Origin of the sequence: Citrobacter sp. Cpo012 (assembly GCF_030333015.1) — a bacterium.
Taxonomy (GTDB): Bacteria; Pseudomonadota; Gammaproteobacteria; order Enterobacterales; family Enterobacteriaceae; genus Citrobacter; species Citrobacter portucalensis.
The window spans coordinates 1-57,671 of sequence record NZ_JAOWGR010000035.1; the positions used below are offsets into that span (position 1 = coordinate 1).

Sequence of the window (57,671 nt, forward strand, 5' to 3'; positions counted from 1 at the left end):
TGGAGGCGCATTATAGGGAGTTTCCTGCGGCCCGCAACCCTTAAATGACAGAAAAATGACTGACTGCTGCATTCCACAGCAAAACCCCGCCTTATACCCATTTACACACAGAGTTATCCACAATCGTAAGGAAATTATCTGTAAGCGTCCCTAAAAAGGGAGAGAATCGGTATGAAAACCTCTATATAGAAAGAAATTCACTCTACGCTATATAAAGAAGAAGGACTGACAACTTAAGCGCCATAATCCCTACCACCTTTGAATTACGCACCCCATCAGGCAATAATACCCGCACAAACCGTGATTTCAGGACCGTGATGAGATACTCCCTGCAACGTACTGCTATACGTAAACGCCCGATGAAGCTTGGCACCACCGTGATCCTCATGGTTAGTGCAGTACTCTTCTCCGTGCTGCTTGTCGTTCATCTGATTTATTTCTCGCAGATCAGCAACATGACGCGCGATGCATTAGCGAGTAAAGCGCTTGCGGTCGCGCGAACGCTAGCCAACTCTCCGGAGATCCGCCAGGGCCTAATGAAAAAGCCCGAGGAAAGCGGCATTCAGGCGATTGCCCAGGCGGTGAATAAGAGCAACGACTTTTTGTTTATCGTCGTCACTGATATGCAAAGCATTCGTTACTCCCATCCCGAAGCGCAGCGAATCGGTCAGCCATTTAAAGGTGATGACATATTGCTGGCCCTGCAAGGTAAAGAGAATGTCGCCATTAATCGCGGATTCCTGGCTAAAGCTCTACGTGTATTTACTCCTATCTATGACGAACATCACCGGCAGATTGGCGTCGTGTCGATCGGCCTTGAGCTAAGCCGGGTGACTGAGCAGATCAATAACAGCCGCGGCAGCATATTTTGGTCCATCTTATTTGGTGTACTGGTTGGGCTACTCGGCACATGGGTATTTGTCAAAGTCCTCAAGCGCATTCTGTTTGGCCTGGAGCCTTATGAAATCTCCAATCTGTTCGAACAACGCCAGGTGATGCTGCACTCTATAAAGGAAGGTGTTATTGCCGTTGACGAGTGCGGTGAAGTGACGCTGATTAACCAGGCGGCGCAGGACCTGCTGGATTATCACAAATCACAAGATGATGCCCAGCTCTCCACACTCAGCCATGCGTGGTCACAAGTGGTCGATTTTTCACAGGTACTACATGACGGAACGCCGCGCCGCGATGAAGAGATCATGGTGAAGGATCGGCTACTCTTAATTAACACGGTCCCGGTACTCAGCAACGGTAAAATCATCGGTGCCATTTCAACCTTCAGAGATAAGACTGAAGTCCGAAAACTAATGCAACGTCTGGATGGTATGGTCAACTATGCCGACGCACTTCGTGAACGATCCCACGAATTCATGAATAAATTGCACGTGATTCTGGGATTATTGCATCTGAAAAGTTATAAGCAGCTTGAAAATTACATCCTGAAGACCGCAAACAATTATCAGGAAGAAATTGGCTCACTGTTAGGAAAAATAAAATCACCGGTGATCGCAGGATTTTTACTCAGTAAGATTAATCGCACATCTGATTTAGGCCATAGTCTGGTCATTAGCAATGAAAGCCAGTTACCGGAAAATAGCAACGAAGATCAGGTGGCGGTACTGATTACCGTTCTGGGGAATCTGATTGAAAACGCCCTGGAGGCGCTAGGTCAAGAACCTGGTGGTGAGATCAGCGTATCCTTGCATTATCGACACGGCTGGTTGCATTGCGAAGTGAATGACGATGGTCCGGGGATTGCCCCCGAAAACATTGAGCACATCTTTGAGAAGGGCGTTTCGTCAAAAGGAAGCGAACGGGGCGTTGGTTTAGCGCTTGTTAAACAACAGGTTGAAAACGTTGGCGGTAATATTTCCGTCGAGTCTGAACCTGGGATCTTCACCCAATTTTTTGTACAGTTACCGTGGAATGGTGAGAGGGCCAGCAGATGATCAATGTCTTAATTGTCGATGACGATGCAATGGTAGCGGAATTAAACCGCCGTTATGTCGCGCAACTCTCCGGTTTTCACTGCTGCGGCACAGCCTCCACGCTGGAGAAAGCAAAAGAGATAATCTTTCATAGCGGTCATCATATCGATCTGATTTTGCTAGATATTTATATGCAAAAAGAAAACGGTCTGGACCTGCTACCGGTTCTGCACAGCGAAGGTTGCAAGTGTGATGTCATCGTCATCTCTTCCGCCGCTGATGCCACTACCATCAAAGATTCACTTCACTACGGTGTTGTTGACTACCTGATCAAACCTTTCCAGGCTTCCCGGTTTGAAGAGGCGCTCACCGGCTGGCTGCACAAGAAAAATGAGATGGACAAGCATCAGTATTATGAACAGTCTGAGCTTGACCAGCTGATTCACGGCAGCTCTTCCAATGAACAGGAAGCACGGCGCTTACCTAAAGGGTTAACGCCACAAACGTTACGCACGCTGTGTCAGTGGATTGATGAGCACCAGGATCAGGAGTTCTCCACGGATGAGCTGGCCAACGAGGTCAATATCTCGCGCGTCTCTTGCCGTAAATACCTTATCTGGCTCGTCAATTGTCACATCTTATTTACCAGCATCCATTATGGCGTGACCGGCAGACCTGTTTATCGTTATCGTGTGCAGGCTGAACACTACTCATTGCTTAAACAATATTGCCAATAAATACACTTGGGATTATTTGTTATTTGAAAGTAACAATTATTAAAATAATGAAAAATCCCAATTTCACCAGCTGGCACTGTAAAATTATAAATTTGCGTTAGATCAAATATATTTGTATCCGGCATGTTAAATGTATTATTTTAATATTGACAACCATCACACTGTTTTTAATTTCAAAATCGCTAACAAAAGTTAATTAAGTATTATCTAACTCGCAGAGTGTGTATTTTTACCCATAAAGGATTAGTCTGAAATTAACCAGACATAAAAAATCTAGACTGGTAGCAATGGAGACCATGCTACGTACCATGGACACCGTACATTTTTGTGAGCAAATAAAAGTATCCGCACGCCGACCTCATCACATTATGAGATGGCGTGACCGTGATCACATAAATAATCTACTCACCCATTCTGTCGGTGGTTCACGTAATAGCGGAAAACGCAAAACAGATAAATTACAGCGTCAACCGCAGCTTTCCATGCCCAGCTCTGCTTCCCATCGCCTGAGGATTTTCTCCTCTGATCAAAGCCACAGAAAAAAGCTAAATATTTCCATAAATTTGAAAAAACATTCTAGCAAGACATTTGAACATTAATCGCAAATACGGACATATCGAATACTGACCATTTTTTGATGCTTATTCTGGCAAAAAAGAATGTGGCACAGATCCATTTTTCAAAAAATTGACTGGGTTTTTCGCGAGGGTAAATAAAATGTTATTTAGTATACAACTTCTCATAATATTAATATGTTTGTTTTATGGTGCCAGAAAGGGCGGTATCGCGCTGGGTTTATTAGGCGGTATCGGCCTGGTCATTCTGGTTTTCGTTTTCCATCTCCAGCCGGGTAAACCACCTGTAGATGTAATGCTGGTTATTATTGCCGTGGTGGCCGCATCGGCAACCTTGCAAGCCTCCGGCGGCCTTGACGTTATGCTGCAAATCGCTGAAAAGCTGCTGCGCCGTAACCCAAAATACGTTTCCATCGTCGCACCTTTCGTTACCTGCACCCTGACGATTCTCTGCGGTACAGGGCACGTGGTATACACCATCCTGCCAATCATTTATGACGTTGCCATTAAGAACAATATTCGCCCGGAACGTCCGATGGCGGCGAGTTCTATCGGTACAGATGGGGATTATCGCCAGCCCGGTTTCTGTAGCCGTGGTGTCACTGGTGGCAATGCTGGGTAACGTAACGTTTGAAGGCAAGCATCTCGAATTCCTCGACCTGCTCAGCATCACCATCCCGTCTACCCTGTTGGGTATCCTGGCGATCGGTATCTTCAGCTGGTTCCGTGGTAAGGATCTGGATAAAGATGAAGAGTTCCAGAAGTTCATTTCCGTACCTGAAAACCATAACTATGTGTATGGCGATACCGCCACGCTGTTAGACAAAAAGCTGCCGAAAAGCAACTGGCTGGCCATGTGGATCTTCCTGGCCGCTATCGCCGTTGTTGCCGTGCTTGGCGCGTTCTCTGAGCTGCGTCCTACCTTTAGCGGCAAACCGCTGTCAATGGTGCTGGTTATCCAGATGTTCATGCTGCTGACCGGTGCGCTGATTATTATCCTGACGAAGACCAATCCCGCTTCAATATCTAAAAACGAAGTCTTCCGTTCCGGTATGATCGCGATTGTGGCGGTGTACGGTATTGCCTGGATGGCCGAAACAATGTTCGGCGCGCACATGACAGAAATCGAAGGTGTGCTGGGCAATATGGTGAAAGAGTATCCGTGGGCCTACGCAATTGTTCTGCTGCTGGTATCCAAATTTGTAAACTCCCAGGCAGCGGCGCTGGCAGCGATTGTTCCGGTCGCTCTGGCAATCGGGGTTGATCCCGCGTACATCGTGGCTTCTGCTCCGGCATGTTACGGTTACTACATTCTGCCGACCTACCCGAGCGATCTGGCTGCTATCCAGTTTGACCGTTCCGGCACCACCCACATCGGCCGCTTCGTTATCAACCACAGCTTCATTCTGCCTGGCTTGATCGGCGTAAGCGTATCCTGTGTCTTTGGTTGGATCTTCGCCGCAATGTACGGTTTCCTGTAATCACAGTTCGCGTGCCGTCCACGTTGGTACGGCACGCCACCATGAAGACACAGAGAATTTTAAAATTCCTGAGAAAAATGAAAAGGCTGGAAGCAAATGTCAAAAGTTGAATTCACTTACCAGGCGGCTTTCCCACTGGGGGAAGACAAAACTGAGTACTACCTGCTGACATCCGAACACGTCAGCGTCGGCGAGTTTGAAGGCGAAACAATCCTGAAAGTAGCCCCTGAAGCACTTACGCTACTGGCCCAGCAAGCCTTCCACGATGCCTCCTTCATGCTCCGCCCAGAACACCAACAGCAAGTCGCCTCAATTCTCCATGATCCCGAAGCCAGCGAAAACGATAAGTACGTGGCGCTGCAGTTCCTGAGAAACTCCGAAATCGCCGCCAAAGGCGTGTTGCCAACCTGCCAGGACACCGGTACGGCAATCATCATGGGTAAAAAAGGTCAGCGTGTTTGGACCGGCGGCGGCGATGAAGCGGCGCTCTCCAAAGGCGTATTTAATACCTATATCGAAGATAACCTGCGCTACTCGCAAAACGCGGCGCTGGATATGTACAAAGAAGTAAATACCGGCACCAACCTGCCCGCACAGATCGATCTGTACAGCGTGGACGGTGACGAATACAAATTCCTGTGCGTGGCCAAAGGCGGCGGCTCAGCCAACAAAACCTATCTGTATCAGGAAACCAAAGCGCTGCTGACTCCCGGCAAATTGAAAAACTTCCTGGTTGAGAAAATGCGCACGCTGGGTACAGCAGCTTGCCCGCCGTATCACATCGCATTCGTTATTGGCGGTACGTCAGCGGAAAGCACCCTCAAAACGGTGAAGCTGGCCAGCACACACTACTATGACGCGCTGCCGACTGAAGGTAATGCTCACGGCCAGGCGTTCCGCGATCTGCAACTGGAACAAGAACTGCTGGAAGAAGCGCAAAAACTCGGCCTTGGTGCTCAGTTCGGCGGGAAATACTTCGCACATGATATCCGCGTGATCCGCCTGCCTCGCCACGGCGCATCCTGCCCGGTTGGTATGGGCGTTTCTTGCTCCGCAGACCGTAACATCAAGGCCAAGATCAACCGCGAAGGGATCTGGATTGAAAAACTGGAACATAACCCAGGTCAGTACATTCCGGAATCTCTGCGCCAGGCGGGCGAAGGCGAAGTGGTTAAAGTTGACCTTAACCGCCCAATGAAAGAGATCCTCGCCCAGCTCTCTCAGTACCCGGTTTCTACTCGTCTGTCACTGAGCGGTACTATCATTGTTGGTCGTGACATTGCCCACGCGAAGTTAAAAGAACGTATTGAGTCCGGCGAAGGTCTGCCGCAGTACGTGAAAGATCATCCGATCTACTACGCGGGTCCGGCCAAAACACCTGCAGGCTACCCGTCCGGTTCATTAGGTCCAACCACCGCGGGTCGTATGGACTCCTACGTTGACCTGTTGCAGTCTCACGGCGGCAGCATGATCATGCTGGCAAAAGGTAACCGTAGCCAGCAGGTGACTGACGCCTGCCACAAACACGGCGGCTTCTACTTAGGCAGCATCGGTGGACCGGCAGCGGTACTGGCGCAGCAGAGCATTAAGCATCTGGAATGCGTGGAATACCCGGAGCTGGGTATGGAAGCTATCTGGAAAATCGAAGTAGAAGATTTCCCGGCTTTCATTCTGGTCGATGACAAAGGCAACGATTTCTTCCAGCAAATCGTCAGCAAACAATGCGCTAACTGCGCGAAGTAACCCATTCGGCCCGGCACTGGACTGGCACTAAATTTTTGGCGTCAGTCCAGCGATCCCCCCGGGCCAACTTTATCCCCCCATTTACTGGTATTGAATTTTTGCCGTTCACAGGGAATAGTGACCTTTTCCATTACGTGTGAATTCGCAATGCTCCGCACTCTGAACCCCACAATCTTGCGCACCGGCGCATTGATCCTGGCGCTGATTCTTATCTACACCGGTATCTCTGCCTCGGAGAAAATCACCTGGCTGATGGAAGTCACGCCAGTCATTATTGTCGTCCCGCTGTTACTGGCAACCATGAAGCAGTACCCATTGACGCCGCTGCTTTATACGTTGATTTTCTTGCACGCCATCATTCTGATGGTAGGCGGGATGTATACCTACGCCAAAGTCCCCGTCGGTTTTCAGGTTCAGGAATGGCTGGATCTCAGTCGAAACCCCTATGACAAGCTGGGCCACTTCTTCCAGGGGCTGGTACCAGCCCTGACGGCAAGAGAGATTTTAGTGCGCGGCAATATTGTCCGTGGTCGTAAGATGCTGGCATTTTTGGTCTGCTGCGTAGCACTGGCGATTAGCGCAATGTATGAACTCATCGAATGGTGGGCGGCGCTGGCAATGGGACAAGGTGCGGATGACTTCCTTGGCACGCAGGGTGACCCGTGGGATACCCAGTCGGACATGTTCTGCGCCCTGCTCGGTGCGTTAACAACGGTCCTCGCACTGGCGGGCTGGCACAATCGGCAGTTGAAAACGGCCGGAGAGCGCTAACGCTTCTCCGGCAATCTACATTACCTACTGCGATACTTGATAACCAGAATCGGCAAGGCGAACAACAGTGTCAGAAAGTTCGCCATGCTGACGGCAGTATCTTCAATCAATAATCCGTAAATCAGCCACAAAACCAGCCCGCACACAAACATCACATACATCAAACCGGAGATGCCTTGCGTGTTGCGAGTGGTAATAACCTTAATGGCTTGCGGTAAGAAAGAGAGTGTCGTCAGGCTGGCCGCCAAATACCCAATCAACGAATGCCATTCCATCGCTATGCCTTCACATCGCCTGGAGCCACTACCGCAATAGCCGGGATATCCGGTTGCTCATGGTGCTGCGGCACCTTGCGATACTTATCCAGTAAATGGATCTGGATCCTGCGCAGGGTGTCGCCATTCAGTCGATAAAAGCGGAAATACAGGACTAAGGTCACCACAAAAAAGAGTGCGGGTAGCGCTATCATAATAAACTGCATGCCAACGATGGTTTCGGCAGACTGCGCGACATTTGGCGCGTAATTAATCACTCCGAGTATCAACGCGATAAAGAAAGCGGCAAATGCTGACCCACCTTTTACCACCATTGTCTGCACCGAATAAGCGATACTTTCACAACGAACATTAAGTTTGTATTCGCCGTAATCAACGGTATCCGCCACCATAATGACCTGCAACACCCAGAAAAGCGCAGAACCAATATTCAGTAAAACACCCGCTATAACAATCAGTAAGATATTATGGAAATCTGCCAGCGCCATCACCAGTAGTACGCTACAGCTAAGCACCGGCAACACCGATGCCCCAGCCCACAAGATCCGTCGTGACAACGCGTTTACCAGCCGAGGAAAGAAAATCAGCGTCAACAGGTTTGCCGCACCTGCGTAAGACATGTAGTACGGGAAGAGACTTGCATCGCCAATCACGTAGGTAAAATAGTAAATGGCAAAGCCAGCAATGATATTAGATGCAATATTGTAAGCCAGTGCCATACCTAACAGGCAGGATAGCTGATCATTTTTATAGATAAGCCCAACGATCGCTTTCAACCCAAGACGACTGCTGTCTGCCGTGGCCTCACTGTCTGACGAATAAACCTCATGCACATTCCGTAGCGTCACAACGGTGGAAACGATAAAGAACGCGATGAGAATTAGCGTAAACATCTGAAAACCAAAACCACGATCTGCTCCGCCAACATAGCTCACAAAAGGCAGCGTCACGCCTGCGGTAACAAACCCAGAAAGGCTGGCGAAGAAACGGGGGTACGGCACCAGTTGTTCACGCTCGCGTTTATCCAGCGTAATGGTTGGCACCAGTGACCAGAATGGAATATCCATAATGGTGTAGGTCATTCCCCATAATATATACGTCACGCAAACAAATACGACCTGCGCAGTACCCTCAAAAAGATGTGCGCTAAAAAGCAAAAACAGCACCAATGAGTTCGCCAGCGTACCGAGTAAAATCCAGGGTTTAAATTTTCCCCAGCGCGATCGGGTGGCGTTCACAATCCAGCCCATGATGGGATCGTTTACCGCATCCCAAATCCTTGCCGCCAGGAACAACGTTCCGACCAGCCCCACCGATAATCCCACCACGTCGGTGTAGTAATACATCAGATACATGTACACAATACCGATGGCGAAATCCTTACCAAACGCTCCAAATCCATAACTGAGTTTTGTTGTCAGAGATATGCTCATAGGGTATCGGGTCGCTGTTACCAGCGCCCGCCTTCTGTAAGAGGAAACGTCAGAGGTTAAACGCCGGATACAATGCCCGGCGTGATTGTGTATTAACGGTGCAGCCAGGCCGGCAGCCAGTCGCCGTGAGACGCGATCAGGTCGTCCACCAGCGCATAAATCTCTTCAATCCCCAGTACCGCGGCGGTATGCGGATCCATCATCGCCGCGTGATAAACGCGATCGCGATTCTCCGTCAGGATGGCTTCCGTTAGCAGGGTCTGAACATTGATATTGGTTTGCATCATGGCCGCCAAATGTGACGGGAGAGTCCCGACTTTCGTTGGCTGAATACCATTCGCATCTACCAGACAAGCGACTTCAACGCAGCAGCCTTGCGGCAGGTTATCGATCAGATTGTCATTGCGAACGTTGCCATACACGACGCTCGGTTCACCGGTCCAGATAGCGTTCATGATAGTGCTGGCATATTCGCGCGACGGTTTAATGTCGATCCGCTCAGCCGTTTTGTACTCTTCCAGCTCTTTTTTCCAGTTCGCCAACTGTTCCACACAACGTTTCGGATATTCATCCAATGGCACCTTATAGCGCTCAATCAGATCTTCACGCCCCGGTTTGATAAACCACGGCGTATATTCGGCGAAGTGCTCCGACGATTCGGTGACGAAATACCCCAGTTTTTTGAACATTTCATAACGCACAATGTTCTGGCAACGGGTATTTCCGTGAATATTTGGTTTCGGCGCCTGACCGGATTCATAGGCCGCCAGCAGCTCCGGGTAGAGATTCACATAGGCACCGTCCGCCGTTTTGCGCTCCAGCTCCAGATAAAACGCCATATGGTTGATCCCGGCACTGCGATAGCGCAAAGAAGCAGGGTCGATGTTCAGATCGCGGGCCAACTCCTCCGCCGTCCCCTGCACCGAATGACACAACCCAACCTGCTTAATATGCGGATAGCGCGCATACATTGCCCAGGTGTTCATTGCCATCGGGTTAACGTAGTTAAGCATTGTGGCCTGCGGACAGACTTCGGTCATATCCTCACAAATCTGCCATAAATGCGGGATGGTGCGCAGCGCGCGCATAATACCGCCCGGCCCCAGCGTGTCGGCAATCGTCTGCTCCAGACCATGGCGTTTACACACCGTAAAATCGGTGACGGTACAAGGTTCATAGCCGCCAATCTGGAAAGCGACCACCACAAAATCGGCATCCTGTAATGCCGCTTTTTGATCGGTATAGCAGGTGATTCGTCCAGACGCGCCCGCAGAATCCATCAACTTGCGCACAACAACGTGTGATTCTTCCAGACGCGTAGGATCGAGATCCATCAAGGCGATATGCGCAGATTTAAGCGCATCGCGGTGAAAGACGTCCCCAAGAATATTTTTGACGAAAATCGTGGAACCGGCGCCGATAAAGGTAATTTTGGGTGCAGACATCATGACTCTCCAGAACATTAGTGAACACAGTCATGGTGGCACAGCGCATAGATGAAAACCTCCGACTTCCCTGCTGAGCATTCCCATAAACTCAGATCATCACTCTGCGCCCTATTGGATCTGAGTTTATGGGACAAAATTACCCAAAAAGCAGAGTATGCGGCCGCAAAATGTCGCTATGCTCAATGGTAACGGTCCAATTTGTGTCCTGATTCTCAGCCTTAATACGTGTTAAATGACATGATTCTGATAATTCAGGAAATGGAGCAACCATGAGTACATTACCGACATCGCCTCTCCCTCCCGATCCGCACATGTGCAGTAGCGATGAAGAACAAACCCGCAGCCCGCTATCGCTGTACTCAGAATATCAACGGATGGATATCGAGTTGCGCTCACCGCATGCTATGCCTGCCAGCCACTGGCATGGGCAGGTGGAGATCAATGTTCCGTTTGATGGTGACGTCGAGTACCTTATCAACAACGAAGTCGTGCAGATAAAACAGGGACACATCACGCTATTCTGGGCCTGTACACCGCATCAGCTCACGCGTCCGGGCAGTTGCCAAAGTATGGCTATCTTCAATTTACCGATGCACCTTTTCCTCTCCTGGCCGCTGGATCGCGAGCTGATCAACCATGTTACCCATGGAATGGTCATCAAATCGCTGGCGTCGCAGCAGTTGAGCACCTTTGAGGTTCAGCGCTGGCAACAGGAACTGAGCAACCCGAACGAACAAATTCGCCAGCTCGCCATTGATGAAATTGGTCTGATGCTCAAACGGTTTAGCCTTTCCGGCTGGCAGCCTATCCTGGTCAATAAAACCTCGCGGACCCACAAAAACAGCGTGTCGCGGCACGCCCAGTTTTACGTCAGCCAAATGCTGAGCTTTATTGCCGACAACTACGATCAGGCGCTCACCATCAACGACGTCGCGGAACACGTGAAGCTCAACGCCAACTACGCGATGGGGATTTTCCAACGCGTAATGCAACTCACCCTGAAGCAGTACATCACGGCAATGCGGATCAATCACGTCCGCGCATTGCTTAGCGATACCGATAAAACCATTCTCGACGTTGCGTTGACCGCCGGATTCCGATCCAGCAGCCGTTTTTATGACACCTTCAGCAAGTTTGTCGGCATGTCGCCGCAGCAGTACCGCAAACTGAGCCAGCAGCATCGGCAAACAATCGCTGGTTGATATCATTCGGCAATATCAGTATCAGCCAAAAAAATATTCCCCCTGTCGATAAACGGCGGTGATAAACCGCCAACAAGCAAACATAACCTACTGTTTAAAAACAAATTAAACACAAATCAGCCTATTTTTTACCCGCTTTACAGCCCATTTTGACAGGATAATACTGCCTGCGTCACATTCATACGGTGTGTCTGCAATTCATAGATTGCAACCTTTCCACAACCGGGTAAAAGATGATGAAAGTATTAATTGTTGAAAGTGAGTTTCTGCATCAGGACACCTGGGTCGGTAGCGCTGTCGAACGTCTGGCTGACGCATTAAGCCGCCAAAATGTTACCGTCATTAAGTCCACCTCATTCGACGATGGTTACGCAATCCTCGCCGCCAATGAAGCCATTGATTGCCTGATGTTCAGCTATCAAATGGAACAACAAGACGAACACCTGAACGTCAGGCAATTGATCGGCAAGCTCCACGAGCGCCAGCAAAACGTACCTGTTTTCCTGCTGGGCGATCGCGAAAAAGCCACCGCATCGCTGGATCGCGACCTGCTGGAGCTTGTCGATGAATTCGCCTGGATTCTGGAAGATACCGCAGACTTTATCGCCGGTCGCGCCGTTGCGGCGATGACCCGCTACCGCCAACAACTTCTGCCACCGCTGTTCAGCGCACTGATGAAGTACGGCGACATCCATGAATACTCCTGGGCAGCACCGGGTCACCAGGGCGGCGTCGGATTCACCAAAACACCGGCCGGTCGTTTCTACCATGATTACTATGGTGAAAACTTATTCCGTAGCGACATGGGTATTGAACGTGCATCGCTCGGCTCGCTGCTGGATCATACCGGCGCGTTTGGCGAGAGCGAAAAATATGCCGCCCGCGTGTTTGGCGCTGATCGCTCCTGGTCCGTGGTGGTCGGGACTTCCGGCTCTAACCGCACCATCATGCAGGCTTGTATGACCGACAACGACGTCGTGGTGCTGGATCGTAACTGCCATAAATCCATCGAGCAGGGGCTTATCCTCACCGGGGCAAAACCGGTGTACATGGTGCCAAGCCGCAACCGGTACGGCATTATCGGGCCTATCTACCCGCAGGAAATGCAGCCTGAAACATTGCAGAAAAAGATCAGCGAAAGCCCGCTGACCAAAGGTAAAGCCGGGCAAAAACCGTCTTACAGCGTTGTGACCAACTGTACCTACGACGGTGTTTGCTACAACGCCAAAGAGGCCCAGGACCTGCTCGCGCAAACCAGCGATCGCATCCACTTCGATGAGGCCTGGTACGGCTATGCTCGCTTCAACCCAATTTACGCCGATCACTACGCCATGCGTGGCGCGCCGGGCGATCATAACGGTCCTACCGTTTTTGCCACCCACTCGACCCACAAACTGCTGAATGCGCTTTCTCAGGCATCTTACATTCACGTTCGTGAAGGTCGTGGGGCCGTGAACTTCTCCCGCTTTAACCAGGCGTACATGATGCACGCCACTACCTCTCCGCTGTATGCCATCTGCGCCTCAAACGACGTGGCGGTTTCCATGATGGACGGTAACAGCGGCCTGTCGCTCACCCAGGAAGTGATCGACGAAGCGGTCGATTTCCGTCAGGCCATGGCGCGGTTGTACAAAGAATTCACCGCCGAAGGCGACTGGTTCTTCAAACCGTGGAACAAAGAGATTGTGACCGATCCGCAGACCGGCAAAACCTATGACTTTGCCGATGCGCCAACTCAACTCCTGACCACCGACCAGAACTGCTGGGTAATGCGCCCGGGTGAATCCTGGCACGGATTTAAAGACCTGCCGGATAACTGGAGCATGCTGGACCCGATCAAAGTCAGCATTCTGGCTCCGGGGATGGGCGACGATGGTGAACTGGAAGAGAACGGCGTACCGGCTGCACTGGTCACCGCCTGGCTTGGCCGCCACGGCATCGTGCCGACCCGTACCACCGATTTCCAGATTATGTTCCTGTTCTCCATGGGGATTACCCGCGGGAAATGGGGCACACTGATCAACACGTTGTGCTCTTTCAAACACCATTACGATGCCAATACCCCGCTGGCACAGGTGATGCCAGAACTGGTTGAGGAACATCCAGACACTTACGCCAACATGGGCATTCACGATCTGGGCGACACCATGTTCGCCTGGCTGAAAGAGAACAACCCTGGCGCACGTCTTAACGCGGCCTACTCCGGCCTGCCTGTTGCTGAAATCACCCCGCGTGAAGCCTATAACGCGATAGTCAGCGATAACGTTGAGATGGTGGCCATTGAAAATCTGCCGGGTCGTATAGCCGCGAATTCCGTTATTCCTTACCCACCAGGAATTCCGATGCTGCTGTCCGGGGAAAACTTTGGCGACGCCAATAGCCCGCAGATTAGTTATCTACGTTCGTTGCAGTCCTGGGACCACCACTTCCCTGGATTTGAACATGAAACCGAAGGAACGGAAATTATTGACGGTGTGTACCACGTTATGTGCGTGAAAGCATAATGTCGTTTTATAGATAGTCCGATGTTTAAGGTAGACATGTCATGCTTGAGTAATTCCTGAGTATTGCTGCAAAACAATAACATTGTCATACCTTTTTGCGCGGGACCACCCCGCGCTTTTTTTATACGCAAATAGCGCCTTTCCACTTGCGTACAAAAATGTGTACATAAGAAAAATCCCGCCAAACATTGTAATTAATTTCAGACACGTTATTTTATTGCAGTCCTGGTTTCATCATACAATTTCAATTTAGCCGATTTGGCTCATCTGATGTTGAGCTACGGTGTTTTATGTTCATATTCCTGGAGTTGGGTATGAGGCTTTGCAGCAAAGAAGCTTGTGTTGTTGTATTAACGGAGAAGGATGTTTGGTTAAGGATTAACGGTAAAGAAGCCATCAGTTTAAAAGCTAATCATATGGCGCTGGTGGCATGCGATAATAATATTATCGATTTCTCATCACTTAATAACGCATTGGTCGTACATATCAGCCGCGATATCATTAAAGATTATCTGCGCTTTTTAAATAAAGACCTTTCACAGATCCCACTCTGGCAACGCAGTGCCAGCCCAGTGATGACCGCCGCGTGTCTGACGCCGGATGTCTTCAGGGTGGCAGCCCAACACAGCGTAATGGACACAGTGAACGAAGCTGAAAGAGAGCGTACGCGCTCGCTACTGTTCACGGTGTTATCACGCTTTCTCGACAGCAAAAAGTTTATTTCTTTGCTCATGTATATGCTGCGCAACTGTATCAGCGATAGCGTTTATCACATTATTGAGAGCGATATACATAAAGACTGGAATTTAAGCATGGTTGCCAGTTGCTTATGCCTGAGTCCCAGTTTGTTAAAGAAAAAGCTCAAAAGTGAAAATACAAGTTACAGCCAAATAATTACCACATGTCGCATGCGATATGCCGTCAATCAATTACTGATGGACGGCAAAAACATTTCTCAGGTCTCTCAACTGTGTGGATATAACAGTACCTCATACTTTATCTCCGTATTCAAAGAGTTCTATGGGATGACGCCTCTGCATTATGTGAGTCAACATAGGGAGCCATCCGCCGCCTGATTTTTAATCAGTTAGCGATAAGCCATAATAATATCAGCATTAGCGATACCCCAGCTCCGTCATCATTAAATAGACTTTTGACGAGGTATGATAAGGCGTCATTTATCCTTATCAGGAGTTAAAAAATATGTCGACGGATGCTGATGCTCACAAAGTGGGCTTAATCCCCGTCACCCTTATGGTGTCGGGGAATATTATGGGTTCCGGTGTATTCCTGCTACCCGCAAACCTTGCGTCAACTGGCGGGATTGCAATCTACGGATGGTTGGTCACGATTATCGGTGCTCTGGCACTGTCGATGGTGTACGCCAAAATGTCGTCCTTAGACTCCAGTCCCGGTGGTTCTTATGCTTACGCCCGCCGCTGCTTCGGTCCTTTTTTGGGCTACCAGACCAACGTGCTGTACTGGCTGGCCTGCTGGATTGGTAACATCGCCATGGTGGTCATTGGCGTCGGTTACCTGAGCTACTTCTTCCCCATCTTAAAAGATCCGCTGGTCCTGACGCTGACCTGCGTCGTAGTGCTGTGGATCTTCGTATTACTGAACATTGTCGGACCGAAAATGATCACCCGCGTGCAGGCCGTCGCAACGGTACTGGCACTGGTGCCAATTGTCGGGATTGCCGTCTTCGGCTGGTTCTGGTTCCGCGGTGAAACCTATATGGCAGCCTGGAACGTCAGCGGGATGAACACCTTCGGCGCGATTCAAAGCACTCTGAACGTCACCTTGTGGTCATTTATCGGGGTGGAAAGCGCCTCCGTTGCGGCTGGCGTGGTTAAAAATCCCAAACGTAACGTACCTATCGCTACCATGGGCGGCGTGCTGATTGCCGCTGTTTGCTACGTGCTCTCCACCACCGCAATCATGGGTATGATCCCTAACGCGGCGCTGCGTGTATCAGCCTCCCCGTTCGGTGATGCCGCACGTATGGCGCTGGGTGACACCGCTGGGGCGATAGTTTCCTTCTGTGCTGCTGCCGGGTGTCTTGGTTCTCTGGGCGGCTGGACGCTGCTTGCCGGGCAAACCGCCAAAGCCGCAGCCGATGACGGCCTGTTCCCACCGATTTTTGCCCGCGTGAACAAAGCCGGTACGCCAGTGGCCGGGTTAATTATCGTCGGCATCCTGATGACCATCTTCCAGTTCAGCAGCATGTCGCCGAACGCAGCGAAAGAGTTTGGTCTGGTCTCTTCGGTTTCCGTTATCTTCACCCTGGTGCCGTATCTGTACACCTGCGCCGCGCTGCTGCTGCTCGGCCATGGTCACTTTGGTAAAGCACGCCCGATGTACTTACTGGTCACCTTTATCGCCTTTGTCTACTGCATCTGGGCGGTTGTCGGTTCCGGCGCCAAAGAAGTGATGTGGTCGTTCGTCACGCTGATGATCATCACCGCGCTGTACGCATTGAACTACAACCGGATCCATAAAAACCCGTATCCACTGGATGCCCCGGTAAACAATAACTAACGCCAACAATCGTCGTGGCCCGATGGCGTAAGTTCATCGGGTCAACGTTCTCCTACCGCTCTTCGAAAAATCAACATTAAGAACTTAAGGTTGGCTTAATTTTACTTTGAGAGGATTTGCGCCACATAGTCGATGGAACCCCCTTAATGTTAAAGCTCTTGTTTAAAAGGCCCACTCTCGGGCTAATCAGCTGGCTTCTGCTGATCTCATTTTATCTTGCGACCTTCCTGAACATTGCGTTCTATAAACAAGTGCTGCAAGACCTGCCTCTGGACTCTGTGCGTAACGTGCTGGTGTTTTTATCAATGCCGGTCGTCGCGTTCAGCGTCATGAACATCGTGCTGACGCTGGCCTCATTCCTGTGGCTTAATCGCCTGGTGGCGTGCATTTTCATTCTGGTTGGCGCATCGGCCCAATATTTCATCATGACCTACGGCATCATCATCGACCGCTCGATGATCGCTAATATGATGGACACTACGCCCGCCGAAACCTTTGCTTTGCTGACGCCGCAAATGCTCATCACGCTCGGGGTGAGCGGCATTCTGGCCGCGCTCATTGCCTGCTGGGTAAAAATCAAACCGATCACGCCAGTCATGCGCAGCATACTGTTTCGTGGCGCGAATATTCTGATCTCCGCGCTGCTGATCGTGCTGGTCGCAGCGTTCTTCTATAAAGATTACGCCTCACTGTTTCGCAACAACAAAGAACTGGTGAAATCCCTCAGTCCATCCAACAGCATTGTGGCGACGTCATCCTGGTATTCACATCAGCGACTGGCCCACCTGCCGCTGGTGCGCATTGGCGAAGATGCCCATCGCAATCCGTTGATGGTAAAAGAAAAGCGTAAGAACCTGACGATTGTGGTTCTCGGCGAGACCTCGCGCGGCGATAACTTCTCGCTGTCAGGCTACTCGCGCCAGACCAACCCGCTGCTGGAAAAAGATGATGTGGTCTATTTCCCCCGCACCACATCCTGCGGAACGGCAACGGCAGTATCAGTACCCTGCATGTTCTCGGATATGCCACGCGCGCACTACGACGAAGAACTGGCACAGCATCAGGAAGGCGTACTCGACATCATTCAGCGGGCGGGAATTAACGTTCTGTGGAACGATAACGACGGCGGCTGCAAAGGAGCCTGTGATCGGGTTCCACACCAGAATATGACTAAGCTGAACCTGCCAGGGCAGTGTATTGACGGTGAATGCTACGATGAAGTCCTGTTCCACGGGCTGGAAGAGTACATTAATAACCTGCAAGGCGACGGCGTGATTGTGCTGCATACCATCGGCAGCCACGGTCCGACCTATTACAACCGCTATCCTGCGCAGTTTAAGAAATTTACGCCAACCTGCGATACCAACGAAATCCAGACCTGTTCGCAGCAACAGTTGGTCAATACTTACGACAACACCATTCTTTACGTTGACTATATTGTTGATAAAGCGATCAATATACTGAAAGAACACCAGGATAATTTCACCACCAGCCTGGTCTATCTTTCCGATCACGGCGAATCCTTAGGGGAAAATGGCGTCTATTTGCACGGCCTGCCGTATTCAATTGCACCAGATACGCAAAAACATGTGCCGATGCTGCTGTGGCTCTCCGAGGATTATCAGCAACGCTATCAGGTCTCTCAGACATGTTTGCAAAAACGGGCAAGCTCAGAAGACTTCTCGCAGGATAATCTCTTCTCAACTCTGCTGGGATTAACGGGCGTGCAAACACAGAAATATCAGGCGGCAGATGATATTCTGCAACCCTGCCGGGGAGGCTAAACGAATGAAAATCCTGATTGTTGAAGACGATACGTTGTTATTACAGGGACTGATACTCGCTGCGCAAACAGAAGGCTACGCCTGTGATGGCGTGTCAACCGCCCGTGCAGCCGAGCAGTGTCTGGAGACCGGACATTACAGTCTGGTTGTTCTGGACCTGGGCTTGCCGGATGAAGACGGTTTGCACTTCCTGACCCGCATCAGACAGAAGAAATACTCTCTCCCCGTGCTGATCCTCACCGCCCGTGACACGCTCAAAGACCGGGTCAGCGGGCTGGATGTGGGTGCCGATGACTATCTGGTCAAACCGTTCGCACTGGAAGAACTGCACGCCCGCATCCGGGCACTTCTGCGTCGCCACAACAATCAGGGTGAAAGTGAATTAATTGTCAGCAATCTGACGCTGAATATCGGTCGTCGCCAGGTGTGGATGGACGGACAAGAGGTTATCTTAACGCCGAAAGAATACGCGCTCCTGTCACGCCTGATGCTCAAAGCGGGCAGCCCGGTACACCGGGAAATTTTGTATAACGACATCTACAGCTGGGATAACGAACCGTCTACCAACACGCTGGAAGTGCACATTCACAATCTGCGCGATAAAGTGGGGAAATCACGTATCCGCACGGTCAGGGGATTTGGCTATATGCTGGTCGCCACTGAGGAAAGCTAAGTGAAGCTGCTGCAATATCTAAAACGACCTCTCCCTCTTCGCCAACGGTTAATACTGACGATCGGTCTAATTCTGCTGGTCTTTCAGCTCATTAGCACCTTCTGGTTGTGGCACGAAAGTACCGAACAAATACAGTTATTCGAACAGGCGCTGCGCGATAACCGTAACAACGATCGCCACATCATGCATGAGATCCGCGAGGCTATCGCCAGCCTGATCGTCCCCGGCATCTTTATGGTCAGCCTGACGCTGCTAATTTGCTATCAGGCGGTGCGACGTATTACCCGTCCCCTTGCCGATCTGCAAAAAGAGTTAGAAGCGCGAGCAGCCGATAACCTGGCCCCCATTGAAATTCACAGCTCAACCGTTGAGATCCAGGCCGTTGTCTCAGCGCTCAATGACCTGGTAACGCGGCTGACCAGCACTATTGAAAACGAACGTTTATTTACCGCCGATGTCGCCCACGAACTGCGCACACCGCTGTCAGGCGTTCGCCTGCATCTGGAATTATTATCCAAAACCCATAAGGTCGACGTTACGCCGTTGATTGCCCGCCTTGACCAAATGATGGACAGCGTATCGCAGCTGCTGCAACTCGCCCGCGTCGGACAGTCGTTTTCGGCCGGGAACTACCAGCATGTCAAACTGCTGGAGGACGTTATTCTACCCTCCTACGATGAACTCAGCACCATGCTGGACCAACGTAAACAGACGCTGCTCCTGCCACAAAGCGCGGCGGACGTTGTCGTGCGTGGCGATGCTACGCTGTTGCGGATGCTGCTACGAAATCTGGTGGAAAACGCGCATCGTTACAGCCCGGAAGGCACCCATATTACGATTAGCCTGAACACCGAGCATGATGCCGTCCTGGCCGTCGAGGATGAAGGGCCGGGCATTGATGAAAGTAAATGCGGGGAGTTGAGTAAAGCATTCGTCCGTATGGACAGCCGTTTTGGTGGGATTGGGCTGGGGCTGAGTATTGTCAGTCGTATCACCCAGTTACATCAGGGTCATTTCTATCTGCAAAATCGCCAGGGAGCCAGCGGCACTCGCGCATGGGTGGAATTGGCGAAAAATCAGTAAGAGCTCACCCACACATACAAAAAGCTGCTGACGATCAGCACGCTGCACACGGTGGTCAAACTTTCATAAATACGGGTTTTCATGACACTCTCCTCCGAAACTATGGAGGAGAGTTTGCCTGACACAGATTAAGCCAACCTTAAGTTGATATCATAAGACACCTTATCCGGCCTACGAAAGTACAACACTGCCCGTAGGCCCGATAAACGTAGTGCCATCAGGCAATAACACAAATGCCCTGGCCATGCGCCGGATGGCGGCTAGCGCCTTATCCGGCCTACTGAGTACAACACTGCCCGTAGGCCCGATAAACGTAGTGCCATCAGGCAATAACACGAATGTCCTGGCCATGCGCCGGATGGCGGCTAGCGCCTTATCCGGCCTACTGAGTACAACGCTGCCCGTAGGCCTGATAAACGTAGTGCCATCAGGCAATAACACCGTTACTCTTCAATACGCGGATGCTGCTGCACCAGACGCGTGCGCTTAACCTGTAGCTCAGCAATTTCCTGATCGATATCTTCGATTTTCTGTTCAATGTTATCGTAGTGTTCGCCGAGGATCTCTTTCGCTTCCTGAATATCCGAAGCAGCAGGTGTCGCGCCTTTCAGCGGCTGATTAGCCGTCTCTTTCATGGTCACGCCGGTAATCAAACCTACTACCGCAATCACCATCAGATAATAAGCAGGCATCATCAGATTCTGCGAGCTTTCCACCAGCCATGCGGCCAATGTCGGAGTCAGACCGGCGATCAATACCGAGATATTAAACGCGGCGGCCAGCGCACTGTAGCGAATATGCGTCGGGAACATCGCCGGTAACGTTGACGCCATCACCCCGGTAAAGCAGTTGAGGATCACCGCCAACATCAGCAACCCGGCGAAAATCAGGCCGATAACATTACTGTTAATCAGAATAAATGCCGGAATCGCCAGCACAAACAGCGCAATACTGCCCATTATCACAAACGGACGACGCCCGAAACGGTCGCTGAGCAACCCCATAATCGGCTGCACAAACAGCATACCAATCATGATGGCGATAATAATCAACACGCCGTGGTCTTCAGAGTAATGCAGGTTATGCGACAGATAGCTCGGCATATAGGTGAGCAGCATGTAGTAGGTGACGTTGGTGGCAATCACCAGACCAACACATGCCAACAGGCTGCGCCAGTGCTTAGTTGCAATCTCTTTAAACGAGACCTTAGGACCTTCCTGCAGACCCTGACGATCGCCCTGCTCCAGTTTATCCACGTGCTGCTGGAACGCCGGCGTCTCTTCCAGCGCATGGCGCAGGTACAGACCAATCAGCCCTAACGGTAGCGCCAGGAAGAACGGAATACGCCAGCCCCACTCAAGGAAGTTATCCTCGCCGACGATAGTTGAGATCAGGACCACCACGCCCGCGCCCAGCACAAACCCGGCAATCGAGCCGAAGTCCAGCCAACTGCCCATAAATCCGCGCTTACGGTCTGGCGAGTACTCTGCGACAAAAATCGATGCCCCGGTATACTCTCCGCCGACCGAGAACCCCTGCGCCATCTTACACAGCAACAGCAGAATCGGTGCCCAGATACCAATTGAGGCATAAGAGGGAATAAGACCGATACAGAAGGTACTGATCGACATGATCACGATGGTGATAGCGAGTATCTTCTGACGACCGTATTTATCGCCGAGCATACCGAAGAACAATCCGCCAAGCGGTCGAATCAGAAAGGGAACAGAGAAGGTGGCGAGTGCGGCAACCATCTGCACGCTGGGGTCAGCCCCCGGGAAGAACACTTTACCTAATGCGTAAGCAACAAATCCATAAACACCAAAATCGAACCACTCCATCGCATTACCTAACGACGCTGCGGTAATGGCTTTTCGCAATTTACCGTCATCAATGATGGTAACGTCGCGCAGCGTTATCGGTTTTATTTTTTTCCTTTTTAGCATACTCGTCCTCATAGACTTAGCCCTGTCACGCTCCAGTTCGTGTCCCCTAACGCCCATGCGTCAGGGTCATCACCGAGCGGGGAATGCACAGGCGCATTCCCTGTAACAAGCGTAGCAGGTTTACTTACACTGACGAGAAACGCACAGTACAACCGAACCTGTTGACGCCTGATTGGGCGGTTAATGACCTCTTTACCCTAACAGCGTTTAAATTTGTGATCAACTTCACATATAGTTTTTCATTTCGTCAACATGCGTAAATTAGGTCATTCTTAGTCAGCTTTTTTACATGTAATGCTTGCGATTTACTGACAATTAAATACAAGAATAAATCGCTTTATTGCACCAACAATCACAGCGGTCACTATTATTCTGCTAGCAAAAAAACCACCTAATCCCTTCACAAAAAGATCACAGCTTTTTTAATAATCAGAGCGGCCGGGAATTTTTGCTCGGAATATGTGATGAAGATAACTAAAACATCGTTTTATTTTGATTGAATCAATGTTCCCATGAATGCAAACTAATTCCAGACGCAATATCCCTGGGAGCAGCAACACGCTCAACGTATGCCGCGTTAGATTTTATAAAACAAAGAGATAGCGATTTTCTTTGTTAAGAAATACCAGTAACCATTTGAATTTATTAATTTTTACCCTCTTGCGCGAGTTTTAGCAGCGACAAGACATGAGGACGTTTATGAAAATTAAAGCCACGATTGAACGCATCCCCGGCGGAATGATGTTGATTCCTCTGTTATTAGGCGCAGTGTTAAATACGTTAGCTCCGGATACCGGTGCGTATTTCGGTTCGTTTACCAAAGGAATGATCAGCGGAACGGTACCGATTCTGGCAGTGTGGTTTTTTTGTATCGGCGCATCTATTGATTTGCGGGCAACCGGTACGGTATTACGCAAGTCCGGTACGCTGGTAATAACCAAAATAGCCGTGGCGTGGGTAGTGGCAATGATTGCTGCTTCATTTATTCCTGATACCGGTATTCAAACCGGGTTCTTTGCAGGCCTCTCAGTTTTGGCAATTGTCTCCGCAATGGACATGACCAACGGTGGTTTGTACGCCAGCCTGATGAACCAGTACGGCACCAAAGAAGAGTCCGGCGCATTTGTGTTGATGTCTCTGGAATCCGGTCCGTTAATGACCATGGTGATCCTCGGCTCTGCGGGTCTGGCCTCCTTCGAGCCACACCATTTCATCGGCGCGGTATTACCGTTCCTGATTGGCTTTACGTTGGGCAACCTGGATCACGACCTGCGTTCTTTCTTCAGCAAAGCCACACCGGTGTTGATCCCGTTCTTCGGCTTCGCGTTGGGTAACACTATTAACCTGAGCGTGATCGTTGATACCGGTCTGCTGGGTATCCTGCTGGGTGTCGCGGTTATCGTCATCACCGGTATCCCGCTGATTATTGCTGACCGTGTTATTGGTGGCGGGAACGGTACGGCAGGCGTCGCAGCCTCTTCAGCAGCAGGCGCTGCGGTAGCAAACCCGGTGATTATCGCCCAGATTAACCCGGCGTTCGAACCGGTTGCCGCATCCGCTACGGCGCTGGTTGCCGCCAGCGTAATTGTCACCGCCATTCTGGTGCCGATTATCACCGCGCTGTACGCCAAACGTTTTAATAAAAACCTGGTCGCCAACGAAGCGGTGGCCACCCCGGCAGACTCTCTACACCACTAAACCTGCCATTATCCTACTCACCAGCCCTGCTCAATTGACGAGCAGGGTCGGTGCAAAAATCTCCTCAACCATCGCATCGACCAGCCGCTTTGCCGAACACAATCGCGGCATTCCCAGCGCCACATTTTGCCAACGCTGCGTCACCGACCAGCTCACAGGATGGCGTTGCGCATCGCACCAGCTCCCCAGCCAGCTCAGCATATCGTTATACTCGCCCGATCCGCCAACAGCTGGCGTGCTGAGCCAATGATGATAGTAATGACGCGTAGCGGGCGCTGCATTCACGCTGTCCGCCAATGCCTGAGCCGCCATGGTACGCAGGTTGTCTTTTAGCATTAACACCACATCGGCATTCGCTAACCGGCAGGCATCACCAAAAGCCCCCCAACGTAGCTCCTCCAGCGCGACAAAACAGCGTCCTGGTAACGACCAGCCGTCATACGCGCCAGCCCGCCAGCGGGTAAAAATTTGTTCGCTATGCTCACCCGCCTGAACCGTCAGGCCGCGCTGGGTCAGCGCCTTCTCTTTATACGCCGCACGTTGGGTAAACCAGTCAGTCAGTGAATTTATTTGCTGTAAAAGACCGGGGGTTGAAAGCCCACGCGGGTGTTCTGTTTGTTGCAAAAACATCAGCCCTTCGGCGATCCGTACCAGCGCCAGATGACCCGGGTCAATCATGCCTGCCAGCTTCTCCACCAGCTTAAGGCGCATCACCAGATGCTCGCTGGACACTCCCGCCATCACCCACGCACGCAGTTGCGTCTGGGATAACACTTCCTGCGTCAGACGCGCGCGCAGCCGCTGCTGCTGTTGCAGAAAACCGCCGGAACGTTTGGTTTCATCTCCCTGAACCAGATCGACCATAAACTTCGGGTAGACACACTCCAGCGTCCTCCCGGGGCCTTCCAGTAAAACGTTAGTCATGTGTGCTCGGTTGCAAAAAGGGTATTGATATCGTCACGCAGCAATCGGGAATCTTCATAAAGCCATGCCGCAATCGTAATGCGCTGCTGCAATTGCTCATTCATTGCATTCACCGCGGATTCATTTTGTTGGCGTAGCGTCAGACTCTCACTCAGACTCGCCTGCAATTGCGCCAGGCACAGAGAGAAATCAGCAAAAAATGTGGCCATGCCAGCCGTAACGGAGATATCGACCTGAGCAGCTAAAGCTTTACGAATTTGTTGGCAAAACTGGGAGACGTACTGCACAAGGTTTTTATGCAATGCGCCCATATCAATGAGATAACGCGTTTTTGTTTCGACGTAATCATTCCATCCCCAGTTGGGTTGATTTAGCCAACGAGAGAAAGTGTCACGCACCACACCGCCAGTAGACGGCGCATTTTCTGCCGGAATATCCTGCTCAATGGCCTCGTTAAACAATTGGCGGGTATTGAAATTAAACATCGCCGTATGGAACGCTGGAAAACGGATCCGCGCACGAAAACCGGCGTGGTTTAGCTCCTCTTTCACCCTTTGCTCAATTGGCCGCATCGCGTCATTTAGCGCCCGGGAGAGCGTCGACTCAAGCTGTTCAAAACGCAGGGCTAAGTCCCGGCTGATGCTTTCCTGCGCCGCCAGCAATACCCCCTCACAGGACGAGCGAATTTTATCTAACACAATTTTCGCCTGCCCTTCATCATGCAGCACCAACATCTCTCCGGCCATTTCTGCCGTATTCACAGCATTCCCCAGACCGTGTTGTGACATCATCAGGACGTTTTCTTTGACAAAGAACGTGTTGATACCGCAAAGAATCTCAGTCTGTTGCTCACTGAGATAGGCAGCGGCAGCCTCCAGCGCCAGTTCTACTTCATGGCTGACTTCATCGCTCACCCGCCCCTGGCTCACTTCTAACTGCTGCATATCCTCTTCAATATGCGTGATGTTCAGCCGCAGTTTGTCATAGGCGACCGTTAACCCGTGGGCGCGAAATTCCAGATATTCGTGCACGCTTTGTGCATAGTTCAATAACTTATGTGACGCTGAGCGAAGCGCATACAACGAAGCATTAGCATAAGCGGCGTGGATCACTTTCTGAATTGGCTGTTCAAACAGCGAGTCTTCCCACAACAGGTCGGCGGCATGGCGGATGTGTTCTGTATCGTCAAGATCGGTGGTGCGCCAGCGTCTGCCAAGCGCCGCTTCGGCAAAATCCTGCACCCAACGTTGCTCCTGATGATCCGGCAGTCGCCCGCGCGTCGTCAGCTCATGACGCGCCCTGTTCGCCAGATAGCCCCACATTGAGGAGACCGGATAAATTCTTTCAGGGGCAATTCCGCCTTGCATCAACGTGCCGGAAATCAACGCCCGCACCTGTTCTTCATCATCACTGTTGCGGTCTTTCTGATCGAACTTGTTCACCAGCGCATACAGCGGTACTGACTTGCCGACCGCCATAATCGCCTGACGCACTTCCTCATCGGAAATCGATTTCAGTTGGGTGTAATCCAACACCGCCAGCACCGCAGAGGCCCGCACCAGCTGTTCATTGAGCATTTTTTGTAAGTGCGGTTGTCCTGCCTCGTTCGGCCCCGGCGTATCCAGCAGCGTTAATTGCCCTGGGTAGCTTGCCTGTCCGGCCAAATGGACAAACTCAACTTCAATAACCGGAATATGCTCAATCGCGGCATAGGCGGCAAAAGGAAAATCAACGTCCAATGCTTTTGACAGGCGCACCAGGTCGTTCAGGCTTTTAAGGCAATGGAAAATAGGCTGTGCGCCAAGATAATACCGTTCAAATGCCACACCATTTTCAATATGTTGCAGCAGGACATTCATATCCTTGTCAATTTCCAGGGTCTGCGTAAGACGCAGGCGATCGCACTCGCGCACGCGCTGCTGCAAAACCTTCATTAAGTCATCGATCGGCGCGACATGTGAAAAATGCAGCACCGGCTCTTTCTGCCCCGGCGTATGGCGTATTAGCGTTGGTAACGCCGTCATGGGGCGATTACGATTAGGTAACACCTCTGTCCCCACAATCGCGTTAATCGTCGTCGATTTTCCCGCTTTCATCGTGCCAACAATCGCCAGCACCATTTCCAGACGCGTAATCTTGCGCAGCTCATTATTGAGCGTTGCTTGCTGGACATCCATGCCACGCGCGCTGAAATGCAGGGGCTGAACAACCTGACTGCTATGCTCTCCTTGTTTTAGCGCGACATCATCCAACGACGTCATAGGCAATTTTTGCAATTGCCTGAGATGTTCAAGCGAGAGCATCAGCAAGCGTTCCGCTTCCTGACTTAATTCATATATTGTCTGTGTGTGCATGGAAAATTTTTCCTTAACGCAAATGGCATTGCTTTTATTTAGCCCAATCGTTTTATTTATAGATTTTTTGGCTTTTATAATTACGTATAGAAATAATTAAAATCAAAACAACCAATTGATATTATTAAAATAAATTTGGTGTATAACCGCTGGCCTGATGCCTCTCACTTATGAAAATAAGTAAGAAAGATAGACAGCGTAGTTCAGTTTTAAAAAATGCCAGCGGAATCCCCCTACTAAATTTAAGGGGTTCAATGATATTCAATCACAATGACTTAGGCATTTCTAAGCAATGTTACCTATGAATATCAGATATTTCGCCTCACCTTATCTTAAATATCTAAGCGTAGCAATTTCCCTTAAAAAATATTCCGCCATACTTTCATTGAGGTGAAAGCAGAGGGTCTTTACAGCAGATCATTTTGCGTAATCGCGCAGTAGTCCCGACAAATGCAGGGATTTTATGTATAATTGCGGCCTTTTTCGGCAATCTGCCATTTTTTGGGCGCATTTGCCCCTGCTGACTTTTGAGGAAATCCACATGTCATTACCACACTGCCCGCAATGCAACTCCGAATACACTTACGAAGATAACGGCATGTTCATCTGCCCGGAATGCGCTCACGAATGGAACGATGCTGAACCGGCGCAGGATAGCGACGAACTGATCGTTAAAGATGCCAACGGCAACTTGCTGGCTGACGGCGACAGCGTGACCGTCGTGAAAGACCTGAAGGTAAAAGGTAGCTCTTCCATGCTGAAGATTGGTACCAAAGTGAAAAACATTCGTCTGGTTGAAGGTGACCACAACATCGATTGCAAAATCGATGGCTTTGGCCCAATGAAGCTGAAATCTGAGTTTGTGAAAAAGAACTGATGCAAATTGCCTGATAGCGCGACGCTAATCAGGTCAACACCAGCTCATCTGCCAGGCGGGAAGCTCATACTTCCCGCCTGGTTTATTTTTGCAGACGCTAACTACACTTAATTGGCTTCTTTTACCTGAGGTAAAGATTATGCCGTTAAGTCCCTATATCTCCTTTGCAGGCAACTGCGCTGACGCTATCGCCTACTATCAAAAAACGTTAGGCGCTGAGCTACTCTACAAAATCAACTTCGGTGAAATGCCCAAATCGGCGCAGGATAGCGAAGATGGTTGCCCTTCAGGCTTGAAATTCCCCGACACTGCCATCGCCCACGCCAACCTGCGCGTTGCGGGCAGTGACATCATGATGAGCGATAGCGCCCCGGACGGAAATGCTCACTACTCTGGCTTCACGCTGGTGCTCGACACGCAAAACGTCGATGAAGGCAAACGCTGGTTTGATAATCTGGCAGCAAACGGAAAAATCGAAATGGACTGGCAGGAAACCTTCTGGGCCCACGGTTTCGGTAAAGTGAGCGACCAGTATGGCGTGCCGTGGATGATCAACGTTGTCAAACAACAGCAACCCCCTACAGAGTAATCCAACGGGAGGCCAGCCCTCCCGTACTGTCATCAAATAGCGCTCAACTCTTCATCGTCGAGTAACCATCCCTTAACGAAAACGTCACATTGATCCGCCACGATGGGGCCACTTTTTTAGGGAGGCCGCATCATGCAAACGATTATTCGCGTCGAGAAACTCTCCAAGTCCTTCAATCAACATCAGGCGCTCAATGCGGTTGATCTGAACATCTGTTCCGGTGAGATGGTGGCTCTGCTTGGGCCGTCTGGCTCCGGCAAATCCACCCTTTTACGTCATTTAAGCGGTTTGATCACCGGTGATAAATCCCCCGGCAGCCGCGTCGAGCTGCTGGGCCGCACCGTTCAACATGAAGGCCGCCTGGCGCGCGATATCCGCAAAAGCCGCGCCCACACCGGCTACATCTTCCAGCAGTTCAATCTGGTGAACCGTCTGACGGTGCTGGAGAACGTCCTGATTGGCGCGCTCGGCAGCACGCCGTTCTGGCGTACCTGTTTTAGCTGGTTTAGCCAGGAACAAAAACAGCGTGCATTACAGGCGCTGACCCGCGTGGGCATGGCGCACTTTGCATACCAGCGCGTTTCCACGCTTTCGGGCGGTCAGCAGCAGCGCGTTGCAATCGCCCGTGCGCTGATGCAGCAGGCCAAAGTGATCCTCGCCGATGAGCCGATTGCTTCGCTGGACCCGGAATCCGCACGGATCGTGATGGACACCCTACGCGACATAAACCAGACCGACGGCATCACCGTGGTCGTCACGCTGCATCAGGTGGATTACGCCCTGCGCTACTGCGAACGCATCGTCGCGCTGCGCCAGGGCAACGTCTTCTTTGATGGCAGCAGCCAGCATTTTGATAACGATCGTTTTGACCATCTCTACCGCAGCATGAACCGCGTCGAACAGAACGCGCAGGCTGCCTGACATCCCCACAATGAGGAATGGAAATGAGCTATAAGACCGTTGCCGCGCTGGCTTTCACCAGCATGTTTAGTCTCAGCACACTGCTCACCCCGGCCCATGCCGAAGAGCAAGAAAAAGCGCTGAACTTTGGCATTATTTCGACCGAATCACAGCAAAACCTGAAACCGCAGTGGGAACCGTTCCTGAAGGACATGGAAAAATCACTGGGCGTGAAAGTGAACGCCTTCTTCGCCCCGGACTACGCCGGGATCATCCAGGGAATGCGCTTTAACAAAGTTGATATCGCCTGGTACGGCAACCTCTCGGCAATGGAAGCGGTGGATCGCGCTAACGGGCAAGTGTTTGCCCAGACCGTCGCCGCCGACGGATCCCCAGGTTACTGGAGCGTGTTGATCGTTAACAAAGACAGTCCGATCAATAACCTGAACGATCTGATCGCCAAACGTAAGGATCTGACCTTCGGCAACGGCGATCCCAACTCAACGTCAGGCTTCCTCGTCCCCGGCTACTACGTCTTCGCCAAAAACAACATCTCCGCCAGCGACTTCAAACGCACCGTTAACGCCGGACACGAAACCAACGCGCTGGCCGTCGCCAACAAGCAGGTCGATGTCGCCACCAACAACACCGAAAACCTCGACAAGCTGAAAACTTCCGCGCCGGAAAAACTGAAAGAACTGAAGGTGATCTGGAAGTCGCCGCTGATCCCGGGCGATCCGATCGTCTGGCGTAAAAACCTCTCCGAAACCACCAAGGACAAGGTGTACGACTTCTTTATGAATTACGGCAAAACGGCGGAACAGAAAACCGTACTGGAACGCCTGGGATGGGCACCGTTCCGCGCCTCCAGCGATCTGCAACTGGTGCCGATTCGCCAGCTGGCACTGTTTAAAGAGATGCAGGGTGTGAAGGACAACAAAGGGCTGAACGAGGAAGAGAAAACCAGCAAAACCTCGGCATTGAAAGCGCAGCTCGATGACCTTGACCGTCTGACCGCCGCACTGGGCGCTATGACCAGTGTCACCAAAGCGGTGCAGTAAACCTGGTGACCAAATTGTAGGCCTGATAAGCGCAGCGCCATCAGGCAATGCAAGGGATTCCATGCCGGATGGCGGTGCCAGCACCTTATCCGGCCTACAACAGACCCGAAACATCGACACCCAGGAGCTAAACATGCAAACCATCACCGTCGCCCCGCCCAAACGTAGCTGGTTCTCGCTGCTGAGCTGGGCCATCCTTCTCGCCGTGCTGGTGGTCTCGTGGAAAGGTGCCGAAATGGCCCCGCTCACGCTGATCCAGGATTCCGGCAATATGGCGACCTTCGCCGCCGACTTCTTCCCGCCGGACTTCAGCCAGTGGCAGGACTATCTCGGTGAAATGGCCGTCACCCTGCAAATTGCCGTCTGGGGGACTGCCCTCGCCGTTGTGCTGTCGATTCCCTTCGGCCTGATGTGCGCCGATAACCTCGTGCCGTGGTGGATTTACCAGCCGATGCGTCGCCTGATGGACGCCTGCCGCGCCATCAATGAAATGGTCTTCGCCATGCTGTTCGTGGTCGCCGTCGGGTTAGGCCCATTCGCCGGGGTGATGGCGCTGTTTATCCACACTACCGGGGTGCTCTCCAAGCTGCTTTCCGAAGCGGTAGAAGCTATTGAGCCAGGTCCGGTAGAAGGCATTCGCGCCACCGGTGCCAACAAAATTGAAGAGATTCTGTACGGCGTTCTGCCACAGGTCATGCCGCTGCTTATTTCCTACTCGCTGTATCGCTTTGAATCCAACGTTCGCTCGGCCACGGTGGTCGGAATGGTGGGTGCAGGCGGTATTGGCGTGACCTTATGGGAAGCGATTCGCGGCTTTCAGTTCCAGCAAACCTGCGCCCTGATGGTGTTAATCATCGTCACCGTCAGCCTGTTGGATTTCCTTTCCCAGCGTTTGCGTAAGCACTTTATCTGATTAGCGAGGCATTGATTGCTATGCACTTGTCTACACATCCGACCAGTTATCCAACGCGTTATCAGGAAATTGCCGCGAGACTTGAGCAGGAGCTACGTCAACATTATCGCTGCGGTGACTATCTGCCCGCCGAGCATCAGCTTGCCGCGCGCTACGAGGTAAACCGCCACACCCTGCGCCGCGCCATTGACCAGTTGGTTGAACGCGGTTGGGTTCAGCGTCGCCAGGGCGTCGGCGTGCTGGTGCTGATGCGCCCGTTCGATTACCCGCTTAATGCCCAGGCGCGCTTTAGTCAGAATCTGCTGGACCAGGGCAGCCATCCCACCAGCGAAAAACTGCTGGCGGTGCTGCGTCCGGCCTCCAGCCACATTGCCGATGCGCTCAGCATAAACGAGGGCGATAACGTGATTCACCTGCGCACCCTGCGCCGGGTTAACGGCATCGCACTGTGCCAGATCGACCACTATTTTTCCGACCTCTCGCTGTGGCCGCTGCTGCAAGGCTTCAACAGCGGTTCACTGCATGACTACCTGCGCGAACAGTCCGGTCTGACGCTGCTACGCACGCAAACGCGCATCAGCGCCCGCCGCGCGCAGGCCAAAGAGAGCAAGGTGCTGGAAATCCCCAATATGGCGCCGCTGCTGTGCGTGCGCACCCTGAACCACCGTGAAGGCGAAGAACTCGCGGCGGAATACTCCGTCAGCCTGACCCGCGCCGACATGATCGAATTCACTATGGAGCACTGAATGCATTTCGATACCGCCACCCGCCAGCGCTGGATGCGCGCGCTGGCTTACAGCAATGCCGATGCCCTGAACGCCCGCATCACCGCGCTCAAACTGACGCCGGACTATGAACTTATCCGCGCTCCGGAAAGCGGACTGATGCAGATCCAGGCCCGTATGGGCGGTACCGGCAACCGCTTCTTTGCCGGTGACACCACGCTAACTCGCGCAGTGGTACGTCTGAAGAGTGGCACGCTGGGTTACAGCTACCTGCTGGGACGCAATAAACAACATGCCGAGCAGTGCGCGGTGATTGACGCACTGCTGCAGGAACAAACGCATTTCCAGAACCTAATGGAAACCTTAATTGCCCCGCTGGAAGCGGAACGCGATGCGCTGATTAACGCACGCCGTGCCGAAGTCAACGCCAGCCGGGTCGACTTCTTCACGCTGGTACGCGGAGATAACGCATGACACGATCTACAGCACTTCTGACCGCTTTTAATTTACCCGTTCAGGATGCTCAGCAGAGCTTTCGTCGCCTGCTGAAAGCCATGAGCGAACCGGGCGTAATCGTCGCCCTGCATCAACTGAAACACGGCTGGCAGCCGCTGGGTCTGGCGACCACCAGCGTGCTGCTGACCCTGGTCGATGGCGACACGCCGGTCTGGCTGGCGCCGTCGATGGATAACGATATTGCCCGCCAGAACCTGCGTTTTCATACCAACGCGCCGCTGGTGGATCAGCCGCAGCTGGCGGCCTTTGCCGTCGCCGACGAGCGCATCAGCAGCGAACAGCTTAACGCCCTCTCCGCCGGTTCAGCCGTCGCGCCAGAGACCAGCGCCACGCTGATTGTGCAGGTCTCTGGCTTAAGCGGCGGACGCATGCTGCGTCTGACCGGCGCGGGCATTGCCGAAGAGCGCATGATCGCGCCACAGCTGCCGGAATGCCTGATTCATGAACTCACCGAACGCCCGCACCCGTTCCCACTGGGGGTCGATCTGATCCTCACCTGCGGCGAACGCCTGCTGGCTATTCCGCGAACCACCCATGTGGAGGTGTGCTGATGTACGTCGCCGTCAAAGGGGGCGAAAAGGCGATAGCCAACGCCCACGCCCTGCAGGAAAACCGACGCCGGGGCGATGAAACCATTGCTGAACTGAGCGTGGCGCAAATCGAACAGCAGATGAACCTGGCCGTTGACCGGGTGATGACCGAAGGCGGTATTGCCGACCGTGAACTGGCGGCACTGGCGCTGAAGCAGGCCAGCGGCGATAACGTCGAAGCCATCTTTTTGCTCCGCGCCTACCGCACTACGCTGGCAAAAGTGGCGGTCAGTGAACCGGTTAACAGCGCAGAAATGCGCCTTGAGCGCCGAATCTCGGCGGTCTACAAAGATATTCCCGGCGGGCAACTGTTGGGTCCAACCTATGACTACACCCATCGCCTGCTGGATTTTACCCTGCTGGCCAATGGCGAAACGCCGCCCCTGCGCAGCGCAGACGCCGTACAGGATGCCTCCCCGCACGTCTTTTCCCTGCTGGCCAACCAGGGACTGGCAAAGCGTGAAGAGGATGATGGCGCGACACCCGACGACATCACCCGCACACCGCCGGTTTATCCCTGTTCACGTGCTTCACGCCTGCAACAGCTGATGCGCGGCGACGAAGGCTATCTGCTGGCGCTGGCCTACTCCACCCAGCGCGGCTACGGGCGCAATCACCCGTTTGCCGCCGAAATCCGCAGCGGCTATGTGGCACTGGAAACGGTGCCGGAAGAGCTGGGATTTGCGGTTAACGTCGGCGAACTGCTGATGACCGAATGTGAAATGGTGAACGGGTTTGTCGCACCAGAAAACGAATCCCCCCATTTTACCCGCGGCTACGGGCTGGTGTTCGGTATGAGCGAACGTAAAGCGATGGCGATGGCGCTGGTGGACCGCGCCCTACAGGCAGCCGAATACGATGAAACGGTCACAGGACCGGCGCAGGACGAAGAGTTCGTGCTGGCGCATGCGGATAACGTCGAGGCGGCGGGTTTTGTTTCGCACCTCAAACTTCCCCATTACGTCGATTTCCAGGCCGAACTGGAACTGCTCAAACGCCTGCAACAGGAGGCCACCCGTGACCACTAACCTCTCCGGCTACAACTTTGCGTATCTTGATGAGCAGACCAAGCGCATGATCCGCCGCGCCATTCTGAAAGCGGTGGCAATCCCGGGTTACCAGGTCCCGTTTGGCGGACGTGAGATGCCGATGCCCTACGGCTGGGGAACCGGCGGTATTCAGCTTACCGCCAGCGTGATTGGCGAGCCGGACGTACTGAAGGTGATTGACCAGGGCGCAGACGACACCACTAACGCCGTGTCGATTCGTAATTTCTTCAAGCGTGTGACCGGGGTGAATACCACTGAGCGTACGGAAGATGCGACGCTGATCCAGACCCGCCACCGCATCCCGGAAACGCCGCTGGTGGAAGATCAGATAATCATCTTCCAGGTACCGATCCCTGAGCCGCTGCGCTTTATCGAACCGCGTGAAACGGAAACTCGCACCATGCACGCGCTGGAAGAGTACGGCATCATGCAGGTGAAACTGTATGAAGATATCGCCCGCTTCGGCCATATCGCCACCACTTACGCCTATCCGGTGAAGGTCAATGACCGCTACGTCATGGACCCGTCGCCCATCCCGAAATTCGACAATCCAAAGATGGACATGATGCCAGCCCTGCAACTGTTTGGCGCTGGCCGCGAAAAGCGTATCTATGCCGTTCCACCTTACACCCGCGTGGAAAGCCTCGATTTCGACGATCACCCGTTTACCGTGCAGAGCTGGGATGAGCCTTGCGCCATCTGCGGCTCAACCCACAGCTATCTCGATGAAGTGGTGCTCGATGACACTGGCAAACGCATGTTTGTCTGCTCCGATACCGACTACTGCCGCCAACAGAGCGAGGCCCTCAGCAAATGACGCAACCGCTGCTTTCAGTCAACAACCTGACCCATCTCTACGCGCCGGGCAAGGGCTTCAGCGATGTCTCTTTTGACCTGTGGCCAGGCGAAGTGCTGGGTATCGTCGGCGAGTCCGGTTCCGGCAAAACCACGCTGCTGAAATCGATCTCTTCACGGCTGACGCCGCAGAGCGGTGAGATTTTGTATCAGAACCGTTCGCTGTACGGCATGAACGAGGCCGACCGTCGCCGTCTGCTGCGCACCGAATGGGGCGTAGTGCATCAGCATCCGCTGGATGGCCTGCGCCGTCAGGTCTCCGCAGGCGGCAATATCGGCGAACGTCTGATGGCCACCGGCGCACGTCACTACGGCGACATCCGCGCCACCGCGCAGCGCTGGCTGGAGGAGGTAGAGATCCCTGCCTCGCGTATCGACGATCTACCCACCACCTTTTCCGGCGGCATGCAGCAGCGCCTGCAGATTGCCCGCAACCTCGTCACCCATCCCAAACTGGTGTTTATGGACGAACCTACCGGCGGGCTGGACGTTTCCGTACAGGCCAAACTGCTGGACCTGCTGCGCGGCCTGGTGGTGGAACTGGATCTGGCGGTAGTGATTGTCACCCACGATTTGGGCGTCGCGCGCCTGCTGGCCGACCGCTTGCTGGTGATGAAGCAAGGTCAGGTGGTGGAAAGTGGGTTAACCGACCGCGTGCTCGACGATCCGCATCATCCGTATACCCAGCTTCTGGTGTCGTCGGTGTTGCAGAACTGATTTTTTGTTGTGCCGGATGGCGGCTACGCCTTATCCGGCCTACGGAGCGGCATCGGTTGTAGGCCTGATAAGCGAAGCGCCATCAGGCAATCGAACGCAAAAATGTCTAAAGAGGCTAAAAATGAACGCGATCCGCGTTGAAAATGTCAGTAAAACCTTTGTCCTGCATCAGCAAAACGGCGTGCGTCTGCCGGTGCTGCAAAACGCCACTCTGGACGTTAAAAGCGGCGAATGCGTGGTGCTGCACGGTCACTCGGGCAGCGGCAAATCCACATTGCTGCGTTCGCTGTACGCCAACTACCTGCCGGATGAAGGACACATCCACATCCGCCACAGCGATGAATGGGTTGATCTGGTGCAGGCCCCGGCGCGCAAAGTACTGGAAGTTCGCCGTTCAACCATCGGCTGGGTGAGCCAGTTCCTGCGCGTGATCCCGAGGATTTCCGCGCTGGATGTGGTGATGCAACCGCTGCTGGATCTGGGGGTCTCCCGTGAGGAGTGTGCAGCCAAAGCAGCTAACCTGCTTACCCGCCTGAACGTGCCGGAGCGGTTGTGGCACCTGGCGCCGTCGACCTTTTCCGGCGGCGAACAGCAGCGCGTCAACATCGCTCGCGGGTTTATCGTCGATTACCCAATTCTTCTGCTTGATGAGCCTACCGCCTCGCTGGACGCCAAAAATAGCGCCGCCGTCGTCGCATTAATTGAAGAGGCGAAAGCCCGCGGCGCAGCAATTGTCGGCATTTTTCACGATCAAACCGTGCGCGACCGCGTAGCGGATCGTCTGCATCTGATGGGAACAACAGCATGATTATCAATAATGTAAAGCTGGTACTGGAAGATGAAGTGGTGCAAGGATCGCTGGAAATCGAGGGCGGGGTCATTCGCACCTTTGCAGAAAGTCCGAGCAGCCTACCTGAGGCGCTGGACGGCGAAGGCGGCTGGCTGCTACCAGGGCTTATCGAGCTGCATACCGATAATCTCGACAAATTTTTCACCCCGCGCCCGAAGGTAGACTGGCCTGCCCACTCGGCGATGAGCAGCCACGACGCGCTAATGGTCGCCAGCGGCATTACCACCGTGCTGGACGCGGTGGCAATTGGCGATGTGCGCGACGGCGGCGACCGTCTGGAAAATCTGGAGAAGATGATCAATGCGGTCGAAGAGACGCAAAAGCGCGGGGTCAATCGCGCCGAGCATCGCCTGCACCTGCGCTGTGAGCTGCCGCATCACACTACCCTGCCGCTGTTTGAAAAGCTGGTCGGCCGCGAGCCGGTAACGCTGGTGTCACTGATGGATCACTCGCCAGGCCAGCGTCAGTTCGCCAATCGCGAGAAGTACCGCGAGTATTATCAAGGCAAGTATTCGCTCACCGACGAGCAGATGGCCCGCTATGAAGAAGAACAGTTAGCGCTGGCGGCGCGTTGGTCACAGCCCAATCGCACGGCGATTGCCCAGATGTGTCGTGAGCGCCAGATTGCGCTGGCGAGCCATGATGATGCCACCCATGATCATGTGCTGGAATCGCACCAGCTTGGCAGCGTGATCGCCGAATTCCCCACTACCTTCGAAGCGGCTGAAGCCTCGCGCCAGCATGGTATGAACGTGCTGATGGGGGCGCCCAACATCGTGCGCGGAGGTTCTCACTCCGGCAACGTAGCGGCGCATAAGCTGGCTGAGCTGGGGCTTTTGGATATTCTCTCTTCCGACTATTACCCCGCCAGCCTGCTCGATGCGGCGTTTCGCGTAGCGGACGACGACGCCAACCGCTTTACGCTGCCACAGGCCATTCGTCTGGTGACCCGCAATCCGGCACGGGCATTAAATCTCGACGATCGTGGCGTTGTTGCCGAAGGCAAACGCGCGGATCTGGTGCTGGCACACCGCAAAGGCGGCAACATCCATATCGACCACGTCTGGCGTCAGGGCAAAAGGGTATTCTGACTATGGGTAAACTGATCTGGCTGATGGGGCCATCCGGCTCCGGTAAGGACAGTCTGCTGGCCGAACTCCGCCAGCAGGAACCGGCGCAACTGCTGGTAGCGCACCGTTACATCACCCGCGCCGCCAACGCCGGGAATGAAAATCATATTGCGCTGAGCGAACAAGAATTTTTTACCCGCGCCGGGCAGAACCTGCTGGCGCTAAGCTGGCACGCCAATGGCTTCTACTACGGCGTTGGCGTGGAGATTGACCTCTGGCTACACGCCGGTTTTGATGTGGTGGTCAACGGCTCACGGGCGCATCTGCCCCAGGCGCAGGCCCGTTACGGCGCATCTTTACTCCCCATTTGCTTACAGGTTTCTCCGGCAATTTTACGCCAGCGCTTGCAGGCTCGCGGACGGGAGAGCGAGACGGAAATCGCCGCCCGTCTTGAGCGCGCAGCCCGCTACGCCCCGTATGACTGCCACGTCCTGAACAACGATGGAAGTTTGCTACAGTCTGTCGATACACTACTCACACTGATGGGACGCAAGGAGAAGAAACATGTCTGTCTGTGAATTACGCCGCGCTACGCTATACGATACCGATGCGGTTTATGCGCTCATCTGTGAGTTGAAACAGGGTCAATTCGACCTGCAGGCCTTTAGTGCCGGATACGCCGCAAATCTGCAAGATCCCAATATGCACTACCAACTGGCGCAGCTCGACGGACAAGTCGTCGGCTTGATCGGTCTGCACCTGCAGTTTCATCTGCACCACGCTAACTGGATTGGTGAAATACAGGAACTGGTGGTGATGCCGCAGGCGCGAGGATTAACGGTAGGCAGTCAGTTACTGGCCTGGGCCGAAGCCACCGCGCGCGAAGCGGGTGCAGAGATGACCGAGCTTTCCACCAGCACTCAACGCCTTAACGCTCACCGTTTTTATCAGCGCGAAGGCTATACCCAGAGCCATTTTCGCTTCACTAAACCGTTGTAGGGGGAGCCATGAGTCTGACCATTACGCTGACGGGAACGGGCGGCGCGCAGCTGGTGCCGACATTTGGCTGCGACTGTGCGGCCTGCCAACGAGCACGCTTACAGGTGCAATACCGTCGACGCCCTTGTAGCGGGGTGGTCAGGTTCAATAATGCGGTGACGCTGCTGGACGCGGGGATCCCGCATCTGATGAACGACTGGCCGGCGGGCAGCTTCCAGCAGTTTCTGCTGACCCACTATCATATGGATCATGTGCAAGGGCTGTTTCCGTTGCGCTGGGGTGTCGGGGCGACCATCCCGGTGTACGGTCCGCCGGATGAACAGGGTTGCGACGATCTGTTTAAGCATCCCGGCATCCTCGATTTTAGCCATACCGTGGCACCGTTCGTGGTGTTCGACCTGCAAGGATTGCAGGTAACGCCGCTACCGCTCAACCATTCAAAGCTGACGTTTGGTTATCTGCTGGAGACCGCACATAGCCGCGTGGCGTGGCTCTCCGATACCGCCGGACTTCCCGACAAGACGTTGAAGTTTCTCCACAATAACCAGCCTCAGGTGATTATCATTGACTGCAGCCATGCCCCGCGCGCCGAGCCACCGCGCAATCATTGTGATTTAAACACCGTTATCGCATTGAACGACGTCATCCGCTGCCCACGGGTGATCCTGACGCATATCAGCCATCAGTTTGATCTGTGGATGATGGAACATCCGCTACCAGTAGGGTTTGAGGCAGGATATGACGGAATGGAGATTGTGCTGGAGTAAGGAAATTTGCCGGATGCGATGAAAACATCTTATCCGGCCTACAAACAGATGATTAAGCGACTTTTTTTGCGCCGACATCTCGCTGCGCAATAAAATCTTTAACTGAAACAATCCGGTTCAGTTCTTCTTGCGCCCGCATGTCATTTTCAACTTCCCACAGGTCAACCGCCGCCTGTAGGTTACGCCAGAAATCAACGGAGGTATCGAACGCTTTTGCCAAACGAAACGCCATATCCGTTGTTAATTTGCGATTATTGTTGACCAGTGCGCTCACTGTATTGCGGTGAACATGCAGAATTTCAGCCAGATCGTTGATTTTCAGATCAAGCGGTTCCAGGTATTCATATTGCAGGATATCACCCACAGTCGTTGGTTTTCTGGATGCCTGTTTCATATCGTTACCTTACGTTTTCTCTAATAGATGTGTGGATCTAAGTACACATCTTCGGCCTTACCATTAATCCATTTAAATATTAATCGGTACTGCTTGTTTACTCTGATTGAAGAATATTCCTGTAATTTTCCGGTTAACTCTTCATATCTGTTACCGGGTGGCGAGCGCAAATCCCGATGCGAAACAGCCGCATTAATGATATCCAGCTTTCTGGCTAATGCAGTGTGAATATCCGCAGGTATTTTTCTGTGCGATGTCGCCCGTTCAAAAAAATCTTCAAGCCATGTATCCCGAAAATTTCTGATATTTAATGATTTAGACATTCCATTGCCAGCACCACTTCCATAAGCATAGAGAGATTGTAGTGCATACATGCACTGTGCTCAAGTGCATTCATTAACATAAAATGGTGAGCTGTTGGGCGAGCAGGTAAATCCCTGCCAGAAAGATAAAATACCCATAAATTTAAATCGTTACCGCTAACGATCGTAATCTTCTTCCATTCTGCGCTCTTCGTCTTCTAACTGACGCCGTTCTTGATCGAGCTGGCGCTGACGGTCATCCAGTTGGCGACGTCGATCTTCAAACTGGCGGCGGCGATTGTCATATTGCCTGCGCCGGTCGTCACTCATCTGGCGCTGCCAGCTTTCGTCACGGGAGTCATCATAATCCCGCCCGTTGTTCGGTTTGTATGCGTCGTTAATCGCCTGCTGAATATTACCAATGGCGTCATCGATAATATCCGCCTGTGCCGATACGGTGGTCAGCATTAGCAAACTAAAAAGAAGGAATGTCGCGGAGCGTTGCATAAAACCAGCCTCATCAAGAAACTCGCCCCACGGTAATCAAAGCGTATTTGCGCGGGTAGCGGAGGAATCTCAATTACGCGAATGCCGCAGCGCCTGCGCCAGCTCTCCCCGAGTAAAAGGCTTACGCAATAGCGCCACATCCGGCAACGCCGGGTTATGCGCCGGACGTAAATCCTGACCGCTTATCAGCAGGATGGACAACTGCGGATAATGTGCCTGAGCATGGTTAACCACATCCACGCCGCTTAAACCACCTGGCAGCATTAAGTCGCTGATAAAAATATCAATCTCGGATGAAGCCGCCAGCATATGCATCGCCTGTTCCCCGTTTGCGGCCTCTAACGTCAGGTAGCCCAGCAGGTGTAATTGCTCGCACAACGTCTGGCGTACATCGTCTTCATCCTCAAGCACCAACACCAGTTTTTCACCGCTGTTCGCCGCATGTACCGCCACCGGTTCTGCCTGAGCCTGCACCGGCACAACGGCACGAGGCAGTTGTAGCCTGACCGTCGTTCCCTGCCCGGGAGCGCTTTCAATCTCCACCCGACCTCCGGACTGGCGCACAAAACCGTAAACCATCGACAGCCCCAGTCCGCTGCCGCTACCGGTCTGTTTGGTGGTGAAAAACGGCTCGAAGACCTGGGCTTTCACCTCCTGTGACATCCCGCTCCCCTGGTCGGCAACCTCCAGCATCACCATATCCTGCTTGCGCCCATCGCTGCGCGTGACCCGCTGATTCCAGGTACGGATTTTAATCGTGCCCGCCTGCCCGTCCATGGCATCACGGGCGTTCATCACCAGATTGATAATGGCGTTTTCCAGTTGGCTGACGTCAATCCACGCGGGCCAGGCGGGAGACTGGGCTTCAATCTCCAGCGTCAACGTGGCCGGAAGAGAGTGGCGCATCAGTTCGCCCAGATTTTCCAGCAGCGTTTTCAGCTCCACCGCATGAGGGTGCAGCGACTGTTTGCGCGAAAAGGCCAGCAGTCGCTGGGTAAGCAGCGCCCCACGCTCGGCGGCTTTTAGCGCCCGATTGACCCGCGGCGCGTCGGGAGAATCCTGATCCACCAAATCCAGGCTGCCAATAATAACCGCCAGCAGGTTATTGAAATCATGTGCTAATCCACCCGTCAGTTGCCCCACCGCCTTCAGCTTTTGGCTGTGCAACAGCGCCTCTTCCAGCCCCTGACGCTCGGTGCGATCGATTTCCATCTGGCTGGTTTTTTCTTTTAGCAGTCGGGTGGTGTGCTCCAGCGACGCCGTATTCCGGGCAAAGACGCTAAAGGCGCGGGCCAGCTCGCCTAACTCATCGCGACGCTGCAGGGCCGGGACGCTGACGTCTGATTCACCGTGCGCCAGCCGGGTCATCGCCCGTGAAATGGCCGTCAGGTTGGAACCGAGATTACGGTAGATATACCACCCGGCAAAACCGGTGATCACCACCGCCAGCAACGCAAACACTAAAATAAACAACGCGCCGGATTGCAGTTCCTGATGGCTTTGCGCCACCCGTTGCTCTGAGATCAGCGCCACCTGCGAGGCATACTGATTGATATCGCTGTTGAGGATCGCCACCAGCGCTTTGATATGAAACATATACCAGTTGATGGCCAAATCGCTCTGCTCCAGCGCGGAAGAGAGCGGCTCCAGCTTATGCAGCTCCTGGTTGAAGTCGTTGAGGATACCGCTAATTAGCGGACTAGCATGGCGCAAGGGAAGCGCAGGCATCACCGCATCCAGTTGTTTCACCACCGAACGCGGCGTGGGCGTGTCGATGGCGGCAACAATTAAGCGGTCCATCTGCCCCAGCAGCGCATCATCCTGCGCGCCGGTCAACTTTTGCAGATGACGTAAATAGCTTTGATTTTGATACAGCGAACTGAGCAGCGCGTTACGTTCCAGATGTCGCCGCTGCCCGCGCTGCAACATCCCTTCTACGCTGCTTTGTAGTTCATTACTGCGCTGGATAATACGCTCGACCAGCACCGGCTCTTGCTGTGCCAGCGGCGCGGTAGCCAGTTGTTCCAGCGACTGCTTCAGCGCCCTTTGCGTCTCCTGCAGCCGCTCCGCTTCCCCTTTGTATTCCAGCGCCCCGACCACCTGCGACAGCCGCACCGCCGCTGTCGCCACGTTCGCCGTATCCCGCGCCAGGTTCATGCTGCCGGTCATGTCGTCAACGGTTTGCTGCTGCACCTGCTCCTGAATCTGACTGGCATGCTGAAAACCCAGCACCGCCACGCCGCTCACCATCAGCGTGACAGCCACCACCAGCAGATTGAAGAACAGCAATCGTCCGCGCGCACTGGCGAAAAAGTGACGTCCCGGTTGCGGCATATCACGCTCCGTGAAGAAAAATCGCAATATGACAAATATGAACGGCTTCTGACATTTTGCATTTACATTCCTGTGATGGACTGCTGATATCGGCCACCCCACAGGAGATCCGCCATGAGCAGGACACCGGTTCTGGAGATGCGCAACATTGCTAAAGCGTTTGGCAAATTTTACGCGCTGAAAGGGGTCGATTTAACGGTCTGGCCGGGCGAGATTCATGCCCTGATGGGCGAGAATGGCGCGGGGAAGAGCACCCTGATGAAGATCCTCGCAGGCGCCTATACCGCCACCAGCGGTGAGATCCTGATTGACGGTCAGCCGTTCCATATTCGCGGTCCCAAAGATGCACTTAGCGCAGGCATCACGCTGATTTATCAGGAGATGCAGCTCGCGCCGAACCTGACGGTAGCGGAAAATATCTTTCTTGGCAGCGAGCTGTCGCGCGGCGGGCTGGTCCAGCGTAAAGAGATGGTGATGCAGTCGCAGAAAGTCATCGACCGACTCGGCGCCCAGTTTAAGGCCAGCGACCGTGTGATGACATTGACCATCGCCGAACAGCAGCAAGTGGAAATTGCCCGTGCCCTGCACCGTAAAAGCCGCATTCTGGTAATGGATGAACCCACCGCCGCCCTCTCCTCACGTGAAACCCACCGCCTGTTTGAACTGATCATGCGCCTGCGCGATGAGGGGATGGCGATTATCTACATCAGCCATCGCATGGCGGAAGTGTACGAACTTTCGGACCGCGTCAGCGTCCTGCGTGACGGGCAATATGTTGGCAGCCTGACCCGCGACAAGCTCAACGCCTCGGAGCTGGTACGCATGATGGTGGGCCGTCCGTTGAGCGATCTGTTCAACAAAGAGCGCGACATTCCCTTAGGTAAAGCACGCCTCAATGTTCATCACCTGACCGACGGCCATAAAGTCCAGCCGTGCAGCTTGCTGGTGCGCTCCGGGGAGATCGTCGGCCTGGCCGGGCTAGTCGGTGCCGGGCGTTCTGAACTGGCTCAGCTTATTTTTGGCGTGCGTAAAGCCATCGGCGGCATGATTGAAGTAGACGGTGAACCGGTAGTGATCCACTCCCCCCGCGAGGCGATTGACCACGGCATTGGCTTTCTGACGGAAAACCGCAAAGAACAGGGATTATTTTTAGAGCTGGCAGCGGCAGAAAACATCACCATGGCAAGGTTGGAGCGTGACGCCAACTGGGGCATGCTCGATCGCAAAAAGGCGCAGGCTATTTCCGATGACGCCATCAAGCTGCTCAACATCCGCGTGCCGCACGCACAGGTACGCGCGGGCGGGCTGTCCGGCGGAAATCAGCAAAAACTGCTGATTTCACGCTGGGTCGCGATCGGCCCACGTATTTTGATCCTCGATGAACCCACGCGCGGCGTGGACGTCGGTGCCAAAAGCGAGATCTACCGGATCATGAACGATATGGCGCGCAAAGGCGTAGCGATCTTGATGATCTCCAGCGAGCTGCCGGAAGTCGTCGGTATGAGCGATCGCGTGTACGTCATGCGGGAAGGCAGTATTGCCGGCGAGCTGAACGGACAAAGCATTACCCAGGAAAATATTATGACGCTGGCAACCGGCGTGAACGACTCCCACCATCAGGCGGTACCCCATGAATAATCCAACCACTCCCCAGCAGGTGGCGAAATCCGCCTCCGCAAAAAAAATGCTGATGAGCGATCTGATGCAAACGGTCGGCATCTTACCGATTCTCATCCTGATTGTGGCGGTATTTGGCTTTATCGCGCCTAACTTTTTTACCGAAAGCAACCTGCTGAATATTACCCGTCAGGCCTCAATCAACATCGTGCTGGCGGCTGGCATGACCTTCATTATTTTGACCGGTGGGATCGACCTCTCGGTTGGCTCGATTCTCGGTACCACCGCTGTCGCAGCCATGGTCGTTTCTCTTATTCCTGAGCTTGCCATGCTATCGATTCCGGCGGCGCTGATGCTCGGTCTGGTGCTGGGATTGTTTAACGGCGCGCTGGTTGCTTTTGCCGGACTACCGCCGTTTATCGTCACGCTTGGAACCTATACGGCGCTGCGCGGTGCGGCCTATCTGCTGGCCGACGGAACAACGGTTATTAACTCCAATATCAGCTTTGAGTGGATCGGTAACAACTATCTCGGCCCGGTTCCGTGGCTGGTAGTCATTGCGCTGGCGGTGGTGGTGGTGTGCTGGTTCATTCTGCGCCGCACCACGCTCGGCGTTCATATCTACGCGGTCGGCGGCAATATGCAGGCCGCACGTTTAACCGGGATCAAAGTGTGGCTGGTGCTGCTGTTCGTCTACGGCATGAGCGGTTTGCTCTCAGGTCTTGGCGGGGTGATGAGCGCCTCGCGGCTGTATAGCGCCAACGGCAACTTAGGCATGGGTTACGAGCTGGACGCCATCGCGGCGGTGATCCTCGGCGGCACCAGCTTTGTTGGCGGGATCGGCACCATCACCGGCACGCTGGTGGGGGCGTTGATAATCGCCACGCTCAATAACGGCATGACGCTGATGGGCGTCTCCTATTTCTGGCAATTGGTGATCAAAGGGGCGGTGATCATCATAGCGGTGCTGATCGACAAATACCGTACCCGACACCATCAAAGTGCATAGACAAGCTTACTGGCCTGCTCATTCGTAGGCCTGATAAGCGCAGCGCCATCAGGCGTATAACAACAATACCCTACGTGAGGAAACGAGTATGCGTTTGAAGCCATTAGTAACCGCGCTCTGTGCTGGCGCCCTGCTTGCTGCAGCTCCGTTTGTGCAGGCAAAAGAACTGAAATCGATCGGCGTTACGGTGGGCGATCTGGCCAACCCGTTCTTCGTGCAGATCACCAAAGGCGCGGAGCTGGAAGCACGCAAGCTGGCAGGTGATAGCGTTAAAGTAACGCTGGTTTCCAGCGGCTACGATCTGGGGCAACAGGTGTCGCAGATCGACAACTTTATTGCCGCCAAAGTCGACATGATTATCCTTAACGCCGCCGACTCCAAAGGCATCGGCCCGGCGGTAAAACGCGCGAAAGACGCCGGGATCGTGGTGGTTGCCGTTGACGTGGCAGCGGAAGGCGCAGACGCGACCATTACCTCCGATAACACCCAGGCAGGTGAAATGGCCTGTAAATACATTACCGACCGCCTGAAAGGCAAAGGCAACGTCGTCATCATCAACGGGCCGCCGGTTTCCGCCGTCCAGAACCGCGTGGAAGGCTGCCAGACTGAGTTTAAACGCCACCCTGATATCAAGGTGCTGTCGCATAACCAAAACGCCAAAGGCAGTCGCGAAGGCGGGCTGGAGATCATGACCGCGCTGCTGGCGGCGAATCCGAAGATCGACGGCGTATTTGCCATTAACGATCCGACGGCGATCGGTGCCGATCTGGCGGCAAAACAGGCGCAGCGTAGTGAATTCTTTATTGTCGGCGTAGATGGATCCCCGGACGGTGAAGAAGCGCTGAAACGCGAAAACTCACTATTTGTGGCGACTCCGGCACAAGATCCGCAGGTGATGGCTGCCAAAGCGGTCGAAATCGGCTATGACATATTGCAGGGGAAACCCGCCCCGAAAGAACCCGTACTGATCCCGGTGACGATGATCGATAAAAACAACGTCGGCAGTTATAAGGGTTGGACGGTGAAATAGCCCGCCACAACAACGCCGGATGGCGGCAAAAATGCCCTATCCGGCCTACAAGATCGCTATGAATTTGTAGGCCGGATAAGCGCGGCGCCATCCGGCATTATATTAAGGAGGATTCAGCCGATGAAACGCTCCGCAATAAACGAGATCCTTGGCCACACGCGCCAGTTTTTCTCTCAGCACGACGTGCATCTCCCCCCTTTTGCCAGCTTCCCCCCGACCCAATGGCGCAAGCTTGATGCCACAGCCTGGAGCGAAGTGTTCGACCTTAAGCTCGGTTGGGATGTCACCGCATTTGGCGGCAACAATTTTGCCGCGCAAGGGTTAACGCTGTTCACTCTGCGTAATGGCTCGCCGAAAGGCATGCCTTACGAGAAATGCTACGCCGAGAAAATCATGCATGTTCGCGATGCGCAGGTCACGCCGATGCATTTTCACTGGCGCAAACGCGAAGACATTATCAATCGCGGCGGCGGCAATTTAATTGTGGAACTGTGGAATGCGGGGATCCGGGAACAAACGGAGGAGACCGACGTCAGCGTAGTGATTGACGGCTGTCGGCAAACCCATGCAGCGGGCAGTCAGTTACGCCTGACGCCGGGTGAAAGCATCTGCCTGCCGCCGGGCCTGTATCACAGCTTCTGGGCGGAAGAAGGTTTTGGCGACGTGCTGGTCGGCGAGGTTTCTTCTGTTAATGACGACGACCACGATAACCACTTTTTGCAACCGATCGCCCGCTATAACGACATTGAAGAAGACGAGCCGGCGCAGCTGGTGCTGTGTAACGAATATCGCCTGTTCCGCTAACCAAGGAGCGCATTATGCCGTTGATATCTCTCGCTGATGGTCTTGCACATGCCCGTGAGCATCACTATGCCTTAGGGGCATTTAATGTTCTGGATTCACACTTCCTGCGCGCGCTGTTTGCCGCGGCAAAGCAGGAACGTTCGCCGTTTATCATCAATATCGCCGAAGTACATTTTAAATATATCTCGCTGGATTCTCTGGTCGAAGCGGTCAAGTTCGAAGCCGCGCGGCATGACATTCCGGTGGTGCTAAACCTTGACCACGGCCTGCACTTTGAGTCGGTAGTTCGGGCACTACGCTTAGGGTTCAGTTCAGTGATGTTCGATGGCTCCACGCTGGAGTATGAAGAAAATATCCGCCAGACCCGAGAAGTGGTGAAGATGTGCCACGCCGTCGGCGTGTCGGTGGAAGCCGAACTGGGTGCGGTGGGCGGTGATGAGGGCGGCGCGCTGTACGGTCATGCCGACGAGTCGCTGTTTACCGACCCGATGATGGCGCGCGATTTCGTCGACAGAACCAGGATTGACGCGCTGGCGGTCGCCATTGGCAATGCCCACGGCAAATACAAAGGCGAACCGCTGCTCGACTTCCCGCGTCTGGACGCCATTCGCCAGCAGGCGGCAATCCCGCTGGTACTGCACGGCGGCTCCGGCATTAGCGACGACGATTTCAAGCGCGCGATTGAACTCGGCATTCACAAAATCAACTTCTATACCGGCATGTCGCAGGCGGCGCTGTCGGCGGTAGAAACGCGGATGGCGAATCGCCAGCCGCTGTACGACGAATTCGCCGAACTGCTGCTCGGCATTGAAGAGGCCATTACCGATACCGTTTCGGAACAGATGCGCATTTTTGGCAGCGCGGGACGGGTCTGATGGAACGCAAAGGCGTTATCGCCGCAGGCAACATGCTGGTCGATCACGTGCATCAAATTGTGCAGTGGCCGGAACGTGGCTGGCTGGCGGAAATCACCCGTAGCGAACGCGCCACGGGCGGTGCGCCGCTTAATGTGCTGCTGACGCTGGCAAAAATGCACACTGGGCTGCCGTTGCAGGCAGTGGGGTTAATCGGTCAGGACAGCGACGGCGACTACATTATGGCGATGCTGGAGCAGTATCACGTTAATCGCCAACACGTGCAGCGCACCACATTCGCCCCCACGTCGATGTCGCAGGTGATGACCGATCCCAGCGGTCAGCGCACCTTTTTCCACTCGCCCGGTGCCAATCGGCTACTCGATCTGCCTGCGTTTGAGCAACTGGATACCTCGATGAAAATCTTCCATCTGGGATATCTGCTGCTGCTCGACAGTCTGGACATGCCGGATGAGGAGTACGGGACGCGTAGCGCACGGCTGCTGGCGCAAATGCGCGACAACGGCTTTGAAACATCGCTGGATCTGGTCTCACGCAAGGGCGATCCGCGCTATCAACCGCTGGTGATGCCAGCCCTGCGCCATCTCGACTATCTGGTGATTAACGAGCTGGAAGCCGGGGAGTTCAGCGGGCTGGAGATCCGCCAGCCCAACGGCGAACTGCATATTGCGCACATCGCCACCGCCGCACGCGAATTATTGGATGCAGGTGTACGCCAGCGGGTGGTGATCCACTGTCCGGAAGGTGCCTGGGGTGAAGCACCGGATCTGCCGGGCGTCTGGATCCCGTCGCAGTACCTGGCGCAGGAGGAGATCGTTGGCAGCGTCGGAGCGGGAGATGCGTTTTGCGCTGGATTTTTGTATGGCTGTCATGAGCGCTGGTCGCTGACGGACAGCGTCAGGTTGGCACACGCCTGTGCGCGGGCAAGCTTGCTGTGCGCGAATGCGATAGATGGCGCGAAGACGCTGGCAGAGTTGAAAGCAGAAATGGCTGACGCCTGATGCGCTACGCTTATCAGGCCTACGGAGTTGTTATCGCTTTTGTAGGCCGGATAAGGCGTTTACGCCGCATCCGGCAACTGCGCACGATCACGCCGCCTTATCGTGATGCTGCACGTCGGCGGCAAACACATAACCCAGCCCACGCAGGGTTTTGATCAACATTGGCTGGTGCGGGTTGTTCTCTATTTTTCGCCGCAGCCGCATGATTAACACGTCAATAGTGCGGTCAAACACCTCAACGCTGTCGCTGCGCGTCAGCTCCAGCAGCTGTTCCCGGCTCAGCACCCGCCGGGCATTTTGGGCCAGCGCCAACAGCAGGCTGTATTCCCCTTGCGTCAACTCCACCTTCAACTGCTGGGGATTATGTAACTGGCAACCGGCGGTATCAAGATGCCAGCCATTAAAAGAAAGCCCCGTGGTCTGTGGGCCGCCGCTTTCTGCCGTTAACACGCCAACGCGTCTGAGCACCGCCTTTACCCGCGCCACCAGCACCCGCGCATTGAACGGCTTACCGATATAGTCGTCAGCCCCCATTTCCAGCCCAACAACCACATCCGACTCGCTGCCAAGCCCGGTCAGCATCACCACCGGTAATCCGGGTCTCATCTTTTGCACCTGCTGCAACACCATCAGACCGTTGATATCGGGCAACATCATGTCCAGCAATACCAGAGCGATATCCGGCTGAGTCTCAATGCAGCGCAGCGCCTCCTGCCCGGTGTGACAGGCGGTCACCGTAAAGACGTGTTCGCTCAGCACATCCTGTAAAAGCGTGCAGACAGCGATGTCATCATCCACAACCAGTATGGCTGGCTTCATTGTTTTTCCCCATTTCTGGCCAACTTAAATGAGTGTGATTGATTCTGCACAGAGTGACAGCGATAAGGCACAAGGATGTGCGGGAAACATAACCTCGGTCACACTGCCGGGGCGTCACGTATTGGAGATTCGTCACGTCAAATATGACGACAGACTGTTTTTCGTCAGGGTTTTGCGCAAAATTCGCCCGTAATATCGACTAATGCCCCTGATAAAAACATGGCATAAAAGATGCATAACAAAAACGACAAGCGCGTATGCGCGATTTGATTAACTGGAGCGAGACCGATGAAAAAAGTCGTCACGGTTTGCCCATATTGCGCATCAGGTTGCAAAATCAACCTGGTGGTCGATAACGGCAAAATCGTCCGGGCTGAAGCGGCGCAGGGGAAAACCAACCAGGGTACCCTGTGTCTGAAGGGCTACTATGGCTGGGATTTTATCAATGATACCCAGATCCTGACCCCTCGTCTGAAAACCCCTATGATCCGTCGCCAGCGTGGCGGCAAACTGGAATCCGTTTCCTGGGATGAAGCGCTTGATTACGTCGCCAGTCGTCTGAGCGCCATCAAAGCGAAGTATGGCCCGGACGCTATTCAGACGACCGGTTCATCTCGCGGTACGGGTAACGAAACCAACTATGTAATGCAAAAATTCGCGCGCGCCGTTATTGGTACCAATAACGTTGACTGCTGCGCTCGCGTCTGACACGGCCCATCGGTTGCAGGTCTGCACCAATCGGTCGGTAACGGCGCAATGAGTAATGCTATCAATGAAATTGATAACACAGATTTAGTATTCATCTTCGGGTACAACCCGGCGGACTCCCACCCGATCGTGGCGAATCACGTGATTAATGCTAAACGTAACGGGGCGAAAATCATCGTCTGCGATCCGCGCAAAATTGAAACCGCGCGTATTGCCGACATGCACATCGCGTTGAAAAACGGCTCGAACATCGCGCTGCTCAATGCTATGGGTCATGTCATCATCGAAGAAAAACTGTATGACCAGGCGTTCGTCGCCTCCCGTACGGAAGGATTCGAAGAGTACAGCAAGATCGTCGAAGGCTACACGCCGGAGTCCGTCGAAGATATCACTGGCGTTAGCGCGCAGGATATTCGTCAGGCTGCACGTATGTATGCCACGGCGAAAAGCGCGGCAATCCTGTGGGGCATGGGTGTTACCCAGTTCTATCAGGGCGTGGAAACCGTGCGTTCACTGACCAGCCTCGCAATGCTGACCGGCAACCTCGGTAAGCCGAGCGTGGGCGTTAACCCGGTTCGTGGGCAGAACAACGTTCAGGGCGCATGTGACATGGGCGCGCTGCCGGATACCTATCCGGGCTATCAGTATGTGAAAGATCCGGCTAACCGCGAGAAGTTCGCTAAAGCCTGGGGCGTGGAAAGTCTGCCTGCTCATACCGGCTATCGCATCAGCGAACTGCCGCACCGTGCAGCGCATGGCGAAGTACGCGCGGCGTACATCATGGGTGAAGATCCATTACAAACCGATGCTGAACTCTCCGCAGTGCGCAAAGGCTTTGAGGATCTGGAACTGGTCATCGTGCAGGATATCTTCATGACCAAAACTGCCGCTGCCGCAGACGTTATTTTACCGTCTACGTCATGGGGTGAGCATGAAGGCGTATTCTCCGCAGCTGACCGTGGCTTCCAGCGCTTCTTTAAAGCCGTTGAGCCGAAGTGGGATCTGAAAACGGACTGGCAGATTATCAGTGAAATCGCCACCCGTATGGGCTACCCGATGCACTACAACAACACCCAGGAAATCTGGGACGAGTTGCGTCATCTGTGCCCGGATTTCTACGGTGCCACTTACGAGAAAATGGGCGAACTGGGTTATATCCAGTGGCCTTGCCGCGACACCTCCGAGGCCGACCAGGGTACGTCTTATCTCTTCAAAGAGAAGTTCGACACCCCGAACGGCCTGGCGCAGTTCTTCACCTGCGACTGGGTAGCGCCAATCGACAAACTCACTGAGGAGTACCCGATGGTACTGTCTACAGTGCGTGAAGTCGGCCACTACTCTTGCCGTTCGATGACCGGTAACTGTGCGGCGTTGGCCGCGCTGGCGGATGAACCGGGCTATGCCCAGATCAACACCGCCGACGCAGAACGCCTGGGCATCCAGGATGAAGAGCTGGTGTGGGTGAACTCGCGTAAAGGCCGGGTCATTACCCGTGCGGCAGTCAGCGATCGTCCAAACAAAGGCGCGATTTACATGACCTACCAGTGGTGGATTGGCGCATGTAATGAACTGGTAACCGAGAACTTAAGTCCGATTACCAAAACGCCGGAGTACAAGTACTGTGCTGTAAACGTTGAACGCATTGCCGATCAGCGCGCTGCCGAGCAGTATGTCATTGATGAGTACACCAAGCTGAAAGCCAGCCTGCGCGAAAGCGCGATGGGTTAAGCTTCCCCTGACGGCCTCCATTCGGAGGCCGTTTTTTTATGCATATAATCTCTCTATACTGTTCATTCCCTACACTAAATCTAAATATAAGATGAAACGACTTTTCGCCTTGATGGTGTTAATGACATGCTTTGTCCATGCCGAAGAGCCCGGTAGTCAGTTTTTGAAAGCCGCCGAGTCCGGAGACCGACGTGCACAATATTTCCTCGCTGATACCTGGTTTAGCTCAGGCGATTTGGGTAAAGCGGAATATTGGGCGCAAAAAGCCGCCGACAATGGTGATGCCGATGCTTACGCATTGCTGGCACAGATTAAGATTACCAATCCGGTCAGTCTGGATTACCCTCAGGCCAAAACGCTGGCGGAAAAAGCGACCCAGGCAGGCAGTAAAACCGGGGAAATTACGCTGGCGCGTATTCTGGTCAACACTCAGGCTGGACACACCGATTACCCCAAAGCCATTACCTTGCTGCAAAACGCCTCCGAGGACCTGGAAAACGACTCCGCCGTCGACGCGCAAATGCTGCTTGGGCTGATTTACGCCAACGGCGTGGGTATTCCCGCAGACGATGAGAAAGCGACGTGGTATTTCAAACGTAGCTCTGCCATTTCCCGCACCGGCTATTCCGAATACTGGGCCGGGATGATGTTCTTAAACGGTGAGCAGGGTTTTATCGTGAAGAATAAACAGAAGGCACTGCACTGGCTGAATCTGAGCTGTACGGAAGGATTCGATACCGGCTGCGAAGAGTTTGATAAGTTAACCAACGGGTAGTCGTTGTAGGCCTGATAAGCGTAGCGCCATCAGGCAACCCGGAGCAGGTTGCCTGATGGCGGCGTTGCCTTATCCGGCCTACAAGGCGGTCTTATCAAACTTACCTAATACTTCGCGCTCATAGGCCAGCGCTTTTTTGCGGTCAAATTTGTGTTCCCACTTGGAGATAACCAGCACCGCCAGTGCGTTACCCACCACGTTCAGCGCGGTACGCGCCATGTCGAGGATACGGTCAACACCGGCAATAAACGCCAGGCCTTCCAGCGGGATCCCCACGCTGCCCAGCGTTGCCAGCAGCACCACGAATGATACGCCCGGCACGCCCGCAATCCCTTTCGAGGTCACCATCAACGTCAACACCAGCACGATTTCCTGCCACAGCGACAGGTCGATACCATACAGCTGCGCAATAAAGATCGCGGCAATACTCTGGTACAGCGTTGAACCATCAAGGTTGAATGAGTAGCCGGTCGGCACCACAAAGCTGGTGATTGAAGCCGGTGCGCCATAGGCTTCCATCTTCTCGATAATACGCGGCAGTACGCTCTCGGAGCTGGCGGTAGAGTAAGCCAGAATCAACTCGTCTTTCAGAATGCGGATCAGGATCCAAATGCTCAAACCGCAGATACGCGCGACAATCCCCAGCACCACCAGCGCGAAGAACAGGATGGCAAAGTGCACCAACAGCACCAGCTTCGCCAGCGGCCACAGGGAGGCAAAACCGAAGTTTGCGACGGTAACGGCAATCAGCGCGAAAACGCCGACTGGCGCATAACGCATAACCATGTGGGTCACTTTAAACATGGTTTCGGAAATAGAGCGGAACACGGTAACCAGCGGTTCGCGGTGAGTTGCCGGCAGGGAAGACAAACCTAAACCGAACAGCACCGAGAAGAAGATAATCGGCAGCATATCGCCTTTTGCCATCGAGGCGACGATATTGGTCGGCACCAGTGACAAAATTGTCCCCATCAAACCATGCGCGTGGCTCTGTACTTCTGCAGTCGTGCTTTGATATTTCGAAATATCCACGGTCGCCAGTTGCGACATATCAATCCCGGAACCCGGCTGGAACACATTAGCCAGCGTGATCCCAAGGATAATCGCCACGGTGGTGATCACTTCGAAATAGAGAATAGTTTTGGCGCCAATGCGGCCCAGCTGTTTTGCATCACCGACTCCGGCAATACCGACAACCAGCGTAGAGATGACAATGGGCACAACGATCATTTTGATCAGATGGATAAAGATATCGCCCGCCGGTGACAGCAGGTTTACAACCAGCCATTCACGGCTGTCACTATGGTAATGCAGGTAACTCCCTAGCAGAATGCCCAGCACCATGGCGATTAGAATCTGCCATGCCAGGCTGACTTTCAAATTTTTCATAACAACGGACTTCCTCGATGGAGCGCTATTCCACATGCGGTGTGTGGGAATAGTACATACTGAAAGGGTATGAATTGTGTTGCGTTCGTTTATGGAGTTTTTTAACGCTTATTATCATTATCATCTGCATGGCATTCCGCGCAACCCTCTAAGAACAGGGCTTTTGGCTGATTTTATGCATAAAAATGCAATTTTATCGCGGTATTGATGAATAACTTTTTGTTATAAAAGAATTTTAATATGTTCAAAAATGAAGAAGTCATGGTGTGAGTTTTTTTCGCCAATTTGTTCGTTTGCCTGTTTTTTAAACAGGCCAAATGATACAAATCACAAAAAAAACAAATTTATTTTTGCCGATTCTGCAATAACTTCGCCATATTAATAGAGTCAACGAGCTGTGCCCGGTTCACCCTAGGCGAGTTTAAATCCATAACCTTTTGCCACACTGAAATAGCCTGGGCGTAGTCTGCCTGCATAAACGCATCTGAGGCTAACAGCATCAGCGCTGTGACCTCTGCCGGATCCAGCGCCAGAGCCTTATCAATCATCTCGCGAGTGGGTGGCGTCATATGTTGTCCGGCCTGGTAATACAATACCGTTGCCATCGCGGAATAGATCTCAGCATTTTCACCGCCGACACGCAGCGCCTGCTCGTAGGCCAGCAGCGCATTATGATACGCGTTTTGCCAAAGATAGTACTCCCCGAGTTGCGCCCATTTCACGCCGTTCTGGGGATTAGCGCGAATCTGCGATTGCAGCAAAAGCAACTGTTTTTCCTGAACATTCTCATCGGAGAAAGCATGTAAAGGGTCCGCCAGTCTCGTCTGCTCCTGACGAACCGCCTGCCATTTTGGCGTCAACAAGTAGCCTCCAATGCAGGCCACAACCATCAGCACCGCCGCAGCGGTCAGCCGCTTCACAGGCAGTGGGCGTAAGAGCAGTTCGGACTGGTTCATTGTTCACCTTCCTCCGTATGCTGACGTCTTCTCACTCGCCAGACCACCACACCTACCAGCAATAACAACAGGCACGGTAACGCCCACAGCAGCAGCGTTTGCTCATTCAGCGGCGGATTATAACGAACGAAGTCACCGTAACGCTCGGTCATCCATGTCGTGATCTCGGCTTCGCTTTTCCCTTCCGCCACCATGCTATAAACCTGATGGCGCATACTGACCGCTACCGGCGCATTGGATTCCAGCAAGTTTTGGTTTTGACACTGCGGGCAGCGAAGCTGGCTGGCAATGGACAGCGCTTGTTCCTGCTGTTGCGGATTTTCAAAGCGCCAGGTATCCACAACCTGGGCATGTGTAGCGAAAGTGATGAAAAACAGGACGAGCGTTAAGAGTAAAAACTTTTTGCCGGATGGCGCTGCGCTTATCCGGCCTACGGTTCGCGCTACCTGTAGGCCGGATAAGGCGTTTACGCCGCCATCCGGCAACGTTGTAATTAATTTACGCATCGCGCTTTCTCCCTCGCCATCCGCTCAGCAGCGCGCCAAAGACCATTAATAGTCCCCCACCCCAAATCCAGCGCACGCCGGTCTGCACGTACAAACGCATGGCATAGCGGTCAGGTCCGGTTTTTTCACCCATTACCGCGTACCAGTCATGCATCAGATTCCAGCGGATCCCCGGCTCCATCATCTGTTGACGGCGCGCGGCATAGAAGCGCCTTTCAGGTTGCAGGCTGCCAATACGTTTCTCATTGTGCCACAGCGTGATCTGCGCTTTTTCACTGGTGTAGTTACCTTTGGCTTCCAGGTCGAGACGCTCAAAACGGAAAATGTAACCCGCCAGTTCAACCTGCTGCCCAGGGCTCAGGTTCAGGCTTATCTCCTGACGGCTACCGCTGGAAAAGACGATCCCCGCCGCAAACACCAGCACCCCGGCATGCGCCAGCAGTGCCGGAAGCTGGATGCGGAAAGACACGTTGCGGCTTCTGACCGTTGCCAGCACGATAACCAGCAGCATCAGCAGGCCAAAGGGCAGCGTAGCGCGATTAAAGTACGGTGCGCCTACGGAGAGCCGTCCCCAGCCGAACAGCCCGTAAATCATCGGGTAGAGCGTGCCAATCAACACAATCAGCAGCACCGCACTAAAGAGCAGCAGCGCAACCAGAATCAGCATCTCGCGTGACCAACCGCCAAAACGCGCATTCTGCCGGACTTGCTGGCCCCGCCAGGCGTACAGCCCGAGCGACGCCAGACTCAACACGGTAAACAGCGCAAACAGCGGCGCGGCGCGGACGTTATCCAACGCGAAAGCATGCACCGAAACGAGAATACCGGAACGTACAATCAGCGTCCCAAGCAGCGATAAAATCAGCGTGACGATCGCCAGCAACAGCGACCAGTGGCGGAAGATTCCGCGCTGGCGCGTGATATACAGGCTATGCAGCAGCGCGCTGGCGGAAAGCCAGGGTAATAAGGAGGCATTTTCAACCGGGTCCCAGAACCACCAGCCGCCCCAGCCCAGCTCGCAATAGGCCCACCAGGAGCCGAGGATAATCCCCAGCGTCAGCGCGCACCAGCCGGGCAGCGCCCAGCGCCAGCACACCCAGGCGCTCTGCGCATTAAAGTCACCACGTAGCAGCGAGGCCAGCGCCACGCCTGCCGCCACCATCAAACCACCGTAACCCAGATACAGCAGAGGTGGATGGAGGATTAACCCGAGATGTTGCAGCATCGGGTTAAGGTCGCGCCCTTCAATGGCAGGCGGGAAGATGCGCACGAACGGATCGGACCATACCACCACAAACAGCAGCAGCAGGGCCGTTATCATTGAAAGGACGCTGAGCGT

The 57,671-nt window shown here is 53.5% G+C and carries 50 protein-coding genes and 2 pseudogenes (1 of these 52 running past the window's edge); 37 read left to right on the forward strand and 15 right to left on the reverse strand.

Going from position 1 to position 57,671, the window contains the following annotated elements; all coding sequences use genetic code 11:
- Positions 1-317 precede the first annotated feature (317 nt).
- The 5 genes and pseudogenes from OGX90_RS06170 to OGX90_RS06190 all read left to right on the forward strand — a co-directional run bounded on the left by OGX90_RS06170 (position 318) and on the right by OGX90_RS06190 (position 7,235).
- Positions 318-1,949, forward strand: a complete 1,632-nt coding sequence (locus tag OGX90_RS06170; RefSeq protein ID WP_286623358.1) for a sensor histidine kinase — start codon at positions 318-320, stop codon at positions 1,947-1,949.
- Positions 1,946-2,665 carry a two-component system response regulator DcuR gene (dcuR, locus tag OGX90_RS06175; RefSeq protein WP_008786975.1) on the forward strand — a complete coding sequence of 240 codons (720 nt, stop codon included), beginning with the start codon at positions 1,946-1,948 and terminating at the stop codon, positions 2,663-2,665. The genes OGX90_RS06170 and dcuR overlap by 4 nt, the downstream gene beginning before the upstream one ends.
- A gap of 717 nt (positions 2,666-3,382) precedes the next feature.
- Positions 3,383-4,721 (forward strand): annotated as a pseudogene (gene dcuB / locus OGX90_RS06180) (anaerobic C4-dicarboxylate transporter DcuB).
- A gap of 96 nt (positions 4,722-4,817) precedes the next feature.
- A complete protein-coding gene (gene fumA, locus OGX90_RS06185; protein WP_057068411.1) occupies positions 4,818-6,464 on the forward strand; it encodes a class I fumarate hydratase FumA in 1,647 nt (548 codons plus the stop codon).
- 147 nt (positions 6,465-6,611) lie between these two features.
- Positions 6,612-7,235 carry a DUF2238 domain-containing protein gene (locus tag OGX90_RS06190; protein WP_032941584.1) on the forward strand — a complete coding sequence of 208 codons (624 nt, stop codon included), beginning with the start codon at positions 6,612-6,614 and terminating at the stop codon, positions 7,233-7,235.
- 20 nt (positions 7,236-7,255) lie between these two features.
- Here OGX90_RS06190 and OGX90_RS06195 read toward each other — a convergent pair whose 3' ends face one another.
- The 3 genes from OGX90_RS06195 to melA form a co-directional block, all read right to left on the reverse strand.
- Complete coding sequence (locus OGX90_RS06195; protein WP_032942140.1) at positions 7,256-7,510, reverse strand: SemiSWEET transporter; 255 nt, start codon at positions 7,508-7,510, stop codon at positions 7,256-7,258.
- 2 nt (positions 7,511-7,512) lie between these two features.
- Positions 7,513-8,943 (reverse strand): melibiose:sodium transporter MelB, encoded by a 1,431-nt coding sequence (gene melB, locus OGX90_RS06200; protein WP_032942138.1) that lies wholly within the window; start codon positions 8,941-8,943, stop codon positions 7,513-7,515.
- A gap of 92 nt (positions 8,944-9,035) precedes the next feature.
- The gene (gene melA, locus OGX90_RS06205; protein ID WP_008786970.1) at positions 9,036-10,391 is read right to left on the reverse strand and encodes an alpha-galactosidase; all 1,356 of its coding nucleotides are present in this window, start codon (positions 10,389-10,391) and stop codon (positions 9,036-9,038) included.
- Between the two features lie 269 nt (positions 10,392-10,660).
- Here melA and melR point away from each other — a divergent pair, with 269 nt between their 5' ends.
- From melR to pmrB, 7 genes are all read left to right on the forward strand, one after another.
- Entirely contained in the window at positions 10,661-11,593 is a 933-nt protein-coding gene (gene melR / locus OGX90_RS06210) for a transcriptional regulator MelR (protein WP_003826756.1), read from the forward strand.
- A gap of 236 nt (positions 11,594-11,829) precedes the next feature.
- The gene (gene adiA, locus OGX90_RS06215; protein ID WP_003826754.1) at positions 11,830-14,097 is read left to right on the forward strand and encodes an arginine decarboxylase; all 2,268 of its coding nucleotides are present in this window, start codon (positions 11,830-11,832) and stop codon (positions 14,095-14,097) included.
- Positions 14,098-14,411: 314 nt separating this feature from the next.
- Positions 14,412-15,173: an AraC family transcriptional regulator gene (locus OGX90_RS06220; protein WP_008786968.1), complete on the forward strand. Its 762-nt coding sequence runs from the start codon at positions 14,412-14,414 to the stop codon at positions 15,171-15,173.
- 127 nt (positions 15,174-15,300) lie between these two features.
- A complete protein-coding gene (gene adiC / locus OGX90_RS06225; protein ID WP_003031853.1) occupies positions 15,301-16,638 on the forward strand; it encodes an arginine/agmatine antiporter in 1,338 nt (445 codons plus the stop codon).
- Positions 16,639-16,784: 146 nt separating this feature from the next.
- Entirely contained in the window at positions 16,785-18,422 is a 1,638-nt protein-coding gene (gene eptA, locus OGX90_RS06230) for a phosphoethanolamine transferase EptA (protein WP_048236317.1), read from the forward strand.
- A gap of 4 nt (positions 18,423-18,426) precedes the next feature.
- Positions 18,427-19,095, forward strand: coding sequence for a two-component system response regulator PmrA (gene pmrA, locus OGX90_RS06235; protein WP_008786966.1), 669 nt, complete (start codon positions 18,427-18,429; stop codon positions 19,093-19,095).
- Positions 19,096-20,178: a two-component system sensor histidine kinase PmrB gene (pmrB, locus tag OGX90_RS06240; RefSeq protein ID WP_153753880.1), complete on the forward strand. Its 1,083-nt coding sequence runs from the start codon at positions 19,096-19,098 to the stop codon at positions 20,176-20,178.
- Here the strand turns inward: pmrB and pmrR are convergent.
- Both pmrR and proP read right to left on the reverse strand, forming a co-directional pair.
- Positions 20,172-20,261, reverse strand: a complete 90-nt coding sequence (pmrR, locus tag OGX90_RS06245; RefSeq protein WP_003826741.1) for an LpxT activity modulator PmrR — start codon at positions 20,259-20,261, stop codon at positions 20,172-20,174. The two genes, pmrB and pmrR, sit on opposite strands and share 7 nt — an antisense overlap.
- Before the next feature lie 360 nt (positions 20,262-20,621).
- Positions 20,622-22,124 carry a glycine betaine/L-proline transporter ProP gene (proP, locus tag OGX90_RS06250; protein WP_003826737.1) on the reverse strand — a complete coding sequence of 501 codons (1,503 nt, stop codon included), beginning with the start codon at positions 22,122-22,124 and terminating at the stop codon, positions 20,622-20,624.
- 699 nt (positions 22,125-22,823) lie between these two features.
- On the opposite strand from proP, the gene kdgT reads away from it, so the two are divergent.
- Positions 22,824-23,822 carry a 2-keto-3-deoxygluconate transporter gene (gene kdgT / locus OGX90_RS06255; RefSeq protein WP_003826735.1) on the forward strand — a complete coding sequence of 333 codons (999 nt, stop codon included), beginning with the start codon at positions 22,824-22,826 and terminating at the stop codon, positions 23,820-23,822.
- 30 nt (positions 23,823-23,852) lie between these two features.
- On the opposite strand, the gene OGX90_RS06260 is transcribed toward kdgT, so the two are convergent.
- The gene (locus OGX90_RS06260) at positions 23,853-24,746 is read right to left on the reverse strand and encodes a diguanylate cyclase regulator RdcB family protein (protein WP_003826733.1); all 894 of its coding nucleotides are present in this window, start codon (positions 24,744-24,746) and stop codon (positions 23,853-23,855) included.
- Positions 24,743-27,100, reverse strand: coding sequence for a clamp-binding protein CrfC (crfC, locus tag OGX90_RS06265; protein WP_286623361.1), 2,358 nt, complete (start codon positions 27,098-27,100; stop codon positions 24,743-24,745). The genes OGX90_RS06260 and crfC overlap by 4 nt, the downstream gene beginning before the upstream one ends.
- 541 nt (positions 27,101-27,641) lie before the next feature.
- Here crfC and OGX90_RS06270 point away from each other — a divergent pair.
- The 16 genes from OGX90_RS06270 to phnP all read left to right on the forward strand — a co-directional run bounded on the left by OGX90_RS06270 (position 27,642) and on the right by phnP (position 39,578).
- Positions 27,642-27,977, forward strand: coding sequence for a zinc ribbon domain-containing protein YjdM (locus OGX90_RS06270; RefSeq protein WP_003031835.1), 336 nt, complete (start codon positions 27,642-27,644; stop codon positions 27,975-27,977).
- Between the two features lie 139 nt (positions 27,978-28,116).
- Positions 28,117-28,566 carry a VOC family metalloprotein YjdN gene (gene yjdN / locus OGX90_RS06275; protein ID WP_032942129.1) on the forward strand — a complete coding sequence of 150 codons (450 nt, stop codon included), beginning with the start codon at positions 28,117-28,119 and terminating at the stop codon, positions 28,564-28,566.
- Between the two features lie 132 nt (positions 28,567-28,698).
- On the forward strand, positions 28,699-29,487 hold the full coding sequence (gene phnC, locus OGX90_RS06280; protein WP_003826726.1) for a phosphonate ABC transporter ATP-binding protein: 789 nt from the start codon (positions 28,699-28,701) through the stop codon (positions 29,485-29,487).
- Between the two features lie 23 nt (positions 29,488-29,510).
- Positions 29,511-30,527, forward strand: a complete 1,017-nt coding sequence (gene phnD, locus OGX90_RS06285) for a phosphonate ABC transporter substrate-binding protein (RefSeq protein WP_286623362.1) — start codon at positions 29,511-29,513, stop codon at positions 30,525-30,527.
- 133 nt (positions 30,528-30,660) lie between these two features.
- The gene (gene phnE / locus OGX90_RS06290; protein ID WP_016155398.1) at positions 30,661-31,440 is read left to right on the forward strand and encodes a phosphonate ABC transporter, permease protein PhnE; all 780 of its coding nucleotides are present in this window, start codon (positions 30,661-30,663) and stop codon (positions 31,438-31,440) included.
- A gap of 20 nt (positions 31,441-31,460) precedes the next feature.
- Positions 31,461-32,186 carry a phosphonate metabolism transcriptional regulator PhnF gene (gene phnF, locus OGX90_RS06295; protein WP_071445601.1) on the forward strand — a complete coding sequence of 242 codons (726 nt, stop codon included), beginning with the start codon at positions 31,461-31,463 and terminating at the stop codon, positions 32,184-32,186.
- On the forward strand, positions 32,187-32,639 hold the full coding sequence (gene phnG / locus OGX90_RS06300) for a phosphonate C-P lyase system protein PhnG (protein WP_008786958.1): 453 nt from the start codon (positions 32,187-32,189) through the stop codon (positions 32,637-32,639).
- Complete coding sequence (phnH, locus tag OGX90_RS06305; protein ID WP_008786957.1) at positions 32,636-33,232, forward strand: phosphonate C-P lyase system protein PhnH; 597 nt, start codon at positions 32,636-32,638, stop codon at positions 33,230-33,232. The genes phnG and phnH overlap by 4 nt, the downstream gene beginning before the upstream one ends.
- Complete coding sequence (locus tag OGX90_RS06310; protein ID WP_125363588.1) at positions 33,232-34,299, forward strand: carbon-phosphorus lyase complex subunit; 1,068 nt, start codon at positions 33,232-33,234, stop codon at positions 34,297-34,299. Before phnH ends, OGX90_RS06310 begins: the two co-directional genes overlap by 1 nt.
- 46 nt (positions 34,300-34,345) lie before the next feature.
- The gene (gene phnJ / locus OGX90_RS06315; RefSeq protein ID WP_049259807.1) at positions 34,346-35,137 is read left to right on the forward strand and encodes an alpha-D-ribose 1-methylphosphonate 5-phosphate C-P-lyase PhnJ; all 792 of its coding nucleotides are present in this window, start codon (positions 34,346-34,348) and stop codon (positions 35,135-35,137) included.
- Positions 35,134-35,892, forward strand: a complete 759-nt coding sequence (gene phnK, locus OGX90_RS06320) for a phosphonate C-P lyase system protein PhnK (protein WP_003844769.1) — start codon at positions 35,134-35,136, stop codon at positions 35,890-35,892. The genes phnJ and phnK overlap by 4 nt, the downstream gene beginning before the upstream one ends.
- A 121-nt stretch (positions 35,893-36,013) precedes the next feature.
- Complete coding sequence (phnL, locus tag OGX90_RS06325; protein ID WP_003826708.1) at positions 36,014-36,700, forward strand: phosphonate C-P lyase system protein PhnL; 687 nt, start codon at positions 36,014-36,016, stop codon at positions 36,698-36,700.
- Positions 36,697-37,833 carry an alpha-D-ribose 1-methylphosphonate 5-triphosphate diphosphatase gene (gene phnM, locus OGX90_RS06330; RefSeq protein ID WP_032942122.1) on the forward strand — a complete coding sequence of 379 codons (1,137 nt, stop codon included), beginning with the start codon at positions 36,697-36,699 and terminating at the stop codon, positions 37,831-37,833. Before phnL ends, phnM begins: the two co-directional genes overlap by 4 nt.
- A gap of 2 nt (positions 37,834-37,835) precedes the next feature.
- Positions 37,836-38,390: a ribose 1,5-bisphosphokinase gene (phnN, locus tag OGX90_RS06335; RefSeq protein WP_198579072.1), complete on the forward strand. Its 555-nt coding sequence runs from the start codon at positions 37,836-37,838 to the stop codon at positions 38,388-38,390.
- Positions 38,377-38,811, forward strand: a complete 435-nt coding sequence (phnO, locus tag OGX90_RS06340) for an aminoalkylphosphonate N-acetyltransferase (RefSeq protein WP_008786952.1) — start codon at positions 38,377-38,379, stop codon at positions 38,809-38,811. The genes phnN and phnO overlap by 14 nt, the downstream gene beginning before the upstream one ends.
- A gap of 8 nt (positions 38,812-38,819) precedes the next feature.
- Positions 38,820-39,578: a phosphonate metabolism protein PhnP gene (gene phnP / locus OGX90_RS06345; protein ID WP_286623364.1), complete on the forward strand. Its 759-nt coding sequence runs from the start codon at positions 38,820-38,822 to the stop codon at positions 39,576-39,578.
- Positions 39,579-39,630: 52 nt separating this feature from the next.
- On the opposite strand, the gene OGX90_RS06350 is transcribed toward phnP, so the two are convergent.
- The 4 genes from OGX90_RS06350 to OGX90_RS06365 form a co-directional block, all read right to left on the reverse strand.
- Positions 39,631-39,972 (reverse strand): HigA family addiction module antitoxin, encoded by a 342-nt coding sequence (locus OGX90_RS06350; protein WP_008786950.1) that lies wholly within the window; start codon positions 39,970-39,972, stop codon positions 39,631-39,633.
- Positions 39,973-39,992: 20 nt separating this feature from the next.
- Positions 39,993-40,295: a type II toxin-antitoxin system RelE/ParE family toxin gene (locus OGX90_RS06355; protein WP_032942116.1), complete on the reverse strand. Its 303-nt coding sequence runs from the start codon at positions 40,293-40,295 to the stop codon at positions 39,993-39,995.
- Positions 40,296-40,451: 156 nt separating this feature from the next.
- Entirely contained in the window at positions 40,452-40,781 is a 330-nt protein-coding gene (gene yjdP / locus OGX90_RS06360) for a DDRRRQL repeat protein YjdP (protein ID WP_125363583.1), read from the reverse strand.
- 69 nt (positions 40,782-40,850) lie between these two features.
- Entirely contained in the window at positions 40,851-43,115 is a 2,265-nt protein-coding gene (locus OGX90_RS06365; protein WP_267439943.1) for a hybrid sensor histidine kinase/response regulator, read from the reverse strand.
- A gap of 114 nt (positions 43,116-43,229) precedes the next feature.
- Here OGX90_RS06365 and OGX90_RS06370 point away from each other — a divergent pair, with 114 nt between their 5' ends.
- The 6 genes from OGX90_RS06370 (at position 43,230) to OGX90_RS06395 (ending at position 49,451) form a co-directional block, all read left to right on the forward strand.
- Positions 43,230-44,753 carry a sugar ABC transporter ATP-binding protein gene (locus OGX90_RS06370; RefSeq protein WP_286623369.1) on the forward strand — a complete coding sequence of 508 codons (1,524 nt, stop codon included), beginning with the start codon at positions 43,230-43,232 and terminating at the stop codon, positions 44,751-44,753.
- Positions 44,746-45,741, forward strand: coding sequence for an ABC transporter permease subunit (locus tag OGX90_RS06375; protein ID WP_008786947.1), 996 nt, complete (start codon positions 44,746-44,748; stop codon positions 45,739-45,741). The genes OGX90_RS06370 and OGX90_RS06375 overlap by 8 nt, the downstream gene beginning before the upstream one ends.
- Positions 45,742-45,829: 88 nt before the next feature.
- A complete protein-coding gene (locus OGX90_RS06380; protein WP_003826688.1) occupies positions 45,830-46,771 on the forward strand; it encodes an ABC transporter substrate-binding protein in 942 nt (313 codons plus the stop codon).
- Positions 46,772-46,891: 120 nt separating this feature from the next.
- Positions 46,892-47,575, forward strand: coding sequence for a D-lyxose/D-mannose isomerase (locus OGX90_RS06385; RefSeq protein WP_008786945.1), 684 nt, complete (start codon positions 46,892-46,894; stop codon positions 47,573-47,575).
- Between the two features lie 14 nt (positions 47,576-47,589).
- A complete protein-coding gene (locus OGX90_RS06390) occupies positions 47,590-48,450 on the forward strand; it encodes a ketose 1,6-bisphosphate aldolase (protein ID WP_286623371.1) in 861 nt (286 codons plus the stop codon).
- Positions 48,447-49,451: a carbohydrate kinase family protein gene (locus tag OGX90_RS06395; RefSeq protein ID WP_122983985.1), complete on the forward strand. Its 1,005-nt coding sequence runs from the start codon at positions 48,447-48,449 to the stop codon at positions 49,449-49,451. The genes OGX90_RS06390 and OGX90_RS06395 overlap by 4 nt, the downstream gene beginning before the upstream one ends.
- 87 nt (positions 49,452-49,538) lie before the next feature.
- On the opposite strand, the gene OGX90_RS06400 is transcribed toward OGX90_RS06395, so the two are convergent.
- Complete coding sequence (locus tag OGX90_RS06400) at positions 49,539-50,270, reverse strand: response regulator transcription factor (RefSeq protein WP_008786942.1); 732 nt, start codon at positions 50,268-50,270, stop codon at positions 49,539-49,541.
- A 288-nt stretch (positions 50,271-50,558) separates the two neighbouring features.
- Here OGX90_RS06400 and fdhF point away from each other — a divergent pair, with 288 nt between their 5' ends.
- On the forward strand, positions 50,559-52,706 hold the full coding sequence (gene fdhF / locus OGX90_RS06405) for a formate dehydrogenase subunit alpha (RefSeq protein ID WP_081003612.1): 2,148 nt from the start codon (positions 50,559-50,561) through the stop codon (positions 52,704-52,706).
- A gap of 91 nt (positions 52,707-52,797) precedes the next feature.
- Positions 52,798-53,481 carry a Sel1 family TPR-like repeat protein YjcO gene (gene yjcO, locus OGX90_RS06410; protein WP_032934129.1) on the forward strand — a complete coding sequence of 228 codons (684 nt, stop codon included), beginning with the start codon at positions 52,798-52,800 and terminating at the stop codon, positions 53,479-53,481.
- Between the two features lie 78 nt (positions 53,482-53,559).
- Here yjcO and gltP read toward each other — a convergent pair whose 3' ends face one another.
- From gltP to nrfF, 3 genes and pseudogenes are all read right to left on the reverse strand, one after another.
- Complete coding sequence (gene gltP, locus OGX90_RS06415; RefSeq protein WP_020996087.1) at positions 53,560-54,870, reverse strand: glutamate/aspartate:proton symporter GltP; 1,311 nt, start codon at positions 54,868-54,870, stop codon at positions 53,560-53,562.
- Between the two features lie 344 nt (positions 54,871-55,214).
- Complete coding sequence (gene nrfG, locus OGX90_RS06420; RefSeq protein ID WP_234691938.1) at positions 55,215-55,826, reverse strand: heme lyase NrfEFG subunit NrfG; 612 nt, start codon at positions 55,824-55,826, stop codon at positions 55,215-55,217.
- Positions 55,823-57,671, reverse strand: a pseudogene (gene nrfF, locus OGX90_RS06425) (heme lyase NrfEFG subunit NrfF); it runs 381 nt beyond the window's last position. The gene nrfG and the pseudogene nrfF overlap by 4 nt, the downstream one beginning before the upstream one ends.

Excerpts from the sequence above, each read along its gene's own strand:
- OGX90_RS06170 (WP_286623358.1), top strand. The coding sequence starts at position 318 with ATGAGATACTCCCTGCAACGTACTGCTATACGTAAACGCCCGATGAAG.
- dcuR (WP_008786975.1), top strand. The coding sequence starts at position 1,946 with ATGATCAATGTCTTAATTGTCGATGACGATGCAATGGTAGCGGAATTA.
- fumA (WP_057068411.1), top strand. The coding sequence starts at position 4,818 with ATGTCAAAAGTTGAATTCACTTACCAGGCGGCTTTCCCACTGGGGGAA.
- OGX90_RS06190 (WP_032941584.1), top strand. The coding sequence starts at position 6,612 with ATGCTCCGCACTCTGAACCCCACAATCTTGCGCACCGGCGCATTGATC.
- OGX90_RS06195 (WP_032942140.1), bottom strand. The coding sequence starts at position 7,510 with ATGGAATGGCATTCGTTGATTGGGTATTTGGCGGCCAGCCTGACGACA.
- melB (WP_032942138.1), bottom strand. The coding sequence starts at position 8,943 with ATGAGCATATCTCTGACAACAAAACTCAGTTATGGATTTGGAGCGTTT.
- melA (WP_008786970.1), bottom strand. The coding sequence starts at position 10,391 with ATGATGTCTGCACCCAAAATTACCTTTATCGGCGCCGGTTCCACGATT.
- melR (WP_003826756.1), top strand. The coding sequence starts at position 10,661 with ATGAGTACATTACCGACATCGCCTCTCCCTCCCGATCCGCACATGTGC.
- adiA (WP_003826754.1), top strand. The coding sequence starts at position 11,830 with ATGAAAGTATTAATTGTTGAAAGTGAGTTTCTGCATCAGGACACCTGG.
- OGX90_RS06220 (WP_008786968.1), top strand. The coding sequence starts at position 14,412 with ATGAGGCTTTGCAGCAAAGAAGCTTGTGTTGTTGTATTAACGGAGAAG.
- adiC (WP_003031853.1), top strand. The coding sequence starts at position 15,301 with ATGTCGACGGATGCTGATGCTCACAAAGTGGGCTTAATCCCCGTCACC.
- eptA (WP_048236317.1), top strand. The coding sequence starts at position 16,785 with ATGTTAAAGCTCTTGTTTAAAAGGCCCACTCTCGGGCTAATCAGCTGG.
- pmrA (WP_008786966.1), top strand. The coding sequence starts at position 18,427 with ATGAAAATCCTGATTGTTGAAGACGATACGTTGTTATTACAGGGACTG.
- pmrR (WP_003826741.1), bottom strand. The coding sequence starts at position 20,261 with ATGAAAACCCGTATTTATGAAAGTTTGACCACCGTGTGCAGCGTGCTG.
- proP (WP_003826737.1), bottom strand. The coding sequence starts at position 22,124 with ATGCTAAAAAGGAAAAAAATAAAACCGATAACGCTGCGCGACGTTACC.
- kdgT (WP_003826735.1), top strand. The coding sequence starts at position 22,824 with ATGAAAATTAAAGCCACGATTGAACGCATCCCCGGCGGAATGATGTTG.
- OGX90_RS06260 (WP_003826733.1), bottom strand. The coding sequence starts at position 24,746 with ATGACTAACGTTTTACTGGAAGGCCCCGGGAGGACGCTGGAGTGTGTC.
- crfC (WP_286623361.1), bottom strand. The coding sequence starts at position 27,100 with ATGCACACACAGACAATATATGAATTAAGTCAGGAAGCGGAACGCTTG.
- OGX90_RS06270 (WP_003031835.1), top strand. The coding sequence starts at position 27,642 with ATGTCATTACCACACTGCCCGCAATGCAACTCCGAATACACTTACGAA.
- yjdN (WP_032942129.1), top strand. The coding sequence starts at position 28,117 with ATGCCGTTAAGTCCCTATATCTCCTTTGCAGGCAACTGCGCTGACGCT.
- phnC (WP_003826726.1), top strand. The coding sequence starts at position 28,699 with ATGCAAACGATTATTCGCGTCGAGAAACTCTCCAAGTCCTTCAATCAA.
- phnD (WP_286623362.1), top strand. The coding sequence starts at position 29,511 with ATGAGCTATAAGACCGTTGCCGCGCTGGCTTTCACCAGCATGTTTAGT.
- phnE (WP_016155398.1), top strand. The coding sequence starts at position 30,661 with ATGCAAACCATCACCGTCGCCCCGCCCAAACGTAGCTGGTTCTCGCTG.
- phnF (WP_071445601.1), top strand. The coding sequence starts at position 31,461 with ATGCACTTGTCTACACATCCGACCAGTTATCCAACGCGTTATCAGGAA.
- phnG (WP_008786958.1), top strand. The coding sequence starts at position 32,187 with ATGCATTTCGATACCGCCACCCGCCAGCGCTGGATGCGCGCGCTGGCT.
- phnH (WP_008786957.1), top strand. The coding sequence starts at position 32,636 with ATGACACGATCTACAGCACTTCTGACCGCTTTTAATTTACCCGTTCAG.
- OGX90_RS06310 (WP_125363588.1), top strand. The coding sequence starts at position 33,232 with ATGTACGTCGCCGTCAAAGGGGGCGAAAAGGCGATAGCCAACGCCCAC.
- phnJ (WP_049259807.1), top strand. The coding sequence starts at position 34,346 with ATGATCCGCCGCGCCATTCTGAAAGCGGTGGCAATCCCGGGTTACCAG.
- phnK (WP_003844769.1), top strand. The coding sequence starts at position 35,134 with ATGACGCAACCGCTGCTTTCAGTCAACAACCTGACCCATCTCTACGCG.
- phnL (WP_003826708.1), top strand. The coding sequence starts at position 36,014 with ATGAACGCGATCCGCGTTGAAAATGTCAGTAAAACCTTTGTCCTGCAT.
- phnM (WP_032942122.1), top strand. The coding sequence starts at position 36,697 with ATGATTATCAATAATGTAAAGCTGGTACTGGAAGATGAAGTGGTGCAA.
- phnN (WP_198579072.1), top strand. The coding sequence starts at position 37,836 with ATGGGTAAACTGATCTGGCTGATGGGGCCATCCGGCTCCGGTAAGGAC.
- phnO (WP_008786952.1), top strand. The coding sequence starts at position 38,377 with ATGTCTGTCTGTGAATTACGCCGCGCTACGCTATACGATACCGATGCG.
- phnP (WP_286623364.1), top strand. The coding sequence starts at position 38,820 with ATGAGTCTGACCATTACGCTGACGGGAACGGGCGGCGCGCAGCTGGTG.
- OGX90_RS06350 (WP_008786950.1), bottom strand. The coding sequence starts at position 39,972 with ATGAAACAGGCATCCAGAAAACCAACGACTGTGGGTGATATCCTGCAA.
- OGX90_RS06355 (WP_032942116.1), bottom strand. The coding sequence starts at position 40,295 with ATGTCTAAATCATTAAATATCAGAAATTTTCGGGATACATGGCTTGAA.
- yjdP (WP_125363583.1), bottom strand. The coding sequence starts at position 40,781 with ATGCAACGCTCCGCGACATTCCTTCTTTTTAGTTTGCTAATGCTGACC.
- OGX90_RS06365 (WP_267439943.1), bottom strand. The coding sequence starts at position 43,115 with ATGCCGCAACCGGGACGTCACTTTTTCGCCAGTGCGCGCGGACGATTG.
- OGX90_RS06370 (WP_286623369.1), top strand. The coding sequence starts at position 43,230 with ATGAGCAGGACACCGGTTCTGGAGATGCGCAACATTGCTAAAGCGTTT.
- OGX90_RS06375 (WP_008786947.1), top strand. The coding sequence starts at position 44,746 with ATGAATAATCCAACCACTCCCCAGCAGGTGGCGAAATCCGCCTCCGCA.
- OGX90_RS06380 (WP_003826688.1), top strand. The coding sequence starts at position 45,830 with ATGCGTTTGAAGCCATTAGTAACCGCGCTCTGTGCTGGCGCCCTGCTT.
- OGX90_RS06385 (WP_008786945.1), top strand. The coding sequence starts at position 46,892 with ATGAAACGCTCCGCAATAAACGAGATCCTTGGCCACACGCGCCAGTTT.
- OGX90_RS06390 (WP_286623371.1), top strand. The coding sequence starts at position 47,590 with ATGCCGTTGATATCTCTCGCTGATGGTCTTGCACATGCCCGTGAGCAT.
- OGX90_RS06400 (WP_008786942.1), bottom strand. The coding sequence starts at position 50,270 with ATGAAGCCAGCCATACTGGTTGTGGATGATGACATCGCTGTCTGCACG.
- yjcO (WP_032934129.1), top strand. The coding sequence starts at position 52,798 with ATGAAACGACTTTTCGCCTTGATGGTGTTAATGACATGCTTTGTCCAT.
- gltP (WP_020996087.1), bottom strand. The coding sequence starts at position 54,870 with ATGAAAAATTTGAAAGTCAGCCTGGCATGGCAGATTCTAATCGCCATG.
- nrfG (WP_234691938.1), bottom strand. The coding sequence starts at position 55,826 with ATGAACCAGTCCGAACTGCTCTTACGCCCACTGCCTGTGAAGCGGCTG.